This is a genomic window from Flavobacterium fryxellicola (assembly GCF_900143245.1).
Taxonomy (GTDB): domain Bacteria; phylum Bacteroidota; class Bacteroidia; order Flavobacteriales; family Flavobacteriaceae; genus Flavobacterium; species Flavobacterium fryxellicola.
Map to the genome: position 1 here is coordinate 692058 of NZ_FRDK01000001.1, position 57671 is coordinate 749728.

Consider the following 57671-nt stretch of genomic DNA (forward strand, 5'->3'; position numbering starts at 1 on the left):
CGAAAGTCCATTTTCTGCTTTTGAAAAGGAATTGTTTTTGTTGGAAGATCGAATTAGAATGTCAGACAGGCATTACATTACGTCAAATGATTTATCATATGCGCAGTTATTAGTTTTGCACAAGCAATGCGAAGAATTTGTGGAGAAAGCATTTCATAATAGTTCAAAATACGGTATTTCACTTCGTGTAAACCAGAATTTATTAAAAATTAGACAGCAATTAAAGCGCCTGAAATTTTTAATTTCATTACTGATAGTAGACAGTGAGAAAGATAAAAAGAACAATGGGATTATAGTAGCTTCGCGATTAATAAAGTTTAATTGCTACAAAAACAATGTTCGAAAATTTGTAGCAGAAAGTACCCAATTGATTTCATACGAGATTACACAGCATACGGCTAAAACAGGCGAGCAATATATTACAGAAGGTCGTAATGAATATTTTAAGATGTTCAAAACAGCGTTAGGAGGTGGTTTGATAGTAGGAATTTTGTGTGTTATCAAAGTATTGCTTTCTAAGGCCGACACCAGTTTTTTTGGACATGCTTTTCTTTACAGTATGAATTATGCTTTTGGTTTTATAGCAATTTATCTGTTAGGCTTTACTTTGGCAACTAAGCAACCTGCAATGACTGCTGCTGCTTTGATTAAAGCACTTGAAGAGGGCGTGCTGAAGCAGGGTAGAGATGCTGAAAAGTATAAAGCTTTTGCTATTTTATTTGCACGGGTATTTCGGTCTCAGTTTATCGCTTTCGTAGGAAATGTAATTATGGCTTTTCCAGTTTCCTTATTGGGAATCTGGCTTATTGATTACACGATGCAGTACAATATTGCTGCAACTAAATGGGAAGGTTTACTTATTGATTTGAGTCCCATTCACTCTTTAGCCATACTTCATGCAGCTATAGCTGGGGTCTTTCTATTTTTATCGGGGATTATCTCTGGCAGTGTGGCCAATAGAGACAAACACAATCAGGTTTATTTTAGAATTACAGAACATCCTTTCCTTAAAAGGAATTTAGGAAAAATAAAAACTTTGAAACTAGCAAAATTGTATGAAAAAAGATGGGCAGGAATTATTTCTAATTTCTGGTTTGGAATATTCATGGGTAGCACGGCATCCATTGGGTTGTTTTTAGGATTAAATCTTGATATTAGACACATTACTTTTGCCAGTGGGAACCTTGCTTTAGCTTTGTATGGAGCCAATTATGAAGTTAGTGATTCGATGTTATTTTGGGGTATTTTTGGCATTGGAATTATAGGTTTGGTCAACTTTATGGTAAGTTTCAGTCTTTCATTAGGCTTGGCATTCCGTTCGCGAGCGATCTCATTATTTGAACTTCGATTCGTAACCGTATCGATTTTAAATCATTTCAAGTCAAGACCCTTTAGTTTCTTTTTTCCAACAGAAATTAAAAATAAATCAGCTGTAGCCGAAAATTATTTGCATGTAAAAGAGGTTAAAAATTTGTAGTGTAAGGAGTCGTTGAAAAAGCAGAATTATTATTCAATTCGATTAAGATGCAGGATTTAATTCCAATTAGGAAAATTATACACGTTGACATGGATGCTTTCTATGCTTCTGTTGAGCAACTGGACAATCCGGCTCTACGCGGAAAACCCATTGCCGTTGGAGGTTCTGAAACCCGTGGAGTCGTTGCTGCAGCAAGTTATGAGGCTAGGAAATTTGGAGTTCGTAGTGCCATCAGTGGAGTTATGGCTAAAAAAAATTGTCCAGAGCTCCTCTTTATACAACCACGATTTGAGAGGTACAAGCAAATATCTAGCAAGATTCAAAAAATATTTTATGAGTATACGGATCTTGTAGAGCCTTTATCGCTTGATGAAGCGTACTTAGACGTCACTGTTAATAAAAAAGGAAATCCAAGTGCAACCTTATTGGCAAGGGAAATCAGAGAACGCATTTTTGATGAAGTCGGTTTGACCGCCTCGGCTGGAATTTCAGTTAATAAGTTTGTGGCTAAAATTGCCAGCGATTACAACAAGCCGAATGGTCAAAAAACAGTTAATCCAGAAGAGGTTGTTTCTTTTTTAGAGGAACTAGCCATCCGGAAATTTCATGGCGTTGGAAAAGTCACAACCGAAAAGATGTACCAGCTAGGAATTTTTACAGGACTAGATTTAAAAAATAAGTCTTTAGATTTTTTAGAGAAACACTTTGGCAAATCTGGTAATTTTTATTACAATGTGGTGAGAGGCATTCACAACAGTGAGGTTAGATCAAATCGAATTACTAAATCAGTTGCCGCAGAGCATACTTTTGATGTTAATCTTTCTTCGGAAATTTTTATGATGGAGAAATTGGAGAGCATAGCGAATGCTTTAGAAAAAAGATTAAAAAAACACACTGTTGCTGGTAAAACAATAACTTTAAAAATAAAGTACAGCGACTTTTCACAGCAAACTCGTAGTAAAACGATGCCTTATTTTATATCTGATAAAATCTTACTATTAGAAATTGTTAGCGAGCTTTTGTATCAAGAACGAATGAAGGATTCTGTACGATTGCTTGGTATTTCAGTAAGCAATTTGAATACAGAGCAGAAGAAATTCGTTGTGGTACAGTTAAAATTCGATTTCTAAATGATACGCATTGCGTTCAACAAGGGTTAAAGTTTGAAAAGTATTATTTTATTGTCGTAAATAAAATTACATTTGATCTTTAAATCAATATATCATGAGTGATTTTAGACAATATGAAGAGGCTATTGCGATGTACCACAGCAATTTAACAATTAAGACTGTGCCAGTATATTCGTGGGATTTTCACAGTGATTTTTTGTCTGCAATTAAAAACTTTTTTGCAGATTTGAGTAAATTGAATGCAATCGCAGTACAAAATAAATGGGCTCAAAACAATTGGGATCTTAAAAAAAGCCTTAAAGAGGAAGTAATTGTAGTAACGGATGTAAAATTACAAATTGTTTTTGCATCACATAACATGATGACAATGAATGGATATTCTGCAGCAGAAGTGCTGGGTAAAAGTCCAAAGATGTTTCAAGGTGAAGCCACAAACCAGATTACGTCAAATGAAATTCGTAAGGCAATATTACACCAACAGCCTTTCGAAAAAACAGTTATGAATTATAAAAAGAATGGTGAGGTCTATGTTTGTTTGATAAAAGGATTTCCCGTTTTCAACAGTAAGGGTGAATTAAGGCATTACATAGCTTTTGAAAAAGCTGCATAATATAAAAATCCTTTTGATTTAAAGGCGCAGTCATACTTTACTTTTCCTTCCTTAAAAAGTGCCCCAAGTAGTTTCTAACTTTTTGGGGCATTTTCATTCTGTAAAGGGTTTTCCTTTTTTAAATTTTTGCATGAGTGTTAATTTCTGCTATTCATTTTAGAAAGCAGCCTTAAAAATTCAATGTACAGCCAAACTAACGTTATCATCAATCCCATGGCGCTGTACCATTCCATGTATTTTGGCATTTTTTGCTCAGCTCCTTTTTCAATTCGGTCAAAATCTAAGAATAAGTTTAAAGCGGCTATGACGATTACAAAAATACTGATTCCAATACTCATCAGTGAGTTCCCATAATGCACGGGTGTAAAACTGCTAAACATCGAAAAAACCCACGAAATAAGGTAGTATGTTGCAATTGCAAGTGTTGCAGCCACAACGACTGATTTGAATTGTTCTGTTACTTTTACAATTTTGTATTTATACAATATTAGGCAAACCATAAAAGTTACAAATGTTGCACCAACGGCTTGAATTACGATTCCGGGATACTTTGCTTCAAATAAAGCTGAAATTCCACCAATAAATAAACCTTCAAACAAAGCATAACCAGGAGCAAGGTAAGGGGAATAGTGTGGTTTGAAAGCAGCAATGAGAACTAAAACTAATCCCATGACGGCACCTCCAATCGCTGGAGCCATTGGGTTCATACCATTAAATGTCATCCACCAAATTACGGTTGCGGAAGCTGTGAGAAGTAAGAATAAAATCAAACTTCTATTAATAGTTCCTGATAATGTCATCTCGTCATTATAATCGATAATAGTGGCTGGATGTACTTGGTCTTTTTTTGAAACTGCAGTCGAAAAAGTTTTATTATTTAAAAATGGATTTTTAGAACTAAAATTCATAATTATAGTGATTTTTTGTTAGTCAAATATAAATTTTATTTTGCACAAGAGTGTTTAATTGTTCTTAATTTTTTTTGCAAAAGAGCGGTCTTTCATGAAAATAAAAAACCGTCTTGCAACATTAGCAAGACGGTTTTATAATGGTCTCCATAAACGGATAACCTATTCTATTTCTGAAACTCTTAAGGTGTTAACCATTCCTTTATCCTTAATTGGCATTGCTGCTAAATTAATAAGAAAATCTCCTTTTTTGACAAATCCTTTTTCTTTTACAATTTCGTTAACGTCAGTAACAGTATCATCCGTACTTTCGTCTTTATTGTAAATAAAAGATTTCACTCCCCATAGTAGATTAAGTTGGGTAAGGATTCTTTTGTTTGAGGTAAATACTAAAATATGTGCATTTGGTCTCCAAGCTGAAATTTGAAAAGCAGTATACCCACTGTTTGTCAATGTACAAATGGCTTTTGCTTTGATTACATTTGCCATAGTGGCCGCATGATGACAAATCGTTTTAGTTATAAACCGCTTTGTTTTTATTTGTGGGGTGTTTTGTGGCACTTGAATAAGTGGAGAATCTTCAACTGCTTCTATGATTTGTGTCATTTTTTGGATTACTTGAACGGGATAATTACCAGTCGCGGTTTCTCCAGAAAGCATGACAGCATCAGCACCATCCATAACAGAGTTCGCCACGTCATTTACTTCGGCACGTGTCGGTGTCAAGCTAGTGATCATTGTTTCCATCATTTGTGTGGCAACAATTACAGGAATACGAGCAGTTTTGGCTCTGCGAATCAATTCTTTTTGTACTAAAGGTACTTCATGAGCAGGAAGTTCCACACCTAAATCACCACGTGCTACCATCAAACCATCGCAGTAGGCAACGATTTTGTCGATATTCTCTAGTGCTTCAGGCATTTCGATTTTGGCAATTATTGGAATTTTATAGTCCGAATGTTTAGCAATTAATTCCTGCAAGTCTTGCAGGTCTTCTGGTGTTTTTACAAATGATAATGCAATCCAGTCGACATGTTGTTCTATAGCAAATATCGCATCTGCAATATCTTTCTCCGTCATTGCAGGGAGAGATATTTTAGTGTTTGGTAAATTAACTCCTTTTTTAGATTTCAATTCACCACCTTGAATTACTCGTGCAATAACTTCTGATTTTTTATCAGTTTCCACAATTTCAAAGATAAGTTTACCGTCATCAAGTAAAATTCTTTCGCCAGGATTTACATCATTTGGAAAGTTTTTATATTTCATGAAAACTTTTTTGGCAGTACCAAGGAGGTCTTCGGCGGTAGTAAAAGTAATTAAATCGCCATCTTGCACTACAACTCCTTCTTCCATTACTCCAACTCGAAGTTTAGGGCCTTGTAAATCGCCAAGGATAGCAGTGGTATAACCAAACTCTTCATTTAAACCTCTTATAAGGTTTATCTTTTCTTTTACATCTTCGTAGTCAGCATGTGAAAAATTTACTCGGAACACATTTACACCTGCGTCAATCATGTCTTTTATGATTTCTCTTGTACTACATGCGGGCCCAAGTGTGGCTACAATTTTAGTTTTTTTGTTTGTAAGCATTTGTATTAAAAAATTAAATTGTTTTTAGATTTTATTTTATTTGTTTCTACTATGTAAACTGCGGATATGCTGTCTATGGTATTTAATAGTAGTTGTATTTTGGATATGTCCATAGCATCGTTGTTCTTTTCAATTTTCAAAAAATAATCTACTTTTTTAAATTCAGGAAGTAAAAAAACTTTTGTTGCTACTTCTACAGTCACATTTGAAAATAGATTGTGAGTGATTCCTTTATTAAATTGGAGCACCTCATTTTTATTCTGAATTAAATTCCAGGAAATGCTACTTTCTTGAACATTATAATAAAATCTGGAAAAATTTGTTTGTCCTTCTTTTATAGTGATCTGAATTTCATTTTCACTTTTACTAAGATTCACTGGTAATTTTTGATTAATAAAAAAGGCCAATCGATAGTCCTCTAATGAAGTATGAATTGCAAAAAGATAGTAATCTATTTCGTCAAATTCGCCAAGATCCAGTTTATGAATAGCCATTTTATGAAAAAATAAGATGTAAATATAGTATTTCTAGCGAAGTATTGGTCTCTTGAGAGAGGATGTTTTTGTTAATTTATGAACGATAACGTTATAGTTTTAAGAATAGTGAAGTTATTTTCTGTCCATTTTTTCTTGAAATGCAAAATAAGCACGCTGTGATGCTTTTTCTTCTGCTTTCTTTTTTGAAGTGGCTCTGGCTTTCGCAATTACTTTATCATCGATACTAAGCTTAACACCAAAAAGGCGTTGTCCATCGATGGCATTGTCTTCGAAAATATCAAAATGAAATATTTTTTTTTCTTTTTGGCACCATTCGATGACTAAGCTTTTATAGCTGATTACTTTGCCTTCCAATCTGACAATGTCCACGTACGGAATTATAACTCTCTTTTGAATGAATTTTTCGCAATATACATAACCACGGTCTAAGTATATGGCTCCCACTAGTGATTCGAAAATATTGCCATGAATGTTTTCGCCAAAATGCTGAAGAGGCACTTTACTTTCGATATATTGGATTAAATTTAGATCTTTTCCCAATTCGTTTAAGTGTTCTCTGCTTACAATTTTAGAGCGCATTTTGGTAAGATAACCTTCATCACCGGCTGGGGCTTTGTTAAATAAATGAGCAGCAATGACAGAACTTAGCATGGCATCTCCTAGGAATTCTAAACGTTCATAATTAATAGGATTTCCTAGTATATCCAAACGATTCGAAGAGCGATGGGTAAACGCTTTTTTATAACAATCAAGATTTACTGGAGCAAATCCTAAAATTTTTTGAATAGAATCAAAAAAAATCCCGTCTTCTAGAGAACGGGATTTTGAAAATATTTTTCTGATTATACGCATCTATAATTAGATTTCTAATTTTTTTACTAATACACAAGCATTGTGACCTCCAAAACCAAAAGTATTACTCATAACAACGTTCATGTCTCTTTTCTGAGCTTTGTTAAAGGTAAAGTTTAGTTTAGAATCAATGTTTTCATCATCTGTAAAATGATTGATGGTAGGAGGTACTATTCCATGTTTTAACGAAAGAATAGAAGAAATGGTCTCTACTGCTCCCGCTGCGCCAAGTAAATGACCCGTCATGGATTTAGTAGAATTCAGGTTCATCGTGTATGCATGTTCACCAAAAACATGCAATATTGCTTTGGATTCTGCCATATCACCAAGGGGAGTAGAAGTTCCGTGCATATTTACACCATCTACATCAGTTGCTTGAAGACCAGCATCTCTCAAACAATTTAGCATTACGTTTTTAGCGCCTAATCCATCAGGATGTGGAGCCGTAATGTGATAAGCATCAGCAGACATACCGCCACCGCCTATTTCACAATAAATTTTAGCGCCACGTGCTACAGCGTGCTCGTACTCTTCAAGTATTAACGCGCCAGCACCTTCGCCTAAAATAAAACCATCTCGGTCTTTATCCATAGGACGAGAAGCTGTTTTAGGATCGTCATTTCTGGTTGATAAGGCATGCATGGCATTAAAACCGCCCATTCCTGCAATGGTTACTGCAGCTTCTGAGCCCCCAGTTACCATAGCATCTGCATGACCTAATCTGATGTAATTAAAAGCATCTATAATTGCATTGGTGGAAGAGGCACAAGCAGAAACCGTTGTGAAGTTTGGGCCTCTAAAGCCGTATTTTATAGAAATGTGTCCACCGGCAATGTCAGAAATCATTTTAGGTATAAAAAAGGGATTGAATTTTGGTGTGCCATCTCCCGCTGCAAAGTTCAACATTTCGATTTGAAAGGTTTCCAAGCCTCCAATTCCGGAACCCCAAATAACACCTACTCTATCTTTGTCTAATTTTTCGAAATTAAAACCAGCATCAATCACCGCTTCATCCGATGAAACCATTGCGTATTGTGCATAGCGGTCCATTTTTCTGGCTTCTTTTCTGTCTAAAAAATCTTCAGCATTAAAGTTTTTTAATTCACAAGCAAACTGAGTTTTAAACTTTGAAGCATCAAAATAAGTTATTGGTGCGGCTCCACTAACGCCGTTAATAAGTCCGTTCCAATATTCTTCAATGTTATTTCCAATAGGTGTAAGAGCGCCTAAACCTGTTACTACAACTCGTCTTAATACCATAAAATCTTTATTTTTGTTATCTTTAAACAAATAAAACCCACGCTTTCTTTACTGTATTATGTTACAAAAGAGCCATGGGTGTTACAATAAATATAGTTTTGATTGAATTTCAATCTCGAATTTAATTTTAAAAAAATAATAACACCCGTTTACAGGATTGCAAACGGGTGTGTACTTTATTACTTTTTAGCTTCCTCGATGTAAGAGATTGCTTGACCTACAGTAGCGATGTTTTCTGCTTGATCGTCTGGAATTTGAATGTCAAATTCTTTTTCGAATTCCATAATAAGCTCAACAGTGTCTAATGAGTCAGCTCCTAAATCATTAGTGAAGCTTGCTTCTGTTACAACTTCGTTTTCGTCAACACCTAATTTGTCTACGATAATCGCTTTTACTCTTGATGCAATGTCTGACATAATCTTTAATTTTAGAATTTAATTTGTTGGCAAAAATAAAAAACTTTATTTTAAAACAACTATTTAGTTAATAAATGTGACATCTAATTTATGAAATTTATTTTAACAAAGCAGACGCAATGTTATTTATTTTCATTTATTATGCTTTTTTTTGTGCAATTAAAAGAGACTAGGTTATGAAAAGAATTGTTGTTTTTGCTTCTGGATCGGGTACTAACGCTGAAAACATCATGCATTTTTTCGAAAAAACCGAAAATAGAAGTGTCGTGGCTGTTTTTACAAACAACCCAAATGCTGGTGTAATTGATAAAGCAAAAAAGTATAGCGTACCATTAGAAATTTTCTCAAAAGAAGACTTAAATGAAGGCGAAGTATTACAAAAATTAAATAATTTCAAAGCGGATTGGATTGTTTTGGCGGGGTTTTTATTGAAATTTCCCCAAAACATCATAAACGCTTATCCCAATAAGATCATAAACATTCATCCCGCCTTGTTGCCTAAGTATGGCGGAAAGGGAATGTTTGGCATGCATATTCACAGATCAGTTGTAGAGAATAAGGAAAAGGAAACGGGAATTACCATTCATTTTGTAAATGAAAATTATGATGAAGGGAATATCATTTTTCAGCAAAAAGTGGTTTTGACGGCTGTTGAAACTCCAGAAGATGTAGCAGCAAAAATCCATAAATTGGAGCAAGAGTTTTTCCCCAAGGTGATTTCGAGGTTAATAAACGGAGACTGTTTTCAATGAGAGTTTGCCGCAATTTTGACTAAACAATAATAAGCTAAAGACTTTATGGTCTAAAAATTAAAAATGGAACACGACGTACATATTTATACAGATGGTGCCGCCAAAGGAAATCCGGGAAATGGTGGCTACGGAGTTGTCATGGAATGGGTTGGAAAACCGTATAAAAAAGAATTCTACGAAGGCTTTCGGCGAACCACTAATAACAGAATGGAGCTGCTAGGCGTTATCGTTGGGCTAGAAAAACTAAAAAATCCAAATACTAGCGTTTTAATAGTCTCGGATTCTAAGTATGTTGTAGATTCAGTGGTCAAAAAATGGGTTATGGGCTGGGAGAAAAAAGGATTTGTAGATCGGAAAAATTCTGACTTATGGAAACGTTTTTTGGTGGTTTACCGCAAACATAAAGTTGATTTTAAATGGATTAAAGGACATAATAATCATGTTCAAAACGAAAGATGTGATGAATTAGCCGTGATGGCTTCGATGCAAAAACAACTTTCTGTAGATTATTTTTATGAAAAAGAAGAGGCAAAGCTATTGTAATTGAGGGTTGTAAATTGGCAAAATTTTACAGTTTAAACCCTTTGCAACTTTACTAGTTATAAACTATCTTTGCGCCTTAATTCGAAACGTATATAATGAATAAATTATTGATTGTTGGAACAGTAGCTTTCGACGCAATTGAGACTCCATTTGGAAAAACTGATAAAATTTTAGGTGGTGCAGGAACTTACATTGGTTTATCTGCTTCTTTTTTTAACTTGCAATCTGCTATTGTTTCCGTAGTTGGCGATGATTTTCCACAAGAATATTTAGATTTATTGACGGCAAGAAATATTGATATTACTGGTCTTGAAGTTGTAAAGGGCGGAAAAACTTTCTTTTGGAGTGGACGTTATCATAACGATTTAAATTCCAGAGATACATTAGACACTCAATTAAATGTTTTGGCGGATTTCCAACCGAAAGTCCCACAAGACTATAAAAATTCAGATATAGTGATGTTAGGGAATTTGCACCCGCTAGTGCAAAGTAGTGTTTTAGATCAGATGGACACCCAGCCAAAACTAATAGTATTAGATACGATGAATTTTTGGATGGATTGCGCTTTGCCTGAGTTGTTAGCAGTAATCAAACGTGTTGATGTAATCACTATCAATGATGAAGAAGCAAGACAGCTTTCTGGAGAATACTCTCTAGTAAAAGCGGCTGCAAAAATTCACACCATGGGACCTAAATATGTAGTGATTAAAAAAGGAGAACACGGAGCGCTTATCTTTCATAATAAAGAAGTTTTCTTCGCGCCAGCTTTACCACTTGAAGAAGTTTTTGATCCAACTGGGGCAGGCGATACTTTTGCAGGAGGATTTGCGGGCTATTTAACTCAGAGTGAAAATATTTCATTCGAAAACATGAAAAATGCAATAATTCAAGGATCGAATTTGGCCTCCTTTTGTGTAGAGAAATTTGGAACCGAGAGAATGGTTGATTTAGATAAAGAGGAAGTAGTATCCAGACTACAACAATTCAAATCACTGACACAATTTGACATAGAATTATAATATATTGAAACCTCGGAAACGGGGTTTTTTTTGTTTAAAAAAAAGCAAGTAATTGCATCTGGTTTGATTATTGTTATCAATAAGAATCAGTTAAATTCATTTTTTAGAATAACACAACAACACAAACAACTTTACAATGAGCGATGCTTTAAAACACGAGTGTGGTATAGCCTTAATTAGACTACTTAAACCGCTTGAATTTTACAAAGAAAAATACGGAACCGCTTTTTATGGAATCCAGAAAATGTATCTTTTGATGGAAAAACAGCACAATCGCGGACAAGATGGTGCTGGTTTTGCAAGCATAAAATTAGACGTGGAACCAGGGGAACGATATATCAGTCGCGTAAGATCTAATCACGCCCAACCTATTCAAGATGTTTTCGCTCAAATTAACGACAGAATAAATGAGGAAATGGCGGCTCATCCCGAGTACGCAGATGATGTAGCACTTCAAAAACATAAGATACCGTATTTAGGCGAATTGTTTTTAGGACATGTGCGGTATGGTACTTTTGGAAAAAACAGTATAGAAAGTGTGCATCCTTTTTTACGTCAAAATAATTGGATGCATCGAAACCTGATTTTAGCTGGAAATTTCAACATGACCAATGTGAAAGAGCTTTTTCAAAGCTTGGTTGAACTCGGCCAGCATCCAAAAGAAATGGCAGATACCGTTACTGTGATGGAAAAAATCGGGCACTTTTTAGATGATGAAGTAACCGATTTGTACCAAGAATGTAAAAATGAAGGTCTCACCAAAAGAGAAGCTTCACCAGTAATTGCAGAGCGATTAGATGTAGCAAAAATCTTGACCCGAGCTTCAAAAAACTTAGATGGTGGTTACGCAATGGCAGGCCTTTTAGGTCACGGAGACTCGTTCGTTTTTAGAGATCCAGCCGGAATACGTCCCGCCTATTTTTATCAAGATGATGAGATTGTGGTAGTAGCTTCTGAAAGACCCGTTATTCAAACTGTTTTTAATGTGCCTTTTGACAAAGTACAAGAAATTGAACCAGGAAATGCCTTAATAATTAAGAAGAACGGAACCATTTCTATGAAGGAAATTCTTCCACCAACGGTTAAAAAAGCCTGTTCTTTCGAACGTATTTATTTCTCCAGAGGAAGTGATGCTGAAATTTATCAAGAAAGGAAAACATTGGGAAGGCTTATTCTTCCTGCGGTTTTAAAATCAATAGATCAAGATACGGACAATACGGTTTTCTCTTATATTCCAAATACGGCTGAGACTTCTTTCTACGGATTGGTAGAAGCGGCACAAGATTTTTTGAATCAAAGAAAGAACAATTACATTCTGCAAAACAGAAATACCTTAACAAAGGAATCGCTACAAGAATTACTGTCCGTAAAAATACGTACCGAAAAAGTAGCGATTAAAGACGCAAAACTCAGAACCTTTATTACGGAGGATAGCAGTCGGGATGACTTAGTTGCCCATGTTTATGATGTTACGTACGGCGTAATAAAACCAACAGATAATCTGGTTATTATTGACGATAGTATCGTTCGAGGAACTACCTTGAAAATGAGTATCATCAAAATGATGGATCGTTTAAATCCTAAGCGAATTGTTGTCGTATCATCGGCGCCGCAAATACGATATCCGGATTGTTATGGAATTGACATGGCTAAACTAGAAGGTTTAGTGGCGTTCAAAGCAGCATTAGAATTGTTGAAGGAAAGAAACTTGTATTATATTGTTGATGAGGTGTATGCGAAATGTAAAGCACAGGAAAATTTCAAGGATAGTGAGGTTGTAAATTACGTGACGGCGATATATGCTCCTTTTGAAGCGCAAGAGGTTTCGGATAAGATTGCTGAAATGTTGAGTTCACCAGAAATCAAAGCCGAAGTAAAAATTATTTTCCAAACGGTAGAAGATCTGCATATTGCTTGTCCAAAAAATTTAGGTGATTGGTATTTTACAGGAGACTATCCTACTCCAGGAGGGAATCGAGTAGTAAACCGTGCCTTCATGAACTTTTATGAAGGAAAAGACGCAAGAGCGTACTGATAATCGAGGGCTGTAAGTTTTTAATCGGTTTTCTAAGTTGTTCATCTAATTTATTTGGTGGCAACCAAGAACTAGTATAAATTTGTCTCACCATAAAATTAGTAGGTTAAGTTTATGGTAGATTTGGGGCAAAAAAGGTGGAAGAAATTCCACCTTTTTTATTGGAATAAAGTGAGGTAAATGAGGTTAAGGCTTAAATATAAAAAAAGTCGAATGAACTAGTTAGCTCATCCGACTTTTTTATTTTTAAAGGAAAAGGAAAGCAATTTACAAATCAAAAGCGACCTTCTAACCCTTTGTTTATTTCTCTGAAGCGAATCTTCTCGCTACTTCCGTCCAGTTAATTACATTGAAAAAAGCTTCGATATAATCTGGTCTCCTATTTTGATAATGCAAATAGTAGGCATGTTCCCAAACGTCCATTCCTAAAATTGGAGTTCCACCGCAACCTACACCTGGCATTAATGGATTGTCTTGGTTTGGAGTGCCACAAACATCTACTTTTCCGCCTTTATGAACGCACAACCAAGCCCATCCAGAACCAAATTGAGTCGCTCCAGCTTTACTGAAACTTGCTTTAAATTCTTCAAAAGTTCCAAAAGCAGCTTCAATTGCAGCCAACAAATCTCCTGTTGGAAGTCCGCCACCGTCTGGTGTCATTACAGTCCAAAATAAGCTGTGATTGTAAAAACCACCACCGTTGTTGCGAACAGGCATGTTGTTCATATCAAGGTTAATCAAGATATTTTCAATCGTCTTACCTTCCATATCCGTCCCTGCAATAGCAGCATTTACGTTGGTAATGTAAGCGTTATGATGTTTTGAATGATGGATTTCCATCGTACGTGCATCAATATAAGGTTCTAATGCGTCATACGCATAAGGTAATTGTGGTAATTCAAAAGCCATAATATGATTGTTTAAATTAATTTATGTTATTATTTTATCCAAATTTAAACATTAAACTTTGGAAACGGAAATTCTATTTCGTTATAATTTCATTAAATTAACTGATAGTGCGTTTTATTTAATTTGCAGTTCGTTGCTAGTCAGGAGCTAATTGCTGCTTTCCAATGCAGTCTTTTTGTTTTTTAAAGAAAAAAATAAAAAGGATTTCCATTTTAAACAAAGTTAACGGAACTCCTCTGAGAATAAAAGGTAGGTGAAGAAATCAGATTTGAAATCGAATTGTATTTTATACCAATATTTAATTTCCGAAATAAAGTAGCATCGAAAATTACTTTTTGCCACCTTAAAAGTGTCTTTCAAGATTGTGCCATTGCCATACAAACAACGCTGATTTTTGCCCCCGGAATTTTAAGTATAGCTCGGGAACATGCTTCAAGTGTGGCTCCAGTGGTGATAACATCATCAATCAATAAGAAATGTTTGTTGTGATCTTTCTCCGTATACGAAACATCAAAAACCGTAGCGATGCCTTCCGTTCTGCCTAAAAGATTTTTCTTGGATTGCGTTTTTGAATACACATTGCGAAGCAAGAGCGAATCGTTATAGGTTAAATTTAGAGTTAAAGATAGTGCTCTCCCAAAAGCAGTTACTTGATTGTACCCTCTTTCTTTTAATTTTCGGCGATGCAAGGGAACGGGAATGATTTCATCTACTGAGTGTAATAATTCGATGCTTTTTAAATCTTCGGCATACCATTCGCCTAGAATTGTTCCTATTTCCTCGTGTCCTTTGTATTTTAAATTGTGGATAAGTTCCTGGACAATTCCCTTTTTATGAAAGTAAAACAATGCCGAAGTGTGAATGACAGGAATTCTTCCATAGAATTTTTTGAAAGCATCATTATCTGGATTAAGGTGATGATTTGTTAACGGAATATCATGTCTGCAAACGGTACAAATCACATTTTCATTGGTCAATAAAAAAGAGCTGCAACCGGAACAGACTTTTGGAAAAAATAGATTAATAAGGCTTTCGAACATGTAATCAGAGATTTATTTATAAAAATAGACAAATCAATGCTTCAATCTTTAACAATTTTCTTTTTTTTAAGTTCGCTTTTTATATTTTTGCAGTACTATGGCAAAACAAGAAGATTTATTTAAGAATGTAGTTTCGCACGCAAAGGAATACGGATTTATTTTTCCGTCAAGCGAAATATACGATGGTTTAAGTGCAGTCTATGATTATGCACAAAACGGAGTGGAATTAAAAAAGAACATACGCGAATACTGGTGGAAAGCAATGGTTCAAATGAACGACAATATTGTAGGTCTTGATGCATCCATTTTAATGCATCCTACGACTTGGAAAGCATCAGGCCACGTAGATGCCTTTAATGATCCATTGATAGACAATAAAGATTCGAAAAGAAGATATAGAGCCGATGTTTTGATTGAAGATTACGCTGAAAAGCTAAATCAAAAAGCAATTAAAGAAATCGAAAAAGCCCGTGCTCGTTTTGGTGAGGCATTCAACGAACAGGAATTTGTAACCACAAATGCCCGTGTGATGGAGTACAAAGCCAAAGAACGAGAAATTCTAGAAAGAATGGCGCGTTCTTTAGGGAATGAAGACCTCGAAGACGTAAAAGCATTAATTGAAGAATTAGAAATTGCTTGTCCAGAATCAGGTTCTAGAAATTGGACCGAAGTGCGGCAGTTCAACTTGATGTTTGGTACTAAACTAGGGGCTTCAGCGGATTCAGCAATGGATTTGTATTTGCGTCCAGAAACGGCTCAAGGTATTTTTGTAAATTTCCTGAATGTGCAAAAATCAGGACGAATGAAAGTTCCTTTTGGAATTGCACAAACGGGAAAAGCGTTTCGAAATGAAATTGTAGCTAGACAATTTATTTTTAGAATGCGCGAGTTTGAACAAATGGAAATGCAATTTTTTGTTCGTCCAGGCGAGGAAATGAAGCATTACGAATTTTGGAAAGACGCTCGTTTAAAGTGGCATTTGTCTCTTGGTTTAGGAAGAGAGAACTACCGTTTTCACGACCATGAAAAACTAGCGCATTATGCCAATGCAGCTGCTGATATTGAGTTTAATTTTCCTTTTGGATTCAAAGAATTAGAAGGAATTCATTCCAGAACTGATTTTGACTTGAAAGCGCATGAACAGTTTTCTGGTAGAAAATTACAGTATTTTGATGCGGAATTGAATCAGAACTACGTTCCGTATGTAGTAGAAACTTCGGTAGGATTAGATAGAATGTTTTTGGCAGTTTTTGCTACTTCATTAAAGGAAGAGACCTTGGAAGATGGTTCGACACGAACAGTATTGAAATTACCATCCGTTTTAGCGCCAACTAAAGCGGCCATTTTACCATTGGTTAAAAAAGATGGTTTGCCTGAAATTGCACATAAAATAATCGATGATTTACGATGGGATTTTAATGTAGCTTATGATGAGAAAGATGCTGTAGGTAGGCGTTATAGAAGACAAGATGCTTTAGGAACTCCGTTTTGTATTACGGTGGATCATCAAACAATCGAGGATCAAACCGTAACGATTCGTCATAGAGATACCATGAAACAAGATCGTGTTGCCATTGCAGATTTGAAAACCATTATAGACAATGAAGTTTCAATGAAAAACTGGTTGATGAAAATGTAAAAAAATAAAATCCCAAATTCCAATAGGTAGGAATTTGGGATTTTTATATTTTTAGAATCTATAACCAACTGTAATTCCACCTCTGCCGATTAATTCAAAATCTCTGTCGTATTTATTGTTGAATAAATTTCGGCCAACTCCTGCATTAACTTCTAATAATAATCCTTTATTAGTAATCCATTTTCCACCGAGTCCAATTCCTAAAGCAAAATCAGTTAGCTTTTCGGGCGTCCAGGAGTAGTTGTTAGGTGTTTCTGAGTAGACATAATCGTCCACATTATTTAACATTCCAAAGGCTTCACCAAAAAATCCAGCAGCAGGTTTTTTTCCAAAATAATAACGATAATAGGCGGTTGCAGCAAAATTAATATCCCAGTTGTATTTATCAACAGGTACACTGACCGTAATACCAACACCTGATTCTTCGTTTAAAAGACGTTCGTAAGTAGCCTCTAAGCTTCCTAGAACTAATAACAATGCATTTCCTTTCAGCTCGTTTCTCTTAAAATCAATTGTTTCTTTTTCTTGGCTAAAACCAGATAAAAAAGAAGCCAAGCACAATACAATAAATAGTTTTTTCATAGAATTAGTTTTTTTGCATAAAAGTAAGATAAATTTGTAAAAAAAGTGTTTTTTGTGAAATTTTTTTACATGTTAATTCGGACAAGTTTTATTTAAGGGATAAAGTGCCATTACTGAGCAGTGTGAATACAAGAAATAATTACTAGCGGATCTTTTTTTTTTATTCCTGATACACAGTTTTTTAAGTAGGTTTGACGCTAAATCTTCGATTTTCAATTTCTTGTAAGACAGTAAAAATGCTCTTTAACGGATATATTTGCATTTCATCTTAATATATCAACATTTGTTAAAAACATATTAACAACCCCTACTGAAAAATGGTTAAATGCTTATTTTTAGAATGTTGAATAATAGTTTTTTGGCTAATATATTAAGCTTTTATTTGATAATTTCTCAAATCTATCCTAATAAGTTAATGTTCTGAAGTGTGTTTTGCTTCAGATATTTAATATAATGCCTAACAATTCCTGGAAAACTGTTGATGAATTATTCGTACATTATTATTGATGCTAATCAAGAAGATGTTTTGAAAACAAAAGGCATTGCTGATCGTTTTTCGGAGCTTGAATTTCTAGCATCCGCAAATAATTATTCGGAGGGACTAAATCTTATATTGGAACACACGCCTGCACTAGTATTTCTAGAAATAGATCCTGCTACAACAACTAGTAATTTGTCTCTAGCACTTATTAATGAGTTGCACCGATATTTAAAAGTGATTCCTAAAATTATTGTTACAACCAGCAAAAAAGACTTAGCCTTTGAGGCAATACAGCACGGAGTCACAGATTATTTATTAAAACCGTTGTTGCGTATCGATTTAATCAAATTAACTTTAAAATTGAATAAGTCGAAAGTTGAAAAAGCAGAGGATTTAAATGAGCCTATTTTTAATGATGTGAAGCCAGTATTTCTGCCTCAACAGGAAACAGTAAGTCAAGGTCAATCGTTGACTTTATGTATTAAGTCTTATGGGGATTATCGCTACATCGATGCAAAAGACATCTGTTACCTTCGAGCGGATAATAACTCAACGGACCTTCATTTGTACAATGGAGAAATGATAACGGCATTTAAGACATTAAAACACTTTGAAGGGGTGTTGTCCTACCCCTTTATCAGAATCCACAACAGTTACATTGTCAATCGCAATTATATTTCAAGAATTCATAGCGGAAATTCAGTTTGTTATATTAAAAACAGTGCTGTAAAACTTCCTTTTTCTAAATCGTACAAGGTAAATATTGATCTTATTATCTCAGAATTTGCCAACGGAAATTATCTTGAAATCTAAAAAATAGTCATCTACTTTAATTTGGCGGTCATTCACTCTTAAACGACCCCATTCTACCATAAACGCTGTTTTTTAGAGAATAAACTGATGTTGTCTGTGTAGTTTTACAAAAGATTTAACGCTAATGTGATTCTAAAACAAACAAACAAATAACAAAAATACAAAATCCCCAAATTATGAAAAAAGCAATTTTAACAATCGGTTTATTCTCCTTAGTAATGGTGTTGACTTCATTCACAACTCCAAACACAGATCCTATAATACTAATTGATGCGAATGGTAATGTAGAATTAATAGGCTCGGGTTCAATCGGTGGAAACAAAAAAGTAGATCTAATAGGTTCGGGATCAATAGGAGGAAATAAGAAAGTAGATTTGATTGGTTCAGGATCTATTGGTGGTAATAAAAAAGTTGATCTTATTGGATCTGGTTCAATAGGAGGAAATAAAAAGGTGGACTAAGAAGTTTTTAAGTTTTATAAAAATAGTTAAAGGATGTCAATTTTATTGATATCCTTTTTTTTTGTGAATACTTTTGCTATTTTTGATAAAAATCAAAAGGAACTATTGAAAAGTATTTATCCTATATTTTTGCTTCTAGCATTGTTTTTTTTCGGGTGCACCCAAAAAAAGAACTTTAACACCACGATTAATTCCTCAGAGGACAGTCTTTCGTCCTATCTTTCTTTAGCAAATGATTTTAATTTACCACAAGAAAAAAGAAAACAATTCAATCAGAAAGCCTTTTCTATCATTATTGATCAACCTAATGATTCATTAAATAAAGTCAATTTATTTAAAGTAGCGAATCGCTACTACAATATGGACAATTGGTCCGATTTTAAAAACACCGTAGATATTATTTTAGAAAAGACAAATCTTACTGGAGATACAATCAGTAAAACCAAAGCCTATACTTATTTAGGCGATTTTTATGTATCGCAGGCAATTTCTGATAGTGCTTTTATGTATTATTCCAAAGCAGAAAAGATGTATTTGCAAAGTAATGACAATTATAATTTGGCTAGAATTCGTTTAAACAAATCCATTCTACAATTTAACGAAGGCGATTTTTTAGGCAGTGAGATCGCAGTTTTTAATGCTTTGCGTGCCGTAAAAGGAGAAAAGGCTAGTGATATAGTTTATGATTCCTATAGTTATTTGGGTCTAATACATAATGAATTGGGGAATTATGATCGAGCAATTGAATACAATTCGAAAGCGTTGACCAGTATCGATGATAAAACTTTGCCCTCTGTTTTTCAATCAAAAGCTACTTCCTTGAATAATATGGGATATATTTACCAGAATATGAATCGCCACGATAAAGCAATTACTTATTTCCGAGAAGGATTAAAACAGGATAATTTAAAAACAGACAAGCCTTCTTTATATGCCATGCTAATAGATAATATAGCGTTCTCCAAATTTAAAAGCGGGGATTCTAGAGGTTTACCTGAATTATTTTATCAAGCGCTTCAACTTCGGGATAGCTTGCAATTAACCTCTGGAATCATCGCAAATAAAATGCATCTTTCAGAATATTTTGCTTTTAAAAAGGATACAGTAAAATCATTGCAGTATGCAAAGGAAGCATTGAATGAATCTGTGAGTTCTAAAAATTACAGGAGTGTATTAGCAGCACTAAAACGGTTGGCAATAATAGAGCCAAAAAATGCTTCAAATTATACCAAACAATACATTGACATTAATGACAGTCTCCAAACGGCAGAGCGTAAAATGGGGGATAAATTCACCCGTATAGAGTATGAAACAGATGAAATAAAGGATGAAAATACCGATTTAGTAGCGCAAAATAGAAATTTAGTGTTTCTTTTTACTGCTTTAGGCGTATTGGGGTTGTTTATTTTTGTTATTAAAACCCAAAAGGCAAAAAACAGGGAGTTGCTATTCAAGCAGCAGCAACAAATTGCCAATGCAGAAATCTACAATTTGATGATCTCACAACAGAATACGATCGAAACGGGCAGAATTGAAGAGAAGAAAAGAGTAGCAAGGGAGCTGCATGATGGTGTGTTGGGAAGAATGTTTGGTGTGCGAATGAACTTAGATGGCTTAAATGGATTTCAAGATGAATTAGCGGTAAACCAGCGAACGAACTATTTGTCGGAATTGAAAAATATAGAGCAAGACATTCGTGAAATTTCGCATGATCTAAATAGAGAGAAGTCGGAATTAATTAATAACTTCGTCGCCATTATTGACGGCTTATTCGAAGAGCAAAAAAAGACCTATAAATCAAAACTAATTTCAATTGTGGATTCTGGTATTAAATGGGAAGTTGTTAGTAATTCTGTAAAAATTAATTTGTACCGGATTCTTCAAGAATCGCTTCAAAACATTAATAAATATGCTCAAGCTAACACCATTCGCATCGAATTTAAAAAGGCGGAAGATCACTTGATTTTGAAAATGAGCGACGATGGAATAGGTTTTAATGTAAAAACAGCTAAGAAAGGAATTGGATTACAAAACATCCTTTTTCGAACCAATGAATGTGATGGAGTTGTCGATATAAAATCAAAAAAAGGAGAAGGAACAATCATAACAGTTACCTTGCCAATAGAATAAAAAAGTAAACCAGAGAAGATGATGATTGATTTAGCTACTAAAGAAACTGTTAAAAATAAAATACTAATTGTTGATGACCATCCTTTTATTATTGAAGGATATAAAAATGCAATCACAAGATACAATCCTAAAGAATTTGAATTTGTTATAACACAAGCTAAAGACTGTGAATCAGCGTATCGCATTATTACAAATCCCGCCATTGCTCCGTTTGATATTGCTTTCTTAGATATTAGCATGCCTCCTTATGAAGAAAAAGGCATGTTTTCCGGGGAAGATTTAGCAAAATTATTGTCGGACTACATGCCAAATTGCAAAATTATTTTGCTTACCATGTACACAGAGTTGCTGAAGATAAAAACAATTATTAAAACGATAGACCCAAACGGGTTGGTCATAAAAAACGATTTAACTTTTGATGAATTGCTTTTTGCCTTTGATAAAGTTATAAAAAACGAAAAATATTACAGTGAATCTGTCCTTAAAATGTTAAAGCAATCCGAAGCGGATGCTATCGAAATAGATCAATTTGACAAGCAAATTTTATTTCACATTTCTAAAGGAACGACGTTACAGGATATGACGCAATACATTCCAATTTCAGTAGGTGCAATAGAAAGAAGGAAAATAAATTTAAAAGAATTATTAAAAATAGAAGAAGGCAGCGATGCTGACTTAGTGAAAGAAGCTAAAAATAAAGGATTACTTTTTTGACGCTCTTGAAATTCAAATAAAAAACAAAAACGACATTTTGATAAATGTCGTTTTTGTTTTAGTAGTAATTTTTACTCACTCAAAGCATTCCACCCGCGCGCTTTAAGAGCAATTTTAGTATTTGCTCGAGTAACTAAATGAATCCCTTCACTTTCTTGAGTCATATGTCCAATAATGGTAAAATTTGGATTCCCCTTTATTTTTTCAAAATCCTCCATTGCAATGGTGAAAAGTAGCTCATAATCTTCGCCGCCGTTTATGGCCACCGTTGTGCTATCAATATTGAATTCTTCACATACATTGATAAACTGCGGATCGATTGGTAATTTGTCTTCGTATAAATTACAACCTACTCTAGATTGTTTGCACAAATGCATAATTTCTGATGACAGTCCATCAGAAATATCAATCATTGACGTAGGTTTTATCTCTAGAGCATGTAATAATGTTCGTACGTCTTTTCGAGCCTCCGGTTTCAGCTGACGTTCTATTAAATAAGTATATCCGTCTAAGTCGGGTTGAGAATTTGGGTTTACTTGAAATACTTGTTTTTCTCTCTCTAAAACTTGTAAACCCATATATGCAGCGCCAATATCACCGGTTACAACCAATAAATCTGTCTCTTTAGCGCCATTTCTATAAACAATTTCATCTGCATCAGCTTCGCCAATTGCGGTAATACTTATAATTAATCCTTTTTGTGATGAGGTAGTGTCTCCGCCAATAACATCAACATTATATTCAATAGCCGCATGCGTGATTCCTGCAAACAACTCGTCTAATGCCTCTAGTGGAAATCGATTAGATACTGCAACGGATACCGTAATATGAGTCGCTTTGGCATTCATGGCACAAATATCCGAAATGTTTACTACCACTGCTTTGTATCCCAAATGTTTTAAAGGCATGTAAGCCAAATCAAAATGCACGCCCTCAATTAATAAGTCAGTTGAAACTACTACTTTCTTATCCTTAAAATCCAAAACAGCAGCATCATCACCAATTCCTTTTAAAGTGGAAGGTTGGTTGATTTCGAAGTTTTTTGTCAAATGTTCTATCAATCCAAATTCGCCTAATTGTGCTATGCTAGTGCGCTGCGGGTTTTTATCTTCAATCATGATTTTTGTGGGGAATGAAGCAATTGCTCCATTCGTTTATGTTAATTTAAAACGGTTTTCAGATTGCAAATATACAAAGAAATTTTCGCCTTGATTTCTACCAATTTTTATGAATTTTAAACGACCTTTAGAGGAGTTAAATAGGAATAAAATGAAACCATTTGATATAGTTACCATCACGGTAAATCCGGCCTTGGATAAAAGCACCCATTTTAAGGGATTAGTTCCCGAGCAAAAAATTAGATGCGATGAACCGCGCTATGACGCTGGCGGGGGCGGAATAAATGTATCTAAAGCAATTTCTCGTTTGGGAGGAACATCGTTAGCGGTTTGTACTTCTGGCGGGCCAATAGGGGAGATGCTGGAGAAATTAATAAAAAAAGAAACAATCGAATATACAGCAATAAAGGTTCAAACCTGGACCAGAGAAAGTTTTGTTGCTGTAGATGACAATACCAATTCACAATACCGATTTGGTTTTGCCGGGGGTAAAATTTCTGAGCAAGAAGAACAAAAGATACTCGAAATCCTATCAAATCTGACTCCGCAGTTTTTAGTAGCAAGCGGCAGTTTAAACGAAGGTTTATCGACGGATTTTTATCAAAAAATAGCTAAAATAGCCAAAAAATCGAATTCTAAATTAATTGTTGATACTTCTGGCGAAGCTTTAAAAAAGGTTTTAGAAATTGGTGCGTACCTTATTAAACCTAATGTGGGTGAACTCGCTAAATTAATAGGTGTGGAGCGACTAGAACTAGAAGAAGTAAATGAAGCCGCCAAACAAATCATTGCCAAGGGCGGAGCCGAAATTGTAGTGGTTTCTCTTGGTCCACAAGGAGCGGTCTTAGTTACCAAAGATTCTTGTGATTTTGTTCCAGCTCCAAATGTGGTCAAAAAAAGTACTGTTGGCGCAGGAGATAGTATGGTTGGAGGAATGGTTTGGGCACTCTCACAAAATAAATCATTAAAAGAAGTAATTCGTTGGGGCGTAGCTTGCGGTTCTGCAGCTACCATGAATGAAGGAACGCAGTTGTTTAAACGAGAAGACGCACAACGATTGTTTGGGTGGTTGAAGGGTAAATAAATTTAATTAAGTCCAATAGAGGTATGATGCAGTGATGCACTGCATGATTCTCTACTATACAAAAAAAACCTGATAATTTTTACATTATCAGGTTTCTCTATATTGTGGTTCCCCCTTCGGGGGTTCAGGGGCTTTAATCATTCAACTTTAAAACAGCCATAAAGGCTTCTTGTGGAATCTCAACATTCCCCACCAGTCTCATGCGTTTTTTACCTTTTTTCTGTTTTTCTAATAATTTACGTTTACGAGAAATATCTCCACCATAACATTTTGCAGTTACATCTTTACGCAAGGCTTTTATGGTTTCACGCGAAATTACTTTTACCCCAATAGCAGCTTGAATCGGAATATCAAATTGTTGACGTGGAATCAATTCTCTCAATTTTTCACACATTTTTTTACCTATGGAATATGCATTATCTGTGTGCATCAAAGATGATAAAGCATCGACAATGGTGGAATTTAACAATATATCCACTTTTACCAAGTTAGAAGTTCGCAGCCCAATTGGCGTATAATCAAAGGAAGCGTACCCTTTAGAAACCGTTTTTAAACGATCGTAAAAATCAAATACGATCTCTGCCAGTGGCATGTCAAAAGTCAATTCAACACGTTCTGTAGTCAAATACGTTTGGTTGGTAATCAATCCCCGTTTTTCGATACACAAACTCATTACGTTTCCAACGTAATCCGATTTAGTAATGATGGTGGCTTTTATAAAAGGTTCTTCAACATGATCTAAACGGGAAGGTTCCGGCAAATCAGATGGATTATTGACAATTAAAACCGTAGTTGGATCTTTTTTAGTAAAAGCATGGTAGGAAACGTTTGGAACTGTTGTAATAACAGTCATGTTAAACTCACGCTCTAATCTTTCTTGGATAATTTCCATGTGTAGCATTCCCAAGAATCCACAACGGAAACCAAATCCTAACGCCGCTGAACTTTCTGGTAAAAATACCAATGAAGCATCATTCAGTTGTAGTTTTTCCATTGAGTTTCTTAACTCTTCGTAATCTTCAGTATCTACAGGATAAATTCCAGCAAAAACCATTGGCTTCACATCTTCAAAACCTTTAATTGTATTGATTGTAGGCGTTTTTGCATCCGTCAACGTATCTCCTACTTTTACTTCTTTGGCTTCTTTAATTCCAGAAATCAAATACCCAACATCACCCGCTGAAATTACATTTTTCGGAACTTGATTTAATTTTAAAGTCCCAATTTCGTCCGCAAAATATTCGTTTCCGGTAGCCATGAATTTAATCTTCTGCCCTTTTTTAATCTGTCCGTTTTTTACACGGAAAATAACTTCAATTCCACGAAAAGGATTATAGTGAGAGTCAAAGATTAAAGCCTGCAGTGGTTCATCGACATTTCCTTTGGGAGGCGGAATTCTTTCGATTATTGCGGCCAAAATATTTTCAACGCCAAGTCCTGTTTTGCCTGAAGCATGAATGATGTCTTCTAATTTACAACCTAATAAATCTACAATGTCATCACTTACTTCCTCAGGATTTGCACTTGGTAAATCCACTTTATTCAAAACCGGAATAATTTCCAAGTCATTTTCAAGAGCCAAATATAAATTTGAAATTGTTTGTGCTTGTATGCTTTGAGCAGCATCTACAATCAAAAGTGCACCTTCACAAGCAGCAATAGATCGAGAAACTTCATAAGAGAAATCGACGTGACCTGGAGTGTCAATCAAATTCAAGATGTATTCTTGACCTTTGTAGGTGTATTCCATCTGGATTGCATGACTCTTAATGGTAATCCCACGCTCACGCTCTAAGTCCATGTTATCCAGCAATTGTGCCTTCTCTTCACGAGCCGTAACGGTTTGAGTCGCCCCAAGTAAACGATCCGCAAGCGTACTTTTCCCGTGATCAATATGGGCAATAATGCAAAAATTCCTTATGTGTTTCATGTTCTGTATATGTCAATATTAGATGTCATGCTGAGCATAGTCGCAGTGTGGGCGTGCCCTCACTTACACTATCGTTCCAGCTCGGTCGGGCTATTCGTTACAAGTCCTCATAAAGTTGCGCTATCGCTACACTTTATTGTGGGCTTTCCTCTTCTATCCCTCACGCGCAAACCCGTCAGTACGACAATTAATTTGCAAATGTAAGTTAAAAGTTTTGATTGGAGATTGAACAGAAGCTAATGTTAAGAATCTGAAATCTATTTTTTTTAAAGGTTTCTTAATTAGCAGCTTCCTGTTTTTTAATAGCATAGATAAAGCTGCGTTGCGTGCAATAAATGAAACTTAAATACAATTTTATTTTACCTTCGTTCCTAGACAATTTTGTACTTTTGAGCATCACCAGAGGTTCAGTTCCTAACACATAAAAATGCTTTGTATGAAAAAACAAGATGACGACTTTATAACTTACAATGACACCAAATACAATTTGCAGGGTATAGAGTCGTTGGCTTGGAAAAAATTAGTCAATGGATCCGTTAAGAAAAAAAATGGTTTTAGAACCATGTGTGTGGGAACTATCGATGAAAATAATGCCGCTGCGTTACGAATTGTGGTAAATAGGAAAGTAGACGAAGTTCAAAAAACTATTTTCTTTCACACCGACAATCGCTCCCGAAAATATAATGACTTAATCAAAGACAATCGTATTTCGCTGTTGTTTTATGACGCACGGCAACGTGTTCAAATTGTTGCGAAAGCATATGCTACCATGCATACTACTAATGAGTTGGCAAATGATAGATGGAAAGCGACAAGCCCACAAGCTCGATTGGGCTATATGGCAAATGAGCCTCCAAACACAAAGTCAGACCAACTAACTCTAGGATATGAAGGACGCTTTGCCACCACAAAACCAACGGATGATGAAAGCAATCTTTTCGAAAAAAACTTTTCTGTGGTGGCTTGTACAGTTTACGAACTTGAATTTTTATATTTAGATTTTCACGGCAACCGCAAGGCTAGTTTTTATTATAAGAACAACGTTTTAGTGGATGGGAATTGGGCAGTTCCGTAAAAGTAGAACTAGTACTGATTATCTCCTGTTGAATTTTGCCTTATTAAAAGTGGTATCTGCAGTGGCGAAATTAATTCCTCGGTTTTCTTCGTGCTCAAATTCTAAACTATCATTAGTACAAATTTAATTTTAGTAAGATTGTATCCAGTTTCAAATGTAGTTGTTAGTTCATACCAGCAATCGTTTTTTAAGGTTTTCATATCAGTGGCATAATCCCATGAAAAAGGCTTTTCTTTTCCTTTTAATTCGACTTCTGAAATTGCACTGATTTTAGTCTTGTTCCGTTTAAAAATAACTGTTTTTTGATGTGTTTTATGCATGCAACTCGTTAGAACTTCCATTTAAGATAAGGCGATGATGATGATTGTAGCTTTCATAATTAAGATTTTTTTCGTGTAAGTAGGTAATCAATTCCAAATCGCTCTCTACTTAACATAAGGTAGAAAAGAGAAACCTATAAGAAAGCCTTGTCGTCATTTCGGGGATAGAATGCAGATATTTTTTTTTTACTAAATCTAAAATCAGCGTTCAATAGACTTTTAGTGTAATAGTAGAGTACTGGTCCAATAAATAAAAAATATTGAAATGGAGTATAAAAAAGAACATCTCTATACGGTTGATTGTCATACCAATCAGCAAATCCAAGCATCCACAGGGCAATAAACAACGAGCATAAAAAGATGAAAAAGCGCAACCAATAATTGGATTTCTTCTCAGTTTTTAAGCTTTTAAACACTCCTAAAAAGGTATAGCGTATTCCTTGCGAAAAAGGAATTAGGTATAAGTAAAATTTAAACCCGAATTGGAATTGCATACTGTGATTTTGATAGAGATGACTATTTTTATAGATTGGGAACTGTGAATGCTTTTGGCTCTTTTACTTTTATAACCGCTTCTTATTTAGTATTTTTGCAAAAAAAAACTACGCTTTGATAAAAATTGGCAACATAGAACTCCCTGATTTCCCTTTACTGCTAGCACCTATGGAAGATGTGAGTGATCCTCCATACCGCAGATTGTGTAAAATGCATGGTGCCGATATGATGTACTCCGAATTTATATCCTCAGAAGGATTAATTCGCGATGCTATAAAAAGCCGAATGAAGTTAGATATTTTTGATTACGAACGTCCTGTGGGAATACAAATTTTTGGCGGTGACGAGGAAGCTATGGCAATGTCCTCTAAAATCGTTTCAGCCGTAAATCCTGATATTATTGACATCAATTTTGGTTGTCCAGTAAAGAAAGTCGTTTGTAAAGGTGCTGGAGCTGGAGTTTTAAAAGATGTTGACTTAATGATTCGTTTAACAAAAGCCGTAATCGATAGCACGCATTTACCAGTAACCGTAAAAACCCGTTTGGGTTGGGACGATAATTCAATCAATATTGATGAGGTTGCGGAGCGCTTACAAGATATTGGTGTGGCTGCGTTAAGCATTCACGCGCGAACAAGAGCCCAAATGTACAAAGGCCATTCGGATTGGTCTCACATTGCCCGAGTAAAAAATAATCCTAGAATTACAATGCCAATTTTTGGTAATGGAGATATTGATTCCCCAGAAAAAGCATTAGAATATAAAAATAAATATGGTATTGACGGCATTATGATTGGTCGCGCTGCTATTGGTTATCCGTGGATTTTTAACGAAATCAAGCATTACTTCAAAACGGGGGAACATTTAGCTAAGCCTACGATTATGGATAGAGTTGAAGCCGTGCGAAATCATTTGACGTGGGCAATGGAGTGGAAAGGAGAACGTCTTGGAATTGTAGAAACAAGGCCCCATTACACTAATTATTTCAAAGGAATTCACTCTTTTAAACCCCACAAACAGCAATTAGTTACTTTAGACCGACCTGAAGAATTATTTGCTGCTTTAAATGAAATTGAAGACGTGTATGCTGGTTATGAGGTAGTATAGTGGAATTCGTTTTTTGTTTTGTAAAATCTGAAATCAAAAATCGTTAATCATCAATCAAAAATCTTACTCCAACAATTTTTTACTCACGCGACTGCTCGCAATCAATGAAGCTATAAATCCAAGCGTGATAATAGTGCCCATAACGATGAGTACATTTTCGAAAGAGAAAATCACCGGATAAGCAAGAGTAGGTGTAATCATGACCAGTTGAAAATATTCTTGTAGCAAAACGATTATAATTCCTAAAACTAATCCAATAAGTCCGCCAAAAACACTCAATAAAGTACCTTGTAGCAGGAATATTTTACGTAAATCTTTGATTTCGGTTCCCAGATTAAAAAGCGTTTTTAGGTTTCCTTTTTTGTCTAAAATCATCATAATTAACGCGCCAATCAAGTTAAAAAGAGCCACAATAATCACCAAAGTAAATATTAAATAAACCGCAATATTCTCGGTATTCAACATTTTATAAAGCGATTCGTTGAGTTGTGCCCTGTTTTTTACCGTGATTTTATTCTTGAAAATTGTTTGTAGTTGGTTGCTAATTTCCGTTTCATTAGCACTAGTTTTGGTTTTGATTTCAATTCCTGAAACCTGATTGGGTTTGTATTCCAATAATTCCTGAGCTAAACCTAGATCGGCAAAAACATATTTGGAATCCAAGTCTTCACTAATGGCATAGATTCCAACAGGAATTACATCCGTTTTGTTAAAAGCCTGTTCTGGATTTTCGATAGCGCCTTTACCTGGTTTGGGAACCAAAACTTCTAATTGACGATTAAAATCCAATAATCCCATTGAAAATTTTTGAGCAATACCATAGCCCACCACCACTTGATACGTATCTGGTTTCAACCATTGGCCGTTGAAAAGTTTGGTTTCAATAGCATTTACTTGATTAAAATTAGAATCAACACCTTTCAAATACGTAACTTCCTGTTTGCCATCAAAAGTGAATAAAACCCGCTCTTCTATAATTTTGGTATAGGATGCAAGCCCTTCAATTTTCTCGATTTTACTTTCCTGATCTGGAGAAATAAGAAAGGATTTACCTAAAATACTACTAATTTTTAAATCGGGATCAATGTCATTGGTAAACGAAAGACTAAAATCTTTCAAGCCGCTAAAGACGGATAAAACGATAAACAAAGCCATGGCACCAACAATAATTCCCATGCTGGCAATGCGATTGATGATATTGATAGCGTTGTTTTTGCTGTTGCTAAGAATATAGCGTTTGGCTATGTAAAGGGGGAAATTCAAATTTTATTGGAATCTGCGTTTGTCCAGCAGCTCTCTATTTTCTATAGGATTGTCTCTATTTGCCAAGGCAGTATCGATTTTTTCAATGTAGTCTAAAGAGTCGTCAATAAAGAAAACCAAATTTGGAACTTTTCTCAATTGCAAACGCACTCTTTGTGATAAGTCATGTTTTATTGTTTTAGAATTCGACTTTACGGCCTCCAAAATTTCTTTTGCTTTATCCTGAGGGAAAACACTTAAATGAACCGTCGCTACAGATAAATCTGAAGTAACAACAACCTTGGATACCGAAATTATCAAATTACTAACTCCGTTTTTTCTCACTTCACCTTGCAGAATATCCACCAAATCTTTTTGGATCACCCCACCTATTTTTTTCTGTCTATTTGTTTCCATGCTGCAAAAATACTACTTTTAAGGTTTATCCCGAAGTTTCAGGACAAATTTTAAAAGTAACCTGTTAATAGTTGTGTTTTTAGGAGCTATTTCCTGCTGTTCACTATATCTTTCCTGCCGAACACCGGCAAGAAAGGATGTCGTTTCCATCAGGGCTAGGAGATTTAGGAAATTAGAACGCTAATCCTAAATCATAAATCTAAAATCATTAATCAGAAATCTAAAATCTAGATGCAAAGACCATCCTTCTCCATATACGACGCATCGGCGGGCTCCGGAAAAACCTATGCCTTAGTCAAAGAATATTTAAAAATTATTCTTGTTGCCAAGAAAAATGACGCGTATCGTAACATTCTCGCCATTACTTTCACGAACAAAGCCGTTCACGAAATGAAAAGCCGAATCGTAGCCAGTCTTTCTGAATTTGCTAAAGAAGAACCAAGTGCAAAAGCGCAGGATTTAATGAAGGATTTGGTAGAGGGTAAAAGAAAAATAGACAATCCTGAGGAGTGGAGCGAAGAGCCAATTGGGCTTTCTATCATTCAAATAAAAACCAAATCACAACAAATCATCAAGCATATTATTCATAATTATGCCGCTTTTGATATTTCGACCATTGATAAATTCACCCATAAAGTAATTCGGGCATTTGCTCATGATTTAGGGTTGCCTATGACTTTTGAAGTCACTTTGGATACTGAAAATTTGTTGGTAGAAGCCGTTGATGCCATAATCGCTCAAGCCGGGGAAGATGAAATATTGACAAAGTTATTGATTGATTTTACGATGGAAAAAACCGATGACGACAAATCTTGGGATATTTCACGGGAAATTCTTGAAACAGGTCGTTTGGTTTTAAACGAAAATAACCGAAACGAAATTACGCATTTCCAAGACAAGTCAATAGCTGATTTTGTTGCAATTAAAGCAAAATTGAACGAGGCCTGCAAAGTTTTGGAGATAGAAAGTGTAGCTTTTGCCGAGGAAGCACTTTTGCTAATAGAAAAAAACGGAATCGATAGTAAGTCTTTTTCGGCAGGACATTTCCCAAAACATTTGATCAGCATTCAAGAAGGGAAATTCAATCCAAAAAATAAAACGTATCACGAATTTGATGCTATAAAAATCAATAAAACGGCAAAAGACCGTGCAATCATTGAAAATATAATCCCGGAATTATTACAGATTTTGGACCGGATTTACAAGACTTTCGAAAAAATAAACTTCTACAAAGCATTCTTGAAAAACATAACGCCTTTGTCACTATTAAATACCGTTAGTAATGAATTGGCAAAAATCCAAAGCGAGCAAAATGTGCTTTCTATTTCCGAATTTAATGCAATAATTCATAGGGAAATTCAAAATCAACCCGCTCCTTTTATATACGAGCGATTGGGAGAACGGTACCGTCATTTTTTTATAGACGAATTTCAGGACACCTCCGAAATGCAATGGCAGAATTTGATTCCGTTAATTGATAATGCCACTTCCAGCGAAATTGATGGTGAAAAAGGGACTTTAATGATTGTGGGCGATCCAAAACAGTCAATTTACAGATGGCGTGGCGGCAAAGCAGAGCAATTTATCGATCTGAGTAAAAATCAAAATCCGTTTAATAATCCAGAGAAAGTCCTCGAACATTTAGATAAAAATTACCGCTCTTATTCGGAAGTAATTGAATTCAACAACGATTTTTTTCAAATGCTGTCGAATGAATTCGAGCATTTAGATTATAAAGATTTATACGCCAATCACAGTCATCAGAAGTTGAATGATAAAAAAGGAGGTTACGTAAATATTTCTTTCATTCCAAAAACAGAAAAGACAGAGGATAAGCCCGAAGGTTTCCCGGAGGAAGAGGCGTTGGATAAAACAGAATTGTATGTTTTGGCAACATTAAATACCATTCAAAAAGTAATTCGGGAGGGCTTTGAATACAAAGACATTGTAATTTTGACCAGAAAACGAAGTCAAGGAATTGCGATTGCTACTTATTTGACCGAACAACAAATTCCGCTGTTGTCATCAGAAACTTTGATGATACATAATGCTACTGAAGTACGCTTAATTATTCATTTATTAAAATATTTAAAGAATAACTCTGATTTAGAAGCCAAAGCTAATTTTCTTCAATATTTGGCTCAAAACAGTCAGGATCAATTAGCAATTCATGATTTTATTGCGCAAGGAATGGAGCAAAAACAAGAAGCCGATTTTGAAAAATGGCTGATGGGTTTTAATGTAAAACTGTCATTTCAAAACATCAGGAAAAAATCGCTGTATGAGGCGGTTGAAACGATTATAACTAAATTCCTAAATCCAAGTGTAAGTAATGCTTACATTCAATATTTCCTCGACATCGTTCTCGAGCGTGACATTCGGAATCAAGCTGGGATTTCGGATTTCTTGAATTTTTGGGATAAAAATGCCGAGAAGTTCAGCATTCCGTCACCCGAAGGAAATAATGCGGTTCGGATTATGACGATACATAAATCCAAAGGATTGGAATTTCCAGTGGTAATTTTTCCTTTTGCCGAGGAAGATTACAATAGAAAACCAAAAGATAAATTATGGCTTAATGCGGAAGAACAAGATTTTGGTTTGCCCAAAGTATTGATTGATAATAGTAGTGCAGTTGAAGGTTTTGGGATGGAAGCTGCTGTCGTTTACAATCAAAAAAAGCAGGAAGAGTTATTGGACAATATCAATGTTTTGTATGTAGCTTTAACTCGTGCGGAAGAGCAATTATATGTGATTTCCAATATGAATTTATCTCGAAAAGGGGAAGTTCCTAAAAATAACATGTGCGCCTTTTTTATCAATTATTTGGAAAGTAAAAACGGATTTAAGGCGGATCAGTTACAATATGAATTCGGGAAAGAGACTAAATTGTCAGCAAATAAAAAGCATGTTGATACTTCTAAAACAATTCCTTTGGTTGCGGAAATTCTGAATCCAAAAAATATAAAAATTGCGCAACGAGAGGCTTTGATGTGGGGTACACTTCAACAAGAGGCGATAGAATATGGAAATGTTATTCACGAAATTCTGTCTTTTGTAAAGACTAAAAATGACATTGATTTAGCAATTACAAAATCAATTGAAAACGGCTTAATTATTTTTAGTCAAAAAGAAACGGTTTATAAAACGATTTGGGAAATTGTTAATCACAGGGAATTAGAAATTTGTTTTGCTGAAGGGAATGAAGTATGGAACGAGCAAACCATTATTCAAAAGCAAGGAAAAACCATCAAACCAGATAGAATGGTTCTGACCAAAGATAATGAAGTGTTTTTATTGGACTATAAAACGGGAACGCACAATTCAAAATACCAATTGCAATTGGAAAATTACCAAAGTGCAATTGAATTAATGGGCTATAAAGTGATAAAAAAAGCACTTATTTATATCGGAAAAGGAATCGAAGTCGTAAATTTGTAGCCATAAAAATGAATAATTCGCAATAGCAAAATTTAAAACATAAAAAATGTACGGAAAAATAAAAGAACATCTTCAAGCAGAAATACAAACTATTGAAGATAACGGAATTTTCAAAAAGGAACGAATTATTACCTCGCCTCAAGGATCAGAAATAACTATTTCTACTGGAGAAACTGTTTTAAATTTTTGTTCGAACAATTACTTAGGATTGTCATCGCATCCAGAAGTGATTCAGGCCGCAAAAGACGCTTTGGATACGCATGGTTTCGGTATGTCGTCGGTTCGTTTTATTTGTGGTACACAAGATATACACAAAACATTAGAAAAGAAGATTTCGGAATTTTACGGAACAGAAGATACAATCCTATATGCTGCTGCTTTTGACGCGAATGGTGGGGTATTTGAACCATTATTGGGAGAGCAAGATTGCATTATTTCGGATAGTTTGAATCATGCTTCCATAATTGACGGTGTTCGTTTGTGTAAAGCTGCCCGTTATCGCTACGCTAACAGCGACATGCAAGATTTAGAACAACAGTTAATCAAAGCCACAGCCGCGGGGACGCGTTTTAAATTAATCGTAACTGATGGTGTGTTTTCTATGGATGGACTAGTTGCGCCATTGGACAAAATTTGTGATTTAGCAGACAAATACGATGCGTTAGTAATGGTTGATGAATGTCATGCCGCAGGATTTATAGGTGCAACAGGAAAGGGAACTCCAGAAGCAAAAGGCGTAATGGGGCGTGTAGATATCATAACCGGAACATTAGGTAAAGCATTAGGCGGTGCTATGGGAGGTTACACAACAGCAAAAAAAGAAATTATCGAAATTTTACGTCAACGTTCTAGACCTTATTTGTTTTCTAATTCGTTAGCACCTGCAATTGTTGGTGCCTCCATCAAAGTATTTGAATTATTAGAAAAGGACACCACGTTACGCGATCAACTAGAATGGAATACCAATTATTTTAAAGAAGGAATGAAAAATGCAGGATTTGACATCGTTGATGGGGACTCTGCTATAGTTCCGGTGATGCTTTATGATGCAAAGTTATCACAAACTATGGCTGATGAGCTGTTAAAAAAAGGGATATATGTGATTGGCTTCTTTTTTCCGGTAGTGCCTAAAGACAAGGCGAGAATTAGAGTGCAACTGTCTGCAGCGCATACGAAAGCTCAGTTAGATAAGGCAATAAAGGCATTTATTGAGGTCGGAAAAGCCCTGAATGTTATATAATTCCCACTTTTATATGCGTAAGAAGATTTTTTTTAACATTAAATTTTGTAGTTTAAAATTTACGTACTACTTTTGCATATAATTAACTAAATTGTAATTAAAAAAATTAAGTATGAAACATCTTAACAAAATTTTAGTTGCTGTGATGATGGTGATGGGTTTAAGCTCGCACGCACAAGACAGTAACAATCCTTGGGCTATTGCTTTTGGAGTTAATGCCGTCGACACCAAAGCTGGTGCAGAGGGAGGACATAACTGGCTTGATCGTCATTTTTCTCAACCTTTTGCGGTTAAAGACAATTGGAATATTCTTCCATCGGTATCTTATTTAAGCGTTTCTAGATATGTAGGAGATAATTTCTCTTTCGGTCTTTCTGGAACTGTGAACAAAATAGATAAATTTGTAACATTCGCTCCAGAGCCAGCATCAGTGATGCACGATAGCCGCGGTTATATTGTTACTAATCCAGGTGATTTAATGTATTATGGTGTTGATGCAACTATTAAATATAGCTTCATGAACCTAATTAAATCTAAAGTTATTGATCCATCTTTATCTGTTGGTGGAGGTTATACTTTCTTCGGAGATAGTAGTTTTGGGACATTCAATCCTGGTGCAGGTTTGACTTTCTGGTTTACTGACAATGTAGGTTTAGAACTTGCTACAAGATACAAAAAAGCTTTTGGTGATAGAACGGAAGGTAATGTTGATTTTGCTACTCCAGATGCTCCTTCTCTTTTTCAACACACTGCTGGTCTTATCTTCAAATTTGGAGGAAAAGATACAGATGGTGATGGAATTTACGATAAAGATGATGCTTGTCCAGAAGTTGCTGGTTTGAAAGAATTCAACGGTTGTCCTGATACTGATGGAGATGGGATTCAAGATAGTGCTGACGAATGTCCAAATGATTTTGGTCTAGCTGCATTAAACGGTTGTCCTGATACTGACGGAGATGGTGTTGCTGATAAAAATGATGCATGTCCAACTGTTTTTGGTTTAGCTGCATTAAACGGTTGTCCAGATGCTGACGGTGACGGAGTTGCTGACAAAGATGACAAATGTCCTACTGTTGCCGGTCCTAAAGAAAATGGTGGATGTCCTTGGCCTGATACTGACGGAGACGGTGTAGCAGACAAAGATGATGATTGTCCTACTGTAGCTGGTCCAGCTAGTAACAGAGGATGTCCTGAAGTAACTACTGAAGCGTTAGATAACCTTAAAATTCAAGCTAGAGCAATCTACTTTAATTCAGGTAAAGCTACTTTCAAAGTTGGTGATGTTCCAGCTCGATTAGATGCTATGGCAAATATTCTTAAAAACTACCCTAATGCTAAATTCAGTGTTGAAGGACATACTGATAGCGATGGTTCAGATGCATTCAACCAAACACTTTCTGAAGATAGAGCTAACGTTGTTAGAGAAGCTTTATTAGAAAGAGGTATTAAAGGTGAAAATCTAAATGCTGTTGGTTTTGGTGAAGGAAGTCCAGTTGAAACGAATAAAACTGCTGCTGGTAAAGCTAAAAACAGAAGAACAGAAGTTATTTTACAAAAATAATTTTATTCAAAATATTTTTAGAAAACGCCTCGATTTATCGGGGCGTTTTTTTATTTTTATAAAATGATAAACACTTCTTTTTTAGATAAAATTGCTACCGTTATACTTGAAAATTATTCTAATACCCTTTCGAATACCATTGTTGTTTTGCCAAACAAACGGGCTAAAATATTCTTAATTGAAGCATTAAAAAATCAAGTCACAAAAAACATTCTTTCTCCTGAAATTATAAGTATTGAAGATTTTGTGCAAAACATAGCGGGGATCCGCACTGTTGATCCAATTGAGTTATTATTTGAATTCTACGAAGTCTATCTGTCTATCACCGATAAAGGGAACCAACAAACTTTTGAGTTATTTGCCAATTGGGCCAAAACACTGCTACAGGACTTTAATGAAATTGATCGCTATTTATTAGATCCAGCGCATGTACTTTCGTACTTGAAAGACATTGAAGATATCAAAAAATGGGGAATTGAGGTCGAAAATAAGACTACCTTATTAGAAAAATATATTGATTTTTGGAAATTGCTACCTAATTATTATCAATCGCTTTATACTCATTTATTGAATAAAGGAATAGGATATCAAGGTCTTATTTACCGAGAAGCAGTAAACAATCTCAATCATTTTACGGATTCAGTGCAAGACAAAAAATTTATTTTTGCAGGATTTAATGCTTTGAATGCAGCCGAAGAAAAAATAATTCAACACCTTATTGCCGCCGATCAAGCCAAAATATATTGGGATGTGGATCAAACCTTTTTAAATGATCCCTATCATGATGCCGGATTGTTTGTTAGGCGTTTTAAAGAAAACTGGAAGCACTATAAATTGCATCCGTTTGAATGGATTGTCGACGATTTTTCGGAATCAAAAAATATTCAAGTTATTGGAACACCAAAGACTATTGGTCAGGCAAAAATAGCGGGAAGTCTTATCGAGCATGTTATCCAAGAAAATCCAGAGGGGAAGCTTGATAAAGTGGCTGTTGTTCTTGGAGATGAAAATCTTTTAGTGCCGCTTTTATATTCGTTACCGTCAAGCGTTGGTGCTTTGAATATTACGATGGGGTATTCTAGTAAGAACAATCCAGCTCAAATTTTGATTGCCAAATTATTTAAGATGCACACAAATGCGTTGTCTAGAAACGCTAAAAGTTATGTGTTGTATTACAAAGATGTGTTGGATATTTTGACACATCCTTTGGTAGAACCTTATGCTAAAACGAGCAAACTTGTTCATGTCATCAATCAAAATAACTATACTTTTATTCCGCATCATAAGCTGATAGAATTGAATCTGATTCCTACTGAGCTGTTCCTTTTGTTATTCCAAAAATGGGAAAAAGGTTCTATTCCTGTCTTGGAGACTATCTCTAAATTATTGCAAACCATAAAAGAAAATTTAAGCAACGATAATGAAGAAGAAAAAATCACAAAAGCTTTTGTTTTTGCGATTTTCAAGGTCATCAATAAACTGATTAATTACTACTCAAAACACGAACATATTGATAAAATAGAGACACTTTATGCCATTTACAAGCAAGTGATTGATTTAGCTGAAGTTTCTTTTGAAGGAGAACCTTTAAACGGTTTGCAAATTATGGGTGTGCTTGAAAGTCGGGTTTTAGATTTTGACACTATCATTGTCACCTCCATGAATGAAGGAAAATTTCCAGCCGGAAAATCTCAAAATTCCTTTATTCCTTATGATGTGAAACGCGAATTAGGTTTGCCCACGTTCAAAGAGAAAGACGCCATTTATACCTATCATTTTTATCATTTGCTGCAGCGGGCTAAAAACATCTACTTACTTTATAACACCGAAAGTGAAGGTTTAGATGCAGGTGAAAAAAGCCGCTTCATCACCCAACTTGAAGTAGAAAAACAGGCTAGTCATAATTTGACACACGAAATTTTTAACGCCGTTTTACCTGAAACAGCTTATCAGGCAATGGTGATTCCAAAATCGGAAAGTGTGATGGTTCGATTGAAAGAAATTGCAGGTAAGGGGTTTTCTCCGTCTGCATTAACAAGTTATATTCGGAATCCGATTCAGTTTTATTTCCAAAAAATATTACGCATTAGTGAAGTAGAAGAAGTCGAGGAAAATATCGCTTTAAACACCTTGGGAACCATTATTCATGAAACTTTGAGAGTTTTGTATGAACCTTTTATTGGTAAATTTATTTCGGAAAGTAGTATTCAAGATTGTTTTAAGCAAATTGATCAAGAGGTTTTAAAACAATTCAAATTGGTTTATAAAGAAGGTGAAATCAAAAAAGGTAGAAATTTGTTAGCGTTTGAAGTCGCCAAACGTAATGTTTCTAATTTCCTAAAAGTAGAATTAGAAAGCATTAGGAGCGGTGATGCCATTAAAATTTTAGCGTTGGAAAAAACTTTTGAGCGCCAATTACAACATCCTAGTTTGCCTTTCCCAGTATTGATAAGAGGAAATGTGGACCGAATTGAAGAGCGCAACGGAATCATTCGAATCATTGATTATAAAACAGGAAAGGTAGAAAAAGCAAGTGTTACGCTGAAATCATGGAACGGATTAACAGAAGATATAAAAAGTGATAAAATCATTCAGGTGCTTGCGTATGCGTATATGTACGAATTGGAAGCCAAAGGAAAACCCATCGAAGCAGGAATTATCTCCTTCAAAAATTTAAAAGCAGGTTTTCTTCCGTTTAATTTTAAAGAAGATAAAGAAGGGAATACCGTTATAGACGAAACAATTTTGAGTAATTATCTCGAGCAAATGGTTCTTTTACTGCGTGAAATTTTAGACGATACTATTCCTTTTGAAGAAAAATTAATATAAAAAGAAACCAAATCAGAAAACTAGCCAACCTATTTGAGTTCTACAAAAGTACTTTGACATTAAATATGTCAATTAGTGTTTTGGCTTGCGTATTTGGAGGATTTGAGTTGTTTAAGTATGTGCTTGTTCTTTTTGGTTTCTTTATTAGTTTGTTAATTAAAGAAGTGAACTCGAAAAACGAGTATTTGTTTTATTACAACAATGGAATCTCTAAAATGCAACTTTTCATTTATAGTTTTCTGCTCAATTTCGTCTTTTCGTTGGTGCTGATTTTAGTCATTAATCTAATTTTGAAATGGACATGACAAAAAGTGTTTTAGAAGTAGATAGCGTTCAAAAACAATATGATGGAAAAATCATTATTTCGGATGTTTATTTAAAATGTGAAACTGCTGATATAATTGGTGTTTTAGGCAGAAATGGTTCTGGAAAATCGACTTTGTTAAAAATCATCTTCGGAATTGTAGCTGCTGATTTTAAGTTTGTTCGTGTTGATGGTGCCGTGAAATCAACAACTAGCGATCTGCTGAACGAAATTAGTTATTTGCCTCAAGAGAATTTTATTCCAAATTCATTTTCAGTTAAAAAAACAATTCTACTGTCTCTTGCTAAAGATAAAATACAAGACTTTTGCGCCGATGAAATGATTCAATCGATATTAGCCAAAAAAATAAAGCATTTGTCTGGCGGAGAATTGCGGTATTTAGAAATTAAATTAATCCTAAATAACACATCCAAATTTGTGCTTCTAGACGAGCCTTACAATGGTTTATCACCGTTAATGATTGATAAAGTCAATGATATGATCACAGCAATGTCCCTGACAAAAGGCATTATTATTACCGACCATAATTATGAAAACGTGATAAAAGTATCGACAAAACTAGCGTTAATGAAAGAAGGTAAACTGCATCACGTAAACGACAAAAAGGAATTAGTGGAGAAAGGATATCTCAAAGCCGGAATGATTTAGATGCTCTTGAAGAAAGCCAGCAATACAATTAGTAATTGGTCTTGGTTTTCAATGTGGCTCATGTGTCCGTCCGGAAAAGTGACTAGTTTTACGCTCGTATTTTCGGTTTGATCTTTGGTTTCTTCGAAATTTAAAACAGGATCTTTTTCGCCTAGTACTAATAATTTAGGAAAAGGAGTGAGATGTAATAAAACTTCTCTATCCGGTCTAATTTTCATTCCTTCCAGTGACGCAACAATTCCTTGAAGCGGCGTTTTTAAAGCCTCTTTTTTTACACGTTCAATTGCTGAGGAGAGGCGCTCTCTGTTATCTTCACTGAATAAATTAGCGATAGACAGCGAGACAAAATTCATATACGATTGTTTTACTGCTTTTATCGCTCTATCTCGATTGATTTTTCGTTCAGTGCTATCAGCTCTTGCAGTCGAGTTTAATAAAACCAAACCTTTGATGGTGTCTGGATACAATTCTGCATACGCCAGTGCGACATAGCCACCCATAGAATGCCCAACAAAAATAGCTTTTCGGATGCGTAGTTCTGATAAAACAGCGTGTACGACATCGGCATTATCCTCCATCGTTTGCACATATCCCAAACATTCCGTTTCGCCGTGACCTAATAAATCAATGGTGATGACACGGTTTTTTTGCGCCAATTCTGGAATATAAAAATCCCACATCCCTTTGTTTTCCAAGAAACCATGAAGCAAGACAATAGCGGTTCCTTTCCCGGTATCGGAATAGGAGATTTGTGTATTTTTGAATTGAATGTGTTTCAAAATAGCGAATTAGATTTTTTGTAAAAATAAGGCATTTATTTTTAAGCCTTGATTAATGTACAAGTAGGTTGAACATGTTATTTTTTTTGAAACATATCAGTCATATAAGTTTTTAGAATTGCTGTGGCGAATTAGCCTAAAAACAAGAATAAAGATTAAAAATAGTTGAACAGAATTATTAAACAAAAAGTGTTTTTCAACCATATAAGTCATTTAATTGTTACTTCTATTTGCTTAAATGACTTATATGTTAAAATAAAAAACGGCTCCCTTTATTGAAAGCCGTTAGTAAAACTTAAAACCGTCGATCTCCATTAAGCATGCTTCCTAATCCACCGAGTAAGCTGCCTTCATCTTGACTACTACCACCAGCTCTTGGTGCTGAAGCGATGATTCTATCGGCAAGTCTGCTAAAGGGCAAGGACTGAATATAAACAGTTCCTGGTCCGCGAAGTGTAGCATAAAATAATCCTTCGCCACCAAAAATGGAATTCTTGATGCCACCAATGAACTCAATGTCATAATCGACCCCTTTTGTGAAACCCACAATACATCCTGTATCCACTTTTAGGATTTCGCCTGCAACTAATTCTTTTATGGCTAACGTTCCGCCGGTGTGTACAAACGCCATTCCGTCGCCTTCGATTTTTTGCATGATAAAACCTTCGCCACCAAATAAGCCACGACCGAGTTTTTTAGAAAACTCAATTCCTACTGAAACGCCTTTGGCCGCGCATAAGAAAGCATCTTTCTGGCAAATGAATTTACCGTCAAATTGTGTTAGGTCAATTGGAATAATTTTTCCTGGATATGGAGCGGCAAATGAGACTTTGCTTTTAGTAATATTTTGATTGATAAACGCGGTCATGAATAAACTTTCGCCGGTTAACACGCGTTTACCAGCACTTAAAAGCTTACCAAAAAGTCCGTTTTCCTGACCGGAACCGTCTCCAAAAATAGTTTCCATTTGGATGTTGTTGTCCATCATCATGAAACTTCCCGCTTCGGCAATTACAATTTCCTGTGGGTCTAATTCTATTTCTACATATTGCATTTCCTCCCCAAAAATGTGATACTCTATTTCGTGTGCTTGCATGATTTCTATTTTTTAAGTTTTTTTTGAATTATTAATCATTAGGGAATTAAGGTTCATTAAGAATCTATACTTAATTTCTCTTAATTCCTTACTGATTTTTATGTATCTATGACCATTTAAATAGGTATGGTGATTACTGATAAAGTTACAGTTTTATTTTTGATTTAACATTTTAGTTCTTCTGAAAAAAAGATGTTGTGTATAGCCCTGATGGCAGTGATATCCTCTTGTGGAGTGGTAACGCAACAAGAGATTTAACGAACAGCAGGAGGAAACGTTGTTTTGAAAAGCGATACGTTCTGCTCCAAAAAAAAGCATCCTAGATTGCTCTAGACTGCCTGTTTTTTATCGATTTTATAATATTATGCGTTCATTAATTCTTCGATTTCCTCCACTTCAATAGGAATGTTGCGCATCATGTTGAACGGCTCGCCGCTTTCCTGAACAATGATGTTATCCTCCAGACGAATCCCGAAACCTTCAGCAGGAATGTAAATACCAGGCTCTACGGTGAACACCATATTGGCTTGCATGGGTTCGGTCAGGATTCCGTAATCGTGCGTGTCCAATCCCATGTGGTGTGATGTTCCGTGCATAAAATATTTTTTGTAAGCAGGCCATTCCGGTTTTTCATTTTGCACATCAGCAGTATCAATAAGTCCCAAACCTAACAGTTCTGAAGTCATTAATTTCCCTACTTCGATATGGTATTGTTTCCATAATGTTCCGGTTGTCAGCATTTTTGTCGCTTCATTTTTAACGCGCAAAACAGCATTGTAAACCTCTTTTTGTCTTTTGGTGAAAGTGCCTGAAACTGGAATTGTTCGCGACATATCACTACTGTAATTTGCATACTCTGCTGCAACATCTAGCAAAATTAAATCACCAGCTTTACATTGTTGGTTATTTTCAATGTAGTGCAACACATTAGCATTGTTGCCAGATGCAATAATTGGCGTGTAAGCAAAACCTCTAGAACGGTTGCGAATGAATTCGTGAATCAACTCGGCTTCAATTTCATACTCAGTAACATTGGGCTTTACGAAAGATAGAAGTCTTCTAAAACCCAGTTCCGTGATGTTACATGCTTTTTGGATTAAATCCAATTCTTCGGTTTCTTTTACAGAACGAAGGCGTTGTAAAATAGGATTGCTTTTTGCGACAGCGTGTGCTGGATATTTGTCTTTCCACCATTTTACAAAACGGGCCTCACGTGTTTCAGTGGCTACTGTTGCACGATAATGCTCATTGGTATTGATATAAATCGTTTCAGAGTGCGTCATCATTTCGAATAAAACTTTTTCAAAATCCTGCAACCAATACACGGTTCTAATTCCAGTTACCTCAAAAGCGCGTTCTTTGGTCAGTTTTTCACCTTCCCAAACGGCAATGTGTTCGCTAGTTTCTTTTAGAAACAACATTTCTCTTTGATGTTCATAAGGAGCATCTGGAAAAAGCAATAAAATACTTTCTTCTTGATCTACTCCGCTTAAATAAAAAATGTCGCGGTGCTGCGCAAACGGCAGCGTACTGTCTGCCGAAACAGGATAAATATCATTGGAATTGAAAACAGCAACGCTTTTTGGCTTCATTTGAGCCATGAACTTTCCTCTATTTTTTATAAATAAATCGCGGTCAATTTGATGGTATTTCATTTGTTGAGTTTTGTTTTTTTAGGTTCGAATGCAATTAGAATCCATTATTTTCTTAATAACCATAATTTTTTGATCCTCTTGCCCTCTTTTTATATTGATTATTCAAAAATACTAACTTTGAAAGAAACGGATGTTAATTACACTATAAAATTTTCAGATAAGTCTTTTTATGATTAATTTTCCGATTCAAATTAGTTTCCATGAAAAAATTAGTACTATTCTCTGCCCTTATTTTGCAAAGTGTCTCTTATGGGCAAGTTTCCACCGAAGCCATTCAGCAAGCATTAGTTGCTAAAAAGCAAATGGAAAATCAATCTCTTTTTCAGAATGTTACTTTCGAAAATGTGGGTCCAACGGTGATGAGTGGACGAGTGGTTGATGTAGATGTGAATCCTGAAAACCCAACCGAATTCTATGTGGGCTATGCTTCAGGCGGACTGTGGTACACGAATAATAACGGAATGAGTTTTTCGCCGGTTATGGATGCAGCGCCTACGCAAAATGTGGGCGATATCGCGATAGACTGGAAACGAGGAACCATTTGGGTAGGTACAGGCGAAGTCAATTCGTCCCGATCTTCATATGCGGGAATTGGAATCTTAAAATCCGAAGATAAAGGAAAAACATGGCAAAATATGGGATTGCAGGACAGCCATCACATTAGTAGAATCCTTATAAATCCTGCTAATTCCAACGAAATTGTTGTGGGAGCAGTGGGTCATTTGTATTCTAAAAATGAAGAACGAGGAATTTTCAAAACGACTGATGGTGGTAAAACTTGGAATAAAACATTATATATTGACAATGAAACCGGTATTATAGATGTGGCTGTTTCGCCAAAAAATTTCAAAGTTCAATTTGCGGCTTCTTGGAGTAAAGACAGGAAAGCGTGGGATTTTATAGGAAGTGGCGTCACATCAGGAATTTATAAAAGTGAAGATGCAGGACTGACATGGAAGCTTTTTTCAACAGCTGAAAGTGGATTTCCTGTTGGCGAAGGTGTTGGCAGAATTGGTTTAGCGGTGTATGATGATACTACTGTTTATGCCGTTTTAGACAATCAATTCAAAAGACCGTTGCAATCCAAAAAAAGCAATTGGTTACCCATTGCTTTTTCCATGCCGGGAGACGAATTCTTGAAATTGCCCAATAAAAGTCTGAATTCTATTTTAAAGAATTACGGGTTAACCGAAAAATACAGAGCCGAAAATATCAAACATTGGGTTCAAAACGGGTATTTGCAACCTAATGAAGCGGCCAAAGTAGTTTTGGAAACAATTAATAGTTTAGCGGAAACTGAAGTTATTGGTGCCGAAGTGTACAAATCAAGTAACGGAGGGAAAAATTGGACGAAGACACATAAGGATTTTATTGATGATTTCTTTTATTCATACGGATATTATTTTAGTGTTATTTCAGTGGATCCAAACGATGTCAATAAAATTTATTTATCGGGTGTACCCATTATAAAATCGAATGATGGCGGAAAAACATTCGCCTCCATAAGCGATGAAAATGTTCATGCAGATCATCACGTAGTTTGGGTGAACCCAAATAAATCTGGGCACTTAATTAATGGGAATGATGGTGGGTTGAACATTTCGTACGATGACGGAGCGCATTGGTTCAAAGGGAATTCCCATAGCGTAAGTCAGTTTTATGCAGTGAATGTGGATGAGCAAGAACCTTATAATATCTATGGTGGCATGCAAGACAACGGTGTTTGGGTTGGTCCAAGTGACTATAAGTATTCCTCAGAGTGGTATCAAACTGGAAAATACCCGTATGAAAATTTGATGGGTGGCGACGGAATGCAAACTCAAATCGACAAAAGAAATCCAAATATTGTTTTTACAGGATTTCAATTTGGAAATTATTATAGAATTGATCGTGCGAATAACAAGCGAGAGTACATTTCGCCAAAGCCAAAAAAAGACGAAAAACCATTCCGATTCAATTGGCAAACGCCTATTTTATTGTCTTCGCACAATCAAGATATTTTGTACATGGGATCCAATTTCTTGCACCGTTCGATGAATCAAGGACAAACTTGGACTGCGATTTCGCCTGATTTGACACAAGGAGTTAAGGAAGGTAATGTCGCTTTTGGAACCATTGCTGCGGTAAGCGAAAGTCAATTGCAGTTTGGTTTACTGTACACAGGAAGTGATGATGGATTGATTCATGTTTCCAAAGACGGTGGTGCGACTTGGAATAAAATTTCGGGGAATTTACCTCAAAATCGTTGGGTTTCTAGGGTCGTGGCGTCGGCACACAAGAAAGAAAGAGTGTATGCGACTTTAAACGGTTATCGAAATGATGATTTCACGAGTTATGTGTATGTGTCGGATGATTTTGGACAAACCTGGAGAAATATAGCTGCTAATTTACCTGCAAGTCCAGTAAATGTAATTGTGGAAGATTATGTCAACGAGAATATTTTATATCTGGGAACGGATAACGGTTTGTATGTTTCATTAAACAAAGGTGCAAGTTGGGATGATTTTTCTAACGGAATGCCAAACGTGGCAGTTCACGATGTGGTAATTCAAAAGAAAGCGAAAGATTTAGTGGTAGGAACTCATGGTCGTTCCATTTATAAAGTTAATTTGGATCAAGTGCAACAATTGAGCGATAAAGTGGTAGCGGAAAATCTTCATATTTTTGAACTTAAAAAGATAAAAAAATCAAGAGAATGGGGAAACAGCTGGAGTTCTTGGGCTAAGGCTTCAGAGCCAAAAGCAGAGATTTGGTTCTATTCCAATACGGATTCAGAAGTGCTTTTGCAAATTGAAAACAGCTTGAAAGAAGTCGTTTATTCTCAGAAAGTGAAAGCGTCAAAAGGAGTAAACAAACACGTTTATGATCTTTCCATAAGTAAAGCAACTGCTGATAATTGGAAAAATAAAGACAAAAAACTAAAACTGGAAGCAGCAAAAAACGGCAACTATTATCTTCCAATTTCAGTGAATAAAATCAGCATTCAAAAAGGAAAAGTGAAAGTAGTTACTGATCTTGAGATTATAGAATCTAAATAAACACTGTTATCTTAAAAAGTAAAAAGCACGATTTCATTTGAAATCGTGCTTTTTTTATAATACTTATGTCACTAAAACTGCGCTACTTCTGTAGAATCTTTCATGGCAGTTGTAGATGATTTTCCTATTGTCACGGTATTTTGTACCGCATCAAAATAAGAAGTTCCTACGAAACCTTGGTGTTTTACTGCTTTGAATCCGTGTTGTTGCAACGCAAATTCTCTTTCTTGTAATTCAGAATATCCGGCCATACCTCTTTCTTTGTAGGCTTTAGATAATTCGAACATACTAGTGTTTAATGCGTGGAATCCTGCTAATGTGATGAATTGGAATTTGTATCCCATTGCTGCAAGATCTTCTCTGAACGTTTCCATTTCGGCTACTGATAATTTTGCAGCCCAGTTGAAAGATGGTGAACAATTGTAAGCCAACATTTTCCCTGGGAATTTTGCGTGAATTCCTTCAGCAAATTTTCTTGCATAATCTAGGTCCGGATTGCTAGTTTCCATCCAGATTAAATCAGCATAAGGCGCATAACTCAACCCTCTGTCAATTCCTTGCTCTACACCACAATTTACATAGAAAAAGCCTTCTCCTGTTTTTTCTCCCGTGATGAATTTGGCATCTCTTGGGTCAATATCGCTGGTTAATAAGTTAGCAGCGTCCGCATCTGTGCGAGCAACCACAATGGTTGGTGTTCCCATAACGTCAGCTGCTAAACGAGCTGCAACTAGTTTGTTGATGGCTTCTTGTGTTGGAACCAATACTTTTCCGCCTAAATGTCCGCATTTTTTAGCAGAACTCAATTGGTCTTCAAAGTGAACACCAGCAGCTCCCGCTTCAATCATGGCTTTCATCAATTCAAAAGCATTAAGGTTTCCTCCAAAACCAGCCTCTGCATCAGCAACGATAGGTACTAAGTAGTCTTTCTTGTCTGTAGTTCCATTTACCACTTGTATTTGGTCTGCACGTAAAAGCGCATTGTTGATTCTTTTTACTACCAATGGAACACTGTTCGCAGGGTATAAAGATTGGTCAGGATACATTTCTCCAGCTACATTTGCATCAGCAGCAACCTGCCATCCGCTCAAATAAATCGCGTCTAAACCTGCTTCCACTTCTTGAATGGCTTGATTTCCAGTTAGCGCGCCAAGTCCGGCCACAAAATCCTGAGAATTTAGTTTGCTCCACAATGTATTGGCTCCAATTCTGGCGACACTGTGCTCAATTTGATACGATCCTTGTAATTTTACCACTTCTTCAGCAGTGTAAGGACGCTCAATACCATTCCATCTTGGGTTTGTAAGCCAGTCGGTAACTAATTCTTGAATTCTTGTTTCTGTAGTTTTCATCTTTTTTCTTCTTTTTTAGTTGCTTGTTTATAGGTTTTGTATTTGGTATTCTAAATGTATTTGTATCCAGGAATAGTAAAAAATTCGATAAAATTGTCGTTTACGACTAGAATGTCTAATAATTGCTCCGCTAGTCTGTATTTTTGTTTTTCATGATTTTCATCTCCAACCTGCTTCCTGATTTTTTCAAATTCCTCCATAGCTAAGCGGTGATAGTATTTTTCATTCAGTACTTTTTGATTGTCTAAAACCACTTTGTTTTGGAGCCATTGCCACAATTGTGATCTCGAAATTTCAGCAGTCGCGGCATCTTCCATTAGATTATGTAAAGCTGCAGCACCTTGGCCATTGAGCCATGAAGCGATATATAAAACTGAAATACTAATATTTTTGCGAACCCCTTCTTCAGTAATGGTTCCTTTTGGAGTTTCCAATAAATCACTTTCGGAAACGTGTACGTCTTCTCTTTTTACAGCAATTTGATTTTTTTCTGGCATGTATTGGTCGAATACCGTCATGGCAAGTGAAACTAAATCTGGATGTGCAACCCAAGTACCATCATGACCATTTTTTACTTCTCGCTCTTTGTCGGCTATTACTTTATCGAAAGCTACTTTGTTGGCTTCTTCATTATTCTTAATCGGAATTTGTGCGGCCATTCCACCAATTGCATGAATATTTCGCTTGTGGCATCTTTGAATTACTAGTTGGGAATAGGCACTCATAAACGGTGCATTCATGGTTACCTGATCTCTGTTTGGAACTATAAACTTTGGATTATTTCTAAGTTTTTTGATGTAAGAGAAAATATAATCCCATCGTCCGCAATTAAGCCCTACAATATGATCTCTAAGTTCGTATATGATTTCGTCTAGCTGAAAACTGGCAGTTATTGTTTCTATTAAAACGGTGGCTTTGAATATTCCATTTTTTACACCTAAATACTCTTGTGTGAATTCAAAAACTTCATTCCACCATCTTGCTTCCAGGTAATGTTCTAGTTTCGGAATATAAAAATATGGCGCCGTTCCATCTTCAATTAGCTTTTTATGATTGTGAAAAGCATACAAGCCGAAGTCAATTAACGAACCTGAAGTTGTTTCTCCATTTGCTAAAAGATGTTTTTCTGGTAGATGCAATCCTCTTGGGCGAACAAGTAATACGGCTGTTTGATTGTTGAGGCTGTATTTTTTATTTTTTACTGTGTCCTCTAATGTGATGGTTTTGTTTACAGCATCTTTAAGATTCTGTTGGCCGGTCATTAAGTTGCTCCAAGTTGGTGATGTGCTGTCTTCAAAATCGGCCATGAACGTTTTTGCTCCAGAATTCAAGGCGTTGATGACCATTTTTCTATCGACGGGTCCCGTTATTTCGACTCTTCGGTCTAATAAATCGGTTGGTGTTGTGGCTGCTTCCCAATTGCTTTGTCGAATACTTTTTGTTTCAAGTGGAAAAGTGGGTACTGCACCTGCATCGAATAATGCTTGTTGCTTCTTTCTTTCCTCCAAAAGCGCTAGTCTTTTTTCGTTAAAATTCTCATGAAGTAAAGACAAAAAAGTCATTGCTTCGTCAGTTAAGATCTCTGGGAAACGTTCCGTGGTTTCTTCTGAAAAATTTAACAAATTTTCCGAATATACTTCTTTAAATTTCATTTTATGGCTTATTTAATTTAACACTAATTGACTTTTGATAGGAATATGTAATTATTCAACACTGCAATACTACAAAAAGTTTTTTATAAAACAAGCGAACGTACGCTAAAAGTGAAAAATAATTTTTTTGACGCAAATATTTTTTAATGTATCTTTGAAATATGAACATAGAAAAGGATTACATCAAGCTAATTTTTGGCCTAAAACTCAAGCAGGCGCGTACGAATAAGAATTTATCTTTATTTGGCTTAGCCAAAATTACAGACCTTTCAAAATCGTATTTAAATGAAATTGAGAAAGGGAAGAAGTATCCTAAAACAGATAAAATCATTCTTTTGGCTGAAAAATTAGAAGTTTCGTATGATAATATGGTGTCTTTAAAACTGGATAATAATCTAGCACCCATTGGAGAAATTCTAAAATCTGGCATTTTGAAAGAAATTCCGTTAGAAATTTTCGGAATTCAGGAAAACGATCTGATCGATATTATTGCTAATGCTCCTGCAAAAGTCAATGCCTTTATCAGTACGATTATTGAGATTGCACAACATTATAATCTGACTAGAGAGAGTTTCTTTTTGGCTTCCTTGCGTTCGTATCAAGAGGCGCACAATAACTACTTTGAAGATTTAGAGCAAAAGGTGTTGGAGTTCTCCAAAGCTTTTTATGTAAATATTGATACTAAAATTTCTATTGAGGAGCTCACGGCAATATTAATTGAGGAATATGGATACACAATCCAAGAGCTGATTTTTTCTGAACAAGAACAGTTAGGGGACTTGCGATCGATATTTGTGCCAAAAAGTAAGACGTTATTACTTTCGCTTGATATTGATGAACCTCAAAAAGCATTTATTCTAGCCAAAGAAATTGCCTATAATTATTTAGAAATTACAGAGCGGTTGTATACCTTTAGCTGGATTAAATTTGATAATTTTGATCAGGTTTTAAATAATTTTTATGCCTCTTATTTTGCAGGAGCCTTACTTATACCGAGACAAAAATTGATTGATGAATTGAATATTTTTCTAGCAAAAACAGATCCAAAACCACAAGAGATGATCGCGCTAATGAGTGGATTTAATGTTTCTCCAGAATCCTTTTATCAAAGGTTGACGAATATTTTGCCAAAAGATTTTCAATTAAAAAATCTCTTTTTTCTAAGATTGTCTCATAAAATTGGAGCTGATACGTACCAGATAAAAAAGGAACTGCATATTACCAATCAGCAGGAACCACATGCGAATGAAATGAATGAGCATTATTGCCGCCGCTGGGTTTCTATTCGGACTATTGAAGAATCTTTGAAGCAAAAGAAAAATCACTTTTTTGATGCGCAAATCTCCAGTTACGAAAACAGTAAAAATGAATACTTGGTTTTTTCATCAGCAACTCCCGACCCGTTCAAGGTAGATTGTATTCGTAGTATTTCAGTAGGGATTTTGATCACGCCAGCGGTTAAAAAGAAATTTAAATTTATGGAAACCAATTCCATTAAGAAACAAGTGGTTGGAGTTACTTGTGAAACCTGTGCGGTTAAAAATTGTTTGGAAAGAGCTTCTCCACCAATTCAATTGGAGCAGAAAACACGCAATGAAAATACAGATTTGATTGTGCAGCAGTATATGGCCAAGTTTAGTTAGGTGGATTTTGTGTTAAAATAAGGAAGCGACGCAAAATTCATATTAGAATTTTCGTCGCTTTTTTATTTTAGGGTTTGATTATTCGGCCCACTTGTAATAGCGTGCCCCTAATAAATTCGGATTCTCAGTTTCAATACGATGCAGAGTCCATTCGTTTTTTGGAGTTTGAATGCTGGTTCTTTGTTCCTTTTTATGAAGTTTTTCGTAGGTCTCAAAATCAATCTCGAGGCTTTTTTCTAGGGTTTCAAAAAGGTGTACGCCTGTCATAGCTGATTTCCAATTGGGTTGAATCGTTCCTTCAAAAACTTTGGATTTAGATCCGCTTCCGTAAGCTAAAAAACCAAATGTAGTTCCAGAAATTTCTTTTTCAGTATCGTAAAAATGAGCTAAAGTCGACAATAATCCCATAAAAATAGATCCCGTGTATAGATTTCCTATCAATGACGAAGCGATTTCGGCAGGCATCAGTTTTTCAGCAACAAATGCTTTGTAGGCTTCAGATTTACTGACTTCTTTCAGTTTGTTTTGGTATTCCACAGCATCTTCGTTTCCTGAGATGGTGGTTATGGAGGCGTCCAAAGCATAAATTTCAGATAACATGCGGCGTCCTTGAAAGGCATAAGGAAGGTGCATGACAATGCTGTTCCAAGAATCATATACCGTCTCAGGAGTTTTTTTTAATTTTTTAAAGCAGAAATACGCATCTCGAGTCCTGTCCATATAACACTGATTGGAATATTGACCGTCAAAAACGGGTTGGTCTTTGTGAATTTCTATCTCACTCTCTAGATTTTCAAACCAAGGTTCGTTGGTTGCATTTCCAGTTATGGCAGTTTTAGAAATGGAACGATACGGTTTAAAAAAATCAAAAACGCCTTTGGTGCTGGTTGCCCAATGGTTCTCGATAGCAATAATTCTCGGGTTTGCAGTAATCAACATGGCTAATGCGCCTGCTCCTTGCGTGTATTCTCCGGTAGAGTTTAAATCGTATTTAGCAAAATCAGTTGCAACCACAATTGCTTTTTTAGTTGGGTTTAAGTGTATGAAATCAATACAGTTTTGCATCGCATCTACCGCGCCGATGCAGGCAAAAGTAAAATCGACCACATCGCATTCGGATAACGTGTTTTCTCCAAAATTTTGTTCCATCAAAGTGACTAAAAAAGAGCTTAGTGGTTTTGAGCCGTCAATAGCACTTTCGGTACCTACATAAATTCGAGCTATTTCTGTAAGATCAATTGCATGGTCCGTAATTAATTTTGTCAAGGCATTAGCACCAAAAACGACTGTATCTTGATGGGTATCCGGGAGGGTCATTTTGAGCAGTCCCAGTCCTTTTTCTAATTTTTCGGGGTCGATATTTCTGGCTTTTGCCAAAGTTTTGATTGGTAAATGTATTTTTGCAACATCAAAAGTGATGGCGTCAATTCCTATTTTCATTCTTTAAGTTTTAAAACACAAAGTTAAAATCATAGCGTGCTACAGCAAGTAATTTGGAGTTGTAAAATGGCAAGACTTGTTCTTTTTGGTGAATTGGAAATTTAGAGCGATAAAAATTATTAAATTGCTATTTTTGGACTATTTACAGCTTGCTTTTTTAGCAATATCATGATGAGTTATTTAAGATTTTTTTCTTTTTTGTTTAACCGCTTTTCCGTCTATTTTAGGGCTTATCTTAGATTTTTAAGGATTTCTTGGTGTTTTGTGTAAAACACTTTAAATTCATTATAAATAACAGCGAAAAGGTTGTAGTTGCTGTCTAATTGCTTTATTTTTGTACAATTCTTTAAAATCAATTATTTAAATCTTATGGCAAAATCTGCATTATTGAAATCGTCAATAGCAAAAAAAGTAGCTATGGCACTTTCAGGCCTTTTTCTGGTGTTGTTTCTAGCACAGCATTTTTTTATCAATATGACATCGGTTTTCAGTGCCGATACTTTTAATTCCATTTCCCACTTTATGGGGAATAACCCGCTAGTACAATTTGTTATACAGCCAATACTAATTGTAGGGGTAATTTTTCACTTTATCATGGGTTTTGTCTTGGAATTTAAAAATAACAGTGCAAGACCAATCTCTTATGCAAAGAATAACGGAGCGGCTAATTCTTCATGGGCTTCAAGAAATATGATTGTTTCTGGGTCAGTGGTTTTAGCGTTTTTATTATTGCATTTTTATGATTTTTGGGTTCCCGAAATGGTTTACAAATATGTAGATGTTAGTCCATTGAATGAAACTAGATATTTTCATGAATTAGCTGAAAAATTTGAGAGTCCAATACGTACTGGATTGTATTCGTTGTCATTCCTATTGTTGTCATTACACTTATGGCATGGTTTTAATTCATCGTTTCAATCAGTAGGATTTAACAATAAATACTCAAAATCTTTGCATACATTAGGATATGCTTTTGCAATTGTAGTTCCTTTTGGTTTCATTTTCATTGCATTATTTCATCATTTTAATCATTAATATTAAATTATAAATGGCATTAGATTCAAAAATTCCAGGAGGTTCAGTTTCGGACAAATGGACAAATTATAAAGATCATATTAATTTAGTAAACCCTGCTAACAAACGTAATTTAGATATTATTGTAGTTGGTACAGGTCTTGCTGGAGGTTCTGCTGCTGCTACATTAGCAGAGTTAGGATATAACGTAAAAGCATTTTGTTTTCAAGATTCACCACGTCGTGCGCACTCCATTGCTGCACAAGGGGGGATTAACGCTGCAAAAAACTATCAAGGAGATGGAGATTCAACTTTCCGCTTGTTTTATGATACAGTAAAAGGAGGCGATTATCGTGCGCGTGAAGCAAACGTGCACCGTCTTGCTGAGGTTTCTGTGAATATTATTGACCAGTGTGTGGCTCAAGGTGTTCCTTTTGCTCGTGAATATGGTGGATTATTAGATAACCGTTCTTTTGGAGGTACATTAGTTTCTAGAACCTTTTACGCTAAAGGACAAACAGGACAACAATTACTATTAGGAGCGTATTCAGCAATGAACCGCCAAATAGGTCGTGGAAAAATAAAAATGCACAACCGTCACGAGATGCTAGATTTAGTTATCGTAAATGGAAAAGCGAGAGGAATTATAGCGCGTAACTTGGTTACAGGAGAAATCGAAAGACACTCCGCACACGCCGTTGTTATTGCTTCTGGTGGATACGGAAACGTATTTTTCTTGTCGACCAATGCAATGGGAAGTAACGTGACAGCAGCGTGGAAAATTCACAAAAGAGGGGCGTATTTTGCAAATCCTTGTTACACACAAATTCATCCAACCTGTATTCCAGTTTCTGGAGATCACCAAGCGAAATTGACATTGATGTCTGAATCGTTGCGTAATGATGGACGTATTTGGGTTCCTGCAAAATTAGAAGATGCAAAAGCGATTCGTGAAGGAAAATTAAAACCAACGCAAATTGCGGAAGCAGACAGAGATTATTATTTAGAAAGACGATATCCCGCTTTTGGAAATTTAGTACCTAGAGATATTGCTTCTCGTGCAGCTAAAGAAAGATGTGATGCCGGTTTTGGGGTTAATAAAACAGGAGAAGCGGTTTATCTTGATTTTGCTGCTGCAATCGAAAGATACGGAGTAGATCAAGCTAGATTAAAACATTTGGACGAGAATGATACCGCTTTGGTTATTAAATTAGGAACCGAAGTCGTAGCTAATAAATACGGGAATTTATTCCAGATGTATGAGAAAATTGTAGATGAAAATCCATACGCAACGCCTATGATGATTTATCCTGCAGTGCATTATACTATGGGAGGAACTTGGGTTGATTATAACTTACAAACGACTATTCCTGGATGTTTCTCTATCGGAGAATCTAACTTCTCAGATCATGGGGCCAACAGATTAGGAGCTTCTGCATTAATGCAAGGTTTGGCTGATGGTTATTTTGTATTGCCGTACACCATTGGAGATTATTTAGCACCAGATATTAAAATGGGTACCATCTCTACTGATTCAGCTGAGTTTGAACAAGCAGAGAATAATGTGAAGCAACAGATAGAGGCCTTAATGAATAACGGAGGTTCTAAACCAGCAGATTATTTCCATAAGAAATTAGGAAAAATCATGTGGGATAAAGTTGGAATGGCCCGTAACGCTGATGGTTTAACCGAAGCACAAAACGAAATCGCAGCTATCAGAGAAGAATTTTACAAAGAAGTGAAAATTCCTGGAACAGCAGATAGTTTCAATCCAGAGTTGGCCAAAGCACTTCGTATTGCAGATTTCCTTGAATTAGGAGAGTTATTTGCTAAAGACGCATTGCATAGAAACGAATCTTGTGGAGGGCATTTCCGTGAGGAGTACCAAACACCAGAGGGAGAAGCACAACGTGATGACGAAAATTTTGCGTACGTTGCAGCATGGGAATACAAAGGAAGTCCTAGCGATGCAGTGCTACACAAAGAGCAATTAGTGTTTGATAACGTGAAACTAGTTCAAAGAAGTTATAAATAGTATTTAGAAAAGTCTCGATACTTAATTCTCAATACTTAATACTTACAAAAAAATGAAACTTACATTAAAAATATGGCGTCAGAAAAATGCCGCTGCAGAAGGTAAAATCGTAGAATATCCGATTGACGGAATTGAACCAGATATGTCTTTCCTTGAAATGCTTGACATTTTAAACGATGAATTGATTGTAAAAGGTGAGGACACAGTTGCTTTTGATCATGACTGTCGTGAAGGAATTTGCGGAATGTGTTCGTTATACATCAATGGTGAGGCACATGGACCAGATCGTTTAGTTACGACTTGTCAGTTGCACATGCGTAAATTTAAAGATGGAGATACTATCTTTATTGAGCCATTTAGAGCAAAAGCTTTCCCAGTAATTAAAGATTTGGTAGTAGACAGAGGAGCATTTGACAGAATCCAGCAATCTGGTGGTTTTATATCTGTAAATACATCTGGAAACACAATCGACGCAAACACAATTCCTATTCCTAAACATGACGCAGACAGAGCTTTTGACGCTGCAACTTGCATTGGTTGCGGAGCTTGTGTTGCAAGTTGTAAAAACTCTTCGGCTATGTTATTTGTTTCTGCAAAAGTGTCTCAGTTTGCTTTATTGCCACAAGGTAAAGTTGAAGCTGCTGATCGTGTACTGAATATGGTTGCTCAAATGGATGCAGAAGGTTTTGGTAACTGTACCAACACTGGAGCGTGCGAAGTAGAATGTCCAAAAGGAATTTCTTTAGAGAATATTGCTCGAATGAATAGAGAATATTTATCTGCAAGTTTGAAAGGATAAAACCTCGCAATAGATTTTTAAAAAACGCATTCATTTATTTGGATGCGTTTTTTGTTTTTGGAGGTGCCCTTGTCTCGTCTAAAAAGCCGAGACAAGGTCGGGCTATGCGCTGCAATCTTTTATTCCATTGCATTCCATAAAAGGATTTTCACTACTATCCCTCACCCAAAAGAAAATCCGTTTCCAGTTCCATTTTGTTTAGAAAAAGGTAGTGGATATGTACTTCAATACAAGCTGCTTTTTTTACCTTTATAAAAACAAATCATCATGAAAGTAACCTTAATTCAATCGGCTTTAGTTTGGGAAAATCCAGTGGCTAATCGCGAACATTTTGAACAAAAAATCAATGCTATTCCTCAGGATGTAGATTTGATTGTGCTTCCTGAAATGTTTACGAGTGGTTTTACAATGAATGCCATACCTGTTGCTGAAACCATGCAAGGAGAAACGATTGTTTGGTTACAAGGTTTGTCGA

46 protein-coding genes (2 of these 46 cut by a window edge) are annotated in these 57671 nt (G+C 35.6%); 26 read left to right on the forward strand and 20 right to left on the reverse strand.

Annotated elements, in window-relative coordinates:
* The 3 genes from BUA03_RS03085 to BUA03_RS03095 form a co-directional block, all read left to right on the forward strand.
* A protein-coding gene (locus tag BUA03_RS03085) for a recombinase (RefSeq protein WP_066075461.1) crosses the window boundary here: on the forward strand, positions 1–1477 show its 3' portion. Its footprint begins 611 nt before the window's first position; 1477 of the gene's 2088 nt are visible here — the last part of the coding sequence; its start codon lies off the left edge, out of view; its stop codon occupies positions 1475–1477.
* A 47-nt stretch (positions 1478–1524) separates the two neighbouring features.
* The gene (dinB, locus tag BUA03_RS03090; protein ID WP_066075459.1) at positions 1525–2607 is read left to right on the forward strand and encodes a DNA polymerase IV; all 1083 of its coding nucleotides are present in this window, start codon (positions 1525–1527) and stop codon (positions 2605–2607) included.
* A gap of 94 nt (positions 2608–2701) precedes the next feature.
* Complete coding sequence (locus BUA03_RS03095) at positions 2702–3217, forward strand: PAS domain-containing protein (RefSeq protein WP_066075457.1); 516 nt, start codon at positions 2702–2704, stop codon at positions 3215–3217.
* A gap of 137 nt (positions 3218–3354) precedes the next feature.
* Here BUA03_RS03095 and BUA03_RS03100 read toward each other — a convergent pair whose 3' ends face one another.
* The 6 genes from BUA03_RS03100 to BUA03_RS03125 form a co-directional block, all read right to left on the reverse strand.
* Complete coding sequence (locus BUA03_RS03100; RefSeq protein ID WP_066075455.1) at positions 3355–4125, reverse strand: Bax inhibitor-1/YccA family protein; 771 nt, start codon at positions 4123–4125, stop codon at positions 3355–3357.
* A gap of 162 nt (positions 4126–4287) precedes the next feature.
* Positions 4288–5718, reverse strand: coding sequence for a pyruvate kinase (pyk, locus tag BUA03_RS03105; protein ID WP_066075453.1), 1431 nt, complete (start codon positions 5716–5718; stop codon positions 4288–4290).
* Between the two features lie 5 nt (positions 5719–5723).
* Positions 5724–6212, reverse strand: a complete 489-nt coding sequence (locus BUA03_RS03110) for an IPExxxVDY family protein (protein ID WP_066075451.1) — start codon at positions 6210–6212, stop codon at positions 5724–5726.
* 114 nt (positions 6213–6326) lie between these two features.
* Positions 6327–7067: a ribonuclease III family protein gene (locus BUA03_RS03115; RefSeq protein WP_066075450.1), complete on the reverse strand. Its 741-nt coding sequence runs from the start codon at positions 7065–7067 to the stop codon at positions 6327–6329.
* A gap of 6 nt (positions 7068–7073) precedes the next feature.
* A complete protein-coding gene (gene fabF / locus BUA03_RS03120; protein WP_066076014.1) occupies positions 7074–8327 on the reverse strand; it encodes a beta-ketoacyl-ACP synthase II in 1254 nt (417 codons plus the stop codon).
* A 179-nt stretch (positions 8328–8506) separates the two neighbouring features.
* Positions 8507–8743, reverse strand: coding sequence for an acyl carrier protein (locus BUA03_RS03125; RefSeq protein WP_007137004.1), 237 nt, complete (start codon positions 8741–8743; stop codon positions 8507–8509).
* 176 nt (positions 8744–8919) lie between these two features.
* On the opposite strand from BUA03_RS03125, the gene purN reads away from it, so the two are divergent.
* The 4 genes from purN (at position 8920) to BUA03_RS03145 (ending at position 13092) form a co-directional block, all read left to right on the forward strand.
* Complete coding sequence (gene purN / locus BUA03_RS03130; protein WP_066075448.1) at positions 8920–9495, forward strand: phosphoribosylglycinamide formyltransferase; 576 nt, start codon at positions 8920–8922, stop codon at positions 9493–9495.
* Between the two features lie 63 nt (positions 9496–9558).
* Complete coding sequence (rnhA, locus tag BUA03_RS03135) at positions 9559–10038, forward strand: ribonuclease HI (protein WP_066075446.1); 480 nt, start codon at positions 9559–9561, stop codon at positions 10036–10038.
* Between the two features lie 95 nt (positions 10039–10133).
* Positions 10134–11057: a PfkB family carbohydrate kinase gene (locus BUA03_RS03140; protein ID WP_066075443.1), complete on the forward strand. Its 924-nt coding sequence runs from the start codon at positions 10134–10136 to the stop codon at positions 11055–11057.
* A 136-nt stretch (positions 11058–11193) separates the two neighbouring features.
* The gene (locus BUA03_RS03145) at positions 11194–13092 is read left to right on the forward strand and encodes an amidophosphoribosyltransferase (protein ID WP_066075442.1); all 1899 of its coding nucleotides are present in this window, start codon (positions 11194–11196) and stop codon (positions 13090–13092) included.
* A 300-nt stretch (positions 13093–13392) separates the two neighbouring features.
* Here BUA03_RS03145 and BUA03_RS03150 read toward each other — a convergent pair whose 3' ends face one another.
* On the reverse strand, positions 13393–14001 hold the full coding sequence (locus tag BUA03_RS03150) for a superoxide dismutase (RefSeq protein WP_066075440.1): 609 nt from the start codon (positions 13999–14001) through the stop codon (positions 13393–13395).
* A gap of 356 nt (positions 14002–14357) precedes the next feature.
* Positions 14358–15041: a ComF family protein gene (locus tag BUA03_RS03155; RefSeq protein WP_066075437.1), complete on the reverse strand. Its 684-nt coding sequence runs from the start codon at positions 15039–15041 to the stop codon at positions 14358–14360.
* Between the two features lie 97 nt (positions 15042–15138).
* Here BUA03_RS03155 and BUA03_RS03160 point away from each other — a divergent pair, with 97 nt between their 5' ends.
* On the forward strand, positions 15139–16680 hold the full coding sequence (locus tag BUA03_RS03160; RefSeq protein WP_066075435.1) for a glycine--tRNA ligase: 1542 nt from the start codon (positions 15139–15141) through the stop codon (positions 16678–16680).
* Between the two features lie 51 nt (positions 16681–16731).
* Here the strand turns inward: BUA03_RS03160 and BUA03_RS03165 are convergent, their stop codons facing one another.
* The gene (locus BUA03_RS03165) at positions 16732–17262 is read right to left on the reverse strand and encodes a DUF3575 domain-containing protein (RefSeq protein WP_066075433.1); all 531 of its coding nucleotides are present in this window, start codon (positions 17260–17262) and stop codon (positions 16732–16734) included.
* 481 nt (positions 17263–17743) lie between these two features.
* Here BUA03_RS03165 and BUA03_RS03170 point away from each other — a divergent pair, with 481 nt between their 5' ends.
* From BUA03_RS03170 to BUA03_RS03185, 4 genes are all read left to right on the forward strand, one after another.
* Positions 17744–18556, forward strand: a complete 813-nt coding sequence (locus BUA03_RS03170) for a LytR/AlgR family response regulator transcription factor (protein ID WP_066075430.1) — start codon at positions 17744–17746, stop codon at positions 18554–18556.
* A gap of 176 nt (positions 18557–18732) precedes the next feature.
* Entirely contained in the window at positions 18733–19017 is a 285-nt protein-coding gene (locus BUA03_RS03175) for a 3-oxoacyl-ACP reductase (RefSeq protein WP_066075428.1), read from the forward strand.
* Between the two features lie 33 nt (positions 19018–19050).
* On the forward strand, positions 19051–21147 hold the full coding sequence (locus tag BUA03_RS03180; RefSeq protein ID WP_082854253.1) for a tetratricopeptide repeat-containing sensor histidine kinase: 2097 nt from the start codon (positions 19051–19053) through the stop codon (positions 21145–21147).
* Between the two features lie 18 nt (positions 21148–21165).
* Complete coding sequence (locus tag BUA03_RS03185; protein ID WP_066075426.1) at positions 21166–21861, forward strand: response regulator; 696 nt, start codon at positions 21166–21168, stop codon at positions 21859–21861.
* A gap of 71 nt (positions 21862–21932) precedes the next feature.
* Here the strand turns inward: BUA03_RS03185 and thiL are convergent, their stop codons facing one another.
* The gene (gene thiL, locus BUA03_RS03190; protein WP_066075423.1) at positions 21933–22979 is read right to left on the reverse strand and encodes a thiamine-phosphate kinase; all 1047 of its coding nucleotides are present in this window, start codon (positions 22977–22979) and stop codon (positions 21933–21935) included.
* 151 nt (positions 22980–23130) lie between these two features.
* Here thiL and BUA03_RS03195 point away from each other — a divergent pair, with 151 nt between their 5' ends.
* Positions 23131–24063: a 1-phosphofructokinase family hexose kinase gene (locus tag BUA03_RS03195; RefSeq protein WP_066076008.1), complete on the forward strand. Its 933-nt coding sequence runs from the start codon at positions 23131–23133 to the stop codon at positions 24061–24063.
* 133 nt (positions 24064–24196) lie between these two features.
* On the opposite strand, the gene lepA is transcribed toward BUA03_RS03195, so the two are convergent.
* Positions 24197–25993: a translation elongation factor 4 gene (lepA, locus tag BUA03_RS03200; protein ID WP_066075421.1), complete on the reverse strand. Its 1797-nt coding sequence runs from the start codon at positions 25991–25993 to the stop codon at positions 24197–24199.
* 436 nt (positions 25994–26429) lie between these two features.
* Here lepA and BUA03_RS03205 point away from each other — a divergent pair, with 436 nt between their 5' ends.
* Positions 26430–27068, forward strand: coding sequence for a pyridoxamine 5'-phosphate oxidase family protein (locus tag BUA03_RS03205; protein ID WP_169807427.1), 639 nt, complete (start codon positions 26430–26432; stop codon positions 27066–27068).
* 101 nt (positions 27069–27169) lie between these two features.
* On the opposite strand, the gene BUA03_RS03210 is transcribed toward BUA03_RS03205, so the two are convergent.
* Positions 27170–27388, reverse strand: coding sequence for a hypothetical protein (locus BUA03_RS03210; RefSeq protein ID WP_066075417.1), 219 nt, complete (start codon positions 27386–27388; stop codon positions 27170–27172).
* Positions 27389–27997: 609 nt separating this feature from the next.
* Here BUA03_RS03210 and dusB point away from each other — a divergent pair.
* Positions 27998–28990, forward strand: coding sequence for a tRNA dihydrouridine synthase DusB (gene dusB, locus BUA03_RS03220; protein ID WP_066075414.1), 993 nt, complete (start codon positions 27998–28000; stop codon positions 28988–28990).
* A gap of 63 nt (positions 28991–29053) precedes the next feature.
* On the opposite strand, the gene BUA03_RS03225 is transcribed toward dusB, so the two are convergent.
* Positions 29054–30253, reverse strand: a complete 1200-nt coding sequence (locus BUA03_RS03225; protein WP_066075412.1) for an ABC transporter permease — start codon at positions 30251–30253, stop codon at positions 29054–29056.
* A gap of 3 nt (positions 30254–30256) precedes the next feature.
* A complete protein-coding gene (rbfA, locus tag BUA03_RS03230) occupies positions 30257–30649 on the reverse strand; it encodes a 30S ribosome-binding factor RbfA (protein ID WP_066075410.1) in 393 nt (130 codons plus the stop codon).
* Between the two features lie 231 nt (positions 30650–30880).
* Between rbfA and BUA03_RS03235 the strand changes: the two genes are divergently transcribed.
* The 5 genes from BUA03_RS03235 to BUA03_RS03260 all read left to right on the forward strand — a co-directional run bounded on the left by BUA03_RS03235 (position 30881) and on the right by BUA03_RS03260 (position 40693).
* Complete coding sequence (locus BUA03_RS03235) at positions 30881–34090, forward strand: UvrD-helicase domain-containing protein (RefSeq protein ID WP_066075409.1); 3210 nt, start codon at positions 30881–30883, stop codon at positions 34088–34090.
* Positions 34091–34136: 46 nt separating this feature from the next.
* Positions 34137–35330, forward strand: coding sequence for a glycine C-acetyltransferase (kbl, locus tag BUA03_RS03240; protein ID WP_066075407.1), 1194 nt, complete (start codon positions 34137–34139; stop codon positions 35328–35330).
* A gap of 112 nt (positions 35331–35442) precedes the next feature.
* On the forward strand, positions 35443–36891 hold the full coding sequence (locus tag BUA03_RS03245) for an OmpA family protein (RefSeq protein WP_066075404.1): 1449 nt from the start codon (positions 35443–35445) through the stop codon (positions 36889–36891).
* Between the two features lie 63 nt (positions 36892–36954).
* Positions 36955–39720, forward strand: coding sequence for a PD-(D/E)XK nuclease family protein (locus BUA03_RS03250; protein WP_066075401.1), 2766 nt, complete (start codon positions 36955–36957; stop codon positions 39718–39720).
* A gap of 295 nt (positions 39721–40015) precedes the next feature.
* Positions 40016–40693, forward strand: a complete 678-nt coding sequence (locus BUA03_RS03260; RefSeq protein WP_245792554.1) for an ATP-binding cassette domain-containing protein — start codon at positions 40016–40018, stop codon at positions 40691–40693.
* Here the strand turns inward: BUA03_RS03260 and BUA03_RS03265 are convergent.
* From BUA03_RS03265 to BUA03_RS03275, 3 genes are all read right to left on the reverse strand, one after another.
* Complete coding sequence (locus tag BUA03_RS03265) at positions 40690–41472, reverse strand: alpha/beta fold hydrolase (protein ID WP_066075396.1); 783 nt, start codon at positions 41470–41472, stop codon at positions 40690–40692. The genes BUA03_RS03260 and BUA03_RS03265 overlap by 4 nt on opposite strands.
* Positions 41473–41767: 295 nt before the next feature.
* Entirely contained in the window at positions 41768–42568 is an 801-nt protein-coding gene (locus BUA03_RS03270; RefSeq protein ID WP_066075394.1) for a TIGR00266 family protein, read from the reverse strand.
* 362 nt (positions 42569–42930) lie between these two features.
* Positions 42931–44223, reverse strand: a complete 1293-nt coding sequence (locus BUA03_RS03275; RefSeq protein WP_066075393.1) for an aminopeptidase P family protein — start codon at positions 44221–44223, stop codon at positions 42931–42933.
* A gap of 200 nt (positions 44224–44423) precedes the next feature.
* On the opposite strand from BUA03_RS03275, the gene BUA03_RS03285 reads away from it, so the two are divergent.
* Positions 44424–47261: a beta propeller repeat protein gene (locus BUA03_RS03285; protein WP_066075389.1), complete on the forward strand. Its 2838-nt coding sequence runs from the start codon at positions 44424–44426 to the stop codon at positions 47259–47261.
* Between the two features lie 71 nt (positions 47262–47332).
* On the opposite strand, the gene aceA is transcribed toward BUA03_RS03285, so the two are convergent.
* Together aceA and aceB are read right to left on the reverse strand one after the other, a co-directional pair.
* Complete coding sequence (gene aceA / locus BUA03_RS03290; protein WP_066075387.1) at positions 47333–48613, reverse strand: isocitrate lyase; 1281 nt, start codon at positions 48611–48613, stop codon at positions 47333–47335.
* Between the two features lie 50 nt (positions 48614–48663).
* Positions 48664–50265: a malate synthase A gene (gene aceB, locus BUA03_RS03295; RefSeq protein WP_066075385.1), complete on the reverse strand. Its 1602-nt coding sequence runs from the start codon at positions 50263–50265 to the stop codon at positions 48664–48666.
* Positions 50266–50426: 161 nt separating this feature from the next.
* Here aceB and BUA03_RS03300 point away from each other — a divergent pair, with 161 nt between their 5' ends.
* A complete protein-coding gene (locus BUA03_RS03300; protein ID WP_066075383.1) occupies positions 50427–51908 on the forward strand; it encodes a helix-turn-helix domain-containing protein in 1482 nt (493 codons plus the stop codon).
* A 78-nt stretch (positions 51909–51986) separates the two neighbouring features.
* On the opposite strand, the gene BUA03_RS03305 is transcribed toward BUA03_RS03300, so the two are convergent.
* A complete protein-coding gene (locus BUA03_RS03305) occupies positions 51987–53348 on the reverse strand; it encodes a hydroxymethylglutaryl-CoA synthase family protein (protein WP_066075381.1) in 1362 nt (453 codons plus the stop codon).
* 369 nt (positions 53349–53717) lie between these two features.
* On the opposite strand from BUA03_RS03305, the gene BUA03_RS03310 reads away from it, so the two are divergent.
* From BUA03_RS03310 to BUA03_RS03325, 4 genes are all read left to right on the forward strand, one after another.
* On the forward strand, positions 53718–54383 hold the full coding sequence (locus tag BUA03_RS03310; RefSeq protein ID WP_066075379.1) for a succinate dehydrogenase cytochrome b subunit: 666 nt from the start codon (positions 53718–53720) through the stop codon (positions 54381–54383).
* A 13-nt stretch (positions 54384–54396) separates the two neighbouring features.
* Entirely contained in the window at positions 54397–56397 is a 2001-nt protein-coding gene (locus BUA03_RS03315; RefSeq protein WP_066075377.1) for a fumarate reductase/succinate dehydrogenase flavoprotein subunit, read from the forward strand.
* Positions 56398–56449: 52 nt separating this feature from the next.
* Entirely contained in the window at positions 56450–57196 is a 747-nt protein-coding gene (locus BUA03_RS03320; RefSeq protein WP_066075374.1) for a succinate dehydrogenase/fumarate reductase iron-sulfur subunit, read from the forward strand.
* A 267-nt stretch (positions 57197–57463) separates the two neighbouring features.
* Positions 57464–57671, forward strand: the start of a protein-coding gene (locus BUA03_RS03325) for an amidohydrolase (protein ID WP_066075372.1). The gene runs 560 nt beyond the window's last position; the window shows 208 of its 768 coding nt (coding positions 1–208); its start codon is at positions 57464–57466; its stop codon lies off the right edge, out of view.

What these genes read in the sequence shown, in the direction of transcription:
- aceA (WP_066075387.1), bottom strand. Translation starts at nt 48,613, where the DNA reads ATGAAAACTACAGAAACAAGAATTCAAGAATTAGTTACCGACTGGCTT.
- BUA03_RS03315 (WP_066075377.1), top strand. Translation starts at nt 54,397, where the DNA reads ATGGCATTAGATTCAAAAATTCCAGGAGGTTCAGTTTCGGACAAATGG.
- BUA03_RS03285 (WP_066075389.1), top strand. Translation starts at nt 44,424, where the DNA reads ATGAAAAAATTAGTACTATTCTCTGCCCTTATTTTGCAAAGTGTCTCT.
- BUA03_RS03095 (WP_066075457.1), top strand. Translation starts at nt 2,702, where the DNA reads ATGAGTGATTTTAGACAATATGAAGAGGCTATTGCGATGTACCACAGC.
- rnhA (WP_066075446.1), top strand. Translation starts at nt 9,559, where the DNA reads ATGGAACACGACGTACATATTTATACAGATGGTGCCGCCAAAGGAAAT.
- BUA03_RS03165 (WP_066075433.1), bottom strand. Translation starts at nt 17,262, where the DNA reads ATGAAAAAACTATTTATTGTATTGTGCTTGGCTTCTTTTTTATCTGGT.
- BUA03_RS03275 (WP_066075393.1), bottom strand. Translation starts at nt 44,223, where the DNA reads ATGAAATACCATCAAATTGACCGCGATTTATTTATAAAAAATAGAGGA.
- BUA03_RS03195 (WP_066076008.1), top strand. Translation starts at nt 23,131, where the DNA reads ATGAAACCATTTGATATAGTTACCATCACGGTAAATCCGGCCTTGGAT.
- lepA (WP_066075421.1), bottom strand. Translation starts at nt 25,993, where the DNA reads ATGAAACACATAAGGAATTTTTGCATTATTGCCCATATTGATCACGGG.
- BUA03_RS03205 (WP_169807427.1), top strand. Translation starts at nt 26,430, where the DNA reads ATGAAAAAACAAGATGACGACTTTATAACTTACAATGACACCAAATAC.
- BUA03_RS03180 (WP_082854253.1), top strand. Translation starts at nt 19,051, where the DNA reads ATGTCAATTTTATTGATATCCTTTTTTTTTGTGAATACTTTTGCTATT.
- BUA03_RS03160 (WP_066075435.1), top strand. Translation starts at nt 15,139, where the DNA reads ATGGCAAAACAAGAAGATTTATTTAAGAATGTAGTTTCGCACGCAAAG.
- BUA03_RS03155 (WP_066075437.1), bottom strand. Translation starts at nt 15,041, where the DNA reads ATGTTCGAAAGCCTTATTAATCTATTTTTTCCAAAAGTCTGTTCCGGT.
- pyk (WP_066075453.1), bottom strand. Translation starts at nt 5,718, where the DNA reads ATGCTTACAAACAAAAAAACTAAAATTGTAGCCACACTTGGGCCCGCA.
- BUA03_RS03245 (WP_066075404.1), top strand. Translation starts at nt 35,443, where the DNA reads ATGAAACATCTTAACAAAATTTTAGTTGCTGTGATGATGGTGATGGGT.
- rbfA (WP_066075410.1), bottom strand. Translation starts at nt 30,649, where the DNA reads ATGGAAACAAATAGACAGAAAAAAATAGGTGGGGTGATCCAAAAAGAT.
- BUA03_RS03300 (WP_066075383.1), top strand. Translation starts at nt 50,427, where the DNA reads ATGAACATAGAAAAGGATTACATCAAGCTAATTTTTGGCCTAAAACTC.
- BUA03_RS03140 (WP_066075443.1), top strand. Translation starts at nt 10,134, where the DNA reads ATGAATAAATTATTGATTGTTGGAACAGTAGCTTTCGACGCAATTGAG.
- BUA03_RS03115 (WP_066075450.1), bottom strand. Translation starts at nt 7,067, where the DNA reads ATGCGTATAATCAGAAAAATATTTTCAAAATCCCGTTCTCTAGAAGAC.
- BUA03_RS03235 (WP_066075409.1), top strand. Translation starts at nt 30,881, where the DNA reads ATGCAAAGACCATCCTTCTCCATATACGACGCATCGGCGGGCTCCGGA.
- dinB (WP_066075459.1), top strand. Translation starts at nt 1,525, where the DNA reads ATGCAGGATTTAATTCCAATTAGGAAAATTATACACGTTGACATGGAT.
- BUA03_RS03145 (WP_066075442.1), top strand. Translation starts at nt 11,194, where the DNA reads ATGAGCGATGCTTTAAAACACGAGTGTGGTATAGCCTTAATTAGACTA.
- kbl (WP_066075407.1), top strand. Translation starts at nt 34,137, where the DNA reads ATGTACGGAAAAATAAAAGAACATCTTCAAGCAGAAATACAAACTATT.
- aceB (WP_066075385.1), bottom strand. Translation starts at nt 50,265, where the DNA reads ATGAAATTTAAAGAAGTATATTCGGAAAATTTGTTAAATTTTTCAGAA.
- BUA03_RS03320 (WP_066075374.1), top strand. Translation starts at nt 56,450, where the DNA reads ATGAAACTTACATTAAAAATATGGCGTCAGAAAAATGCCGCTGCAGAA.
- thiL (WP_066075423.1), bottom strand. Translation starts at nt 22,979, where the DNA reads ATGATTGAAGATAAAAACCCGCAGCGCACTAGCATAGCACAATTAGGC.
- BUA03_RS03185 (WP_066075426.1), top strand. Translation starts at nt 21,166, where the DNA reads ATGATGATTGATTTAGCTACTAAAGAAACTGTTAAAAATAAAATACTA.
- BUA03_RS03310 (WP_066075379.1), top strand. Translation starts at nt 53,718, where the DNA reads ATGGCAAAATCTGCATTATTGAAATCGTCAATAGCAAAAAAAGTAGCT.
- BUA03_RS03175 (WP_066075428.1), top strand. Translation starts at nt 18,733, where the DNA reads ATGAAAAAAGCAATTTTAACAATCGGTTTATTCTCCTTAGTAATGGTG.
- BUA03_RS03100 (WP_066075455.1), bottom strand. Translation starts at nt 4,125, where the DNA reads ATGAATTTTAGTTCTAAAAATCCATTTTTAAATAATAAAACTTTTTCG.
- BUA03_RS03170 (WP_066075430.1), top strand. Translation starts at nt 17,744, where the DNA reads ATGAATTATTCGTACATTATTATTGATGCTAATCAAGAAGATGTTTTG.
- purN (WP_066075448.1), top strand. Translation starts at nt 8,920, where the DNA reads ATGAAAAGAATTGTTGTTTTTGCTTCTGGATCGGGTACTAACGCTGAA.
- BUA03_RS03210 (WP_066075417.1), bottom strand. Translation starts at nt 27,388, where the DNA reads ATGCATAAAACACATCAAAAAACAGTTATTTTTAAACGGAACAAGACT.
- BUA03_RS03110 (WP_066075451.1), bottom strand. Translation starts at nt 6,212, where the DNA reads ATGGCTATTCATAAACTGGATCTTGGCGAATTTGACGAAATAGATTAC.
- BUA03_RS03260 (WP_245792554.1), top strand. Translation starts at nt 40,016, where the DNA reads ATGGACATGACAAAAAGTGTTTTAGAAGTAGATAGCGTTCAAAAACAA.
- BUA03_RS03270 (WP_066075394.1), bottom strand. Translation starts at nt 42,568, where the DNA reads ATGCAAGCACACGAAATAGAGTATCACATTTTTGGGGAGGAAATGCAA.
- BUA03_RS03305 (WP_066075381.1), bottom strand. Translation starts at nt 53,348, where the DNA reads ATGAAAATAGGAATTGACGCCATCACTTTTGATGTTGCAAAAATACAT.
- fabF (WP_066076014.1), bottom strand. Translation starts at nt 8,327, where the DNA reads ATGGTATTAAGACGAGTTGTAGTAACAGGTTTAGGCGCTCTTACACCT.
- BUA03_RS03250 (WP_066075401.1), top strand. Translation starts at nt 36,955, where the DNA reads ATGATAAACACTTCTTTTTTAGATAAAATTGCTACCGTTATACTTGAA.
- BUA03_RS03150 (WP_066075440.1), bottom strand. Translation starts at nt 14,001, where the DNA reads ATGGCTTTTGAATTACCACAATTACCTTATGCGTATGACGCATTAGAA.
- BUA03_RS03125 (WP_007137004.1), bottom strand. Translation starts at nt 8,743, where the DNA reads ATGTCAGACATTGCATCAAGAGTAAAAGCGATTATCGTAGACAAATTA.